The sequence below is a fragment of the Cryobacterium aureum genome (genome assembly GCF_002954245.1).
GTDB lineage: Bacteria > Actinomycetota > Actinomycetes > Actinomycetales > Microbacteriaceae > Cryobacterium > Cryobacterium aureum.
Genome location: NZ_PPTG01000016.1, coordinates 1 through 42,849, shown reverse-complemented (window position 1 = coordinate 42,849; position 42,849 = coordinate 1). Strand labels below are relative to the sequence as shown.

The 42,849-nt window shown below is 63.9% G+C and carries 41 protein-coding genes and 2 pseudogenes; 5 read left to right on the top strand and 38 right to left on the bottom strand.

Annotated elements, in window-relative coordinates; genetic code table 11:
• Positions 1 to 129: 129 nt before the first annotated feature.
• From CJ028_RS07115 to CJ028_RS07095, 5 genes are all read right to left on the bottom strand, one after another.
• On the bottom strand, positions 130 to 933 hold the full coding sequence (locus tag CJ028_RS07115; RefSeq protein WP_205683968.1) for a COG4705 family protein: 804 nt from the start codon (positions 931 to 933) through the stop codon (positions 130 to 132).
• 140 nt (positions 934 to 1,073) lie between these two features.
• Positions 1,074 to 2,057, bottom strand: a complete 984-nt coding sequence (locus CJ028_RS07110) for a sensor histidine kinase (RefSeq protein ID WP_161498917.1) — start codon at positions 2,055 to 2,057, stop codon at positions 1,074 to 1,076.
• A 20-nt stretch (positions 2,058 to 2,077) separates the two neighbouring features.
• Positions 2,078 to 2,752: a response regulator transcription factor gene (locus tag CJ028_RS07105; RefSeq protein WP_105034579.1), complete on the bottom strand. Its 675-nt coding sequence runs from the start codon at positions 2,750 to 2,752 to the stop codon at positions 2,078 to 2,080.
• Positions 2,753 to 2,861: 109 nt separating this feature from the next.
• Complete coding sequence (locus CJ028_RS07100; RefSeq protein WP_129590409.1) at positions 2,862 to 3,122, bottom strand: phosphatase PAP2 family protein; 261 nt, start codon at positions 3,120 to 3,122, stop codon at positions 2,862 to 2,864.
• A 357-nt stretch (positions 3,123 to 3,479) separates the two neighbouring features.
• The gene (locus tag CJ028_RS07095) at positions 3,480 to 4,055 is read right to left on the bottom strand and encodes an acyl-CoA-like ligand-binding transcription factor (protein WP_161498916.1); all 576 of its coding nucleotides are present in this window, start codon (positions 4,053 to 4,055) and stop codon (positions 3,480 to 3,482) included.
• Positions 4,056 to 4,225: 170 nt separating this feature from the next.
• On the opposite strand from CJ028_RS07095, the gene CJ028_RS07090 reads away from it, so the two are divergent.
• Positions 4,226 to 5,827 (top strand): GMC family oxidoreductase, encoded by a 1,602-nt coding sequence (locus CJ028_RS07090; protein WP_105034576.1) that lies wholly within the window; start codon positions 4,226 to 4,228, stop codon positions 5,825 to 5,827.
• Between the two features lie 67 nt (positions 5,828 to 5,894).
• Here CJ028_RS07090 and CJ028_RS07085 read toward each other — a convergent pair whose 3' ends face one another.
• From CJ028_RS07085 to CJ028_RS07055, 7 genes are all read right to left on the bottom strand, one after another.
• A complete protein-coding gene (locus CJ028_RS07085; RefSeq protein WP_105034575.1) occupies positions 5,895 to 7,121 on the bottom strand; it encodes an MFS transporter in 1,227 nt (408 codons plus the stop codon).
• Positions 7,122 to 7,183: 62 nt separating this feature from the next.
• Positions 7,184 to 8,155 (bottom strand): fumarylacetoacetate hydrolase family protein, encoded by a 972-nt coding sequence (locus CJ028_RS07080; protein WP_105034574.1) that lies wholly within the window; start codon positions 8,153 to 8,155, stop codon positions 7,184 to 7,186.
• Complete coding sequence (locus tag CJ028_RS07075; protein WP_105034573.1) at positions 8,152 to 9,156, bottom strand: amidohydrolase family protein; 1,005 nt, start codon at positions 9,154 to 9,156, stop codon at positions 8,152 to 8,154. Before CJ028_RS07075 ends, CJ028_RS07080 begins: the two co-directional genes overlap by 4 nt.
• Positions 9,153 to 10,292: an FAD-dependent monooxygenase gene (locus CJ028_RS07070; RefSeq protein ID WP_105034572.1), complete on the bottom strand. Its 1,140-nt coding sequence runs from the start codon at positions 10,290 to 10,292 to the stop codon at positions 9,153 to 9,155. Before CJ028_RS07070 ends, CJ028_RS07075 begins: the two co-directional genes overlap by 4 nt.
• Positions 10,293 to 10,327: 35 nt before the next feature.
• Positions 10,328 to 11,317 carry a cyclase family protein gene (locus tag CJ028_RS07065; protein ID WP_105034571.1) on the bottom strand — a complete coding sequence of 330 codons (990 nt, stop codon included), beginning with the start codon at positions 11,315 to 11,317 and terminating at the stop codon, positions 10,328 to 10,330.
• Positions 11,314 to 12,303: a fumarylacetoacetate hydrolase family protein gene (locus CJ028_RS07060; protein WP_105034570.1), complete on the bottom strand. Its 990-nt coding sequence runs from the start codon at positions 12,301 to 12,303 to the stop codon at positions 11,314 to 11,316. Before CJ028_RS07060 ends, CJ028_RS07065 begins: the two co-directional genes overlap by 4 nt.
• A 5-nt stretch (positions 12,304 to 12,308) precedes the next feature.
• Positions 12,309 to 13,328, bottom strand: a complete 1,020-nt coding sequence (locus CJ028_RS07055) for a VOC family protein (protein ID WP_105034569.1) — start codon at positions 13,326 to 13,328, stop codon at positions 12,309 to 12,311.
• A gap of 154 nt (positions 13,329 to 13,482) precedes the next feature.
• Between CJ028_RS07055 and CJ028_RS07050 the strand changes: the two genes are divergently transcribed.
• Positions 13,483 to 14,409, top strand: coding sequence for a LysR family transcriptional regulator (locus tag CJ028_RS07050; protein WP_105034568.1), 927 nt, complete (start codon positions 13,483 to 13,485; stop codon positions 14,407 to 14,409).
• Positions 14,410 to 14,452: 43 nt separating this feature from the next.
• Here CJ028_RS07050 and CJ028_RS22065 read toward each other — a convergent pair whose 3' ends face one another.
• From CJ028_RS22065 to CJ028_RS07030, 4 genes are all read right to left on the bottom strand, one after another.
• Positions 14,453 to 14,665 carry an MmyB family transcriptional regulator gene (locus tag CJ028_RS22065; protein ID WP_439099034.1) on the bottom strand — a complete coding sequence of 71 codons (213 nt, stop codon included), beginning with the start codon at positions 14,663 to 14,665 and terminating at the stop codon, positions 14,453 to 14,455.
• A 76-nt stretch (positions 14,666 to 14,741) separates the two neighbouring features.
• Entirely contained in the window at positions 14,742 to 15,305 is a 564-nt protein-coding gene (locus tag CJ028_RS07040; RefSeq protein WP_105034567.1) for a dihydrofolate reductase family protein, read from the bottom strand.
• Positions 15,306 to 15,393: 88 nt separating this feature from the next.
• Positions 15,394 to 16,242 carry an alpha/beta fold hydrolase gene (locus tag CJ028_RS07035; protein WP_105034566.1) on the bottom strand — a complete coding sequence of 283 codons (849 nt, stop codon included), beginning with the start codon at positions 16,240 to 16,242 and terminating at the stop codon, positions 15,394 to 15,396.
• Between the two features lie 353 nt (positions 16,243 to 16,595).
• Complete coding sequence (locus CJ028_RS07030; RefSeq protein ID WP_105034565.1) at positions 16,596 to 17,270, bottom strand: haloacid dehalogenase type II; 675 nt, start codon at positions 17,268 to 17,270, stop codon at positions 16,596 to 16,598.
• Between the two features lie 303 nt (positions 17,271 to 17,573).
• Between CJ028_RS07030 and CJ028_RS07025 the strand changes: the two genes are divergently transcribed.
• Positions 17,574 to 18,041 carry a VOC family protein gene (locus CJ028_RS07025; RefSeq protein ID WP_105034564.1) on the top strand — a complete coding sequence of 156 codons (468 nt, stop codon included), beginning with the start codon at positions 17,574 to 17,576 and terminating at the stop codon, positions 18,039 to 18,041.
• 384 nt (positions 18,042 to 18,425) lie between these two features.
• Here CJ028_RS07025 and CJ028_RS07015 read toward each other — a convergent pair whose 3' ends face one another.
• Entirely contained in the window at positions 18,426 to 19,217 is a 792-nt protein-coding gene (locus tag CJ028_RS07015) for a hypothetical protein (RefSeq protein ID WP_205683967.1), read from the bottom strand.
• Between the two features lie 1,029 nt (positions 19,218 to 20,246).
• On the opposite strand from CJ028_RS07015, the gene CJ028_RS07010 reads away from it, so the two are divergent.
• Positions 20,247 to 20,708 (top strand): ECF transporter S component, encoded by a 462-nt coding sequence (locus tag CJ028_RS07010; protein WP_148666436.1) that lies wholly within the window; start codon positions 20,247 to 20,249, stop codon positions 20,706 to 20,708.
• Positions 20,709 to 20,938: 230 nt separating this feature from the next.
• Positions 20,939 to 21,169 (top strand): annotated as a pseudogene (locus CJ028_RS07005) (integrase core domain-containing protein); the annotation flags it as partial.
• A gap of 88 nt (positions 21,170 to 21,257) precedes the next feature.
• Here the strand turns inward: CJ028_RS07005 and CJ028_RS07000 are convergent.
• The 21 genes and pseudogenes from CJ028_RS07000 to CJ028_RS21175 form a co-directional block, all read right to left on the bottom strand.
• Positions 21,258 to 22,542 (bottom strand): annotated as a pseudogene (locus tag CJ028_RS07000) (IS256 family transposase).
• Positions 22,539 to 22,706: a hypothetical protein gene (locus CJ028_RS21180; RefSeq protein ID WP_205683966.1), complete on the bottom strand. Its 168-nt coding sequence runs from the start codon at positions 22,704 to 22,706 to the stop codon at positions 22,539 to 22,541. Before CJ028_RS21180 ends, CJ028_RS07000 begins: the two are co-directional and overlap by 4 nt.
• 50 nt (positions 22,707 to 22,756) lie before the next feature.
• A complete protein-coding gene (locus CJ028_RS06990; RefSeq protein ID WP_105034560.1) occupies positions 22,757 to 23,353 on the bottom strand; it encodes a class I SAM-dependent methyltransferase in 597 nt (198 codons plus the stop codon).
• A 178-nt stretch (positions 23,354 to 23,531) separates the two neighbouring features.
• Positions 23,532 to 24,644 (bottom strand): lipocalin-like domain-containing protein, encoded by a 1,113-nt coding sequence (locus CJ028_RS06985; protein ID WP_105034559.1) that lies wholly within the window; start codon positions 24,642 to 24,644, stop codon positions 23,532 to 23,534.
• Positions 24,645 to 24,956: 312 nt separating this feature from the next.
• Complete coding sequence (locus tag CJ028_RS20910) at positions 24,957 to 26,207, bottom strand: right-handed parallel beta-helix repeat-containing protein (RefSeq protein WP_161498915.1); 1,251 nt, start codon at positions 26,205 to 26,207, stop codon at positions 24,957 to 24,959.
• A 323-nt stretch (positions 26,208 to 26,530) separates the two neighbouring features.
• A complete protein-coding gene (gene der, locus CJ028_RS06970; RefSeq protein ID WP_105034556.1) occupies positions 26,531 to 28,042 on the bottom strand; it encodes a ribosome biogenesis GTPase Der in 1,512 nt (503 codons plus the stop codon).
• A complete protein-coding gene (gene cmk / locus CJ028_RS06965; protein WP_105034555.1) occupies positions 28,035 to 28,727 on the bottom strand; it encodes a (d)CMP kinase in 693 nt (230 codons plus the stop codon). Before cmk ends, der begins: the two co-directional genes overlap by 8 nt.
• 5 nt (positions 28,728 to 28,732) lie before the next feature.
• Entirely contained in the window at positions 28,733 to 29,815 is a 1,083-nt protein-coding gene (locus tag CJ028_RS06960) for a prephenate dehydrogenase (RefSeq protein ID WP_105034554.1), read from the bottom strand.
• Positions 29,816 to 29,827: 12 nt separating this feature from the next.
• Complete coding sequence (locus tag CJ028_RS06955; protein WP_240607138.1) at positions 29,828 to 30,577, bottom strand: pseudouridine synthase; 750 nt, start codon at positions 30,575 to 30,577, stop codon at positions 29,828 to 29,830.
• A 68-nt stretch (positions 30,578 to 30,645) separates the two neighbouring features.
• Entirely contained in the window at positions 30,646 to 31,290 is a 645-nt protein-coding gene (scpB, locus tag CJ028_RS06950; RefSeq protein WP_105034552.1) for an SMC-Scp complex subunit ScpB, read from the bottom strand.
• Positions 31,280 to 32,104: a segregation and condensation protein A gene (locus CJ028_RS06945; RefSeq protein ID WP_105034551.1), complete on the bottom strand. Its 825-nt coding sequence runs from the start codon at positions 32,102 to 32,104 to the stop codon at positions 31,280 to 31,282. Before CJ028_RS06945 ends, scpB begins: the two co-directional genes overlap by 11 nt.
• Positions 32,088 to 32,927, bottom strand: a complete 840-nt coding sequence (locus CJ028_RS06940; RefSeq protein ID WP_240607137.1) for a ParA family protein — start codon at positions 32,925 to 32,927, stop codon at positions 32,088 to 32,090. The genes CJ028_RS06945 and CJ028_RS06940 overlap by 17 nt, the downstream gene beginning before the upstream one ends.
• Before the next feature lie 218 nt (positions 32,928 to 33,145).
• A complete protein-coding gene (gene xerD, locus CJ028_RS06935; RefSeq protein WP_105034549.1) occupies positions 33,146 to 34,078 on the bottom strand; it encodes a site-specific tyrosine recombinase XerD in 933 nt (310 codons plus the stop codon).
• 2 nt (positions 34,079 to 34,080) lie between these two features.
• Positions 34,081 to 34,722 carry an NUDIX domain-containing protein gene (locus CJ028_RS06930; protein ID WP_105034548.1) on the bottom strand — a complete coding sequence of 214 codons (642 nt, stop codon included), beginning with the start codon at positions 34,720 to 34,722 and terminating at the stop codon, positions 34,081 to 34,083.
• Positions 34,715 to 36,412: a CTP synthase gene (gene pyrG, locus CJ028_RS06925; protein WP_105034547.1), complete on the bottom strand. Its 1,698-nt coding sequence runs from the start codon at positions 36,410 to 36,412 to the stop codon at positions 34,715 to 34,717. Before pyrG ends, CJ028_RS06930 begins: the two co-directional genes overlap by 8 nt.
• 33 nt (positions 36,413 to 36,445) lie before the next feature.
• Positions 36,446 to 38,158 (bottom strand): DNA repair protein RecN, encoded by a 1,713-nt coding sequence (gene recN / locus CJ028_RS06920; protein WP_105034546.1) that lies wholly within the window; start codon positions 38,156 to 38,158, stop codon positions 36,446 to 36,448.
• Entirely contained in the window at positions 38,155 to 39,075 is a 921-nt protein-coding gene (locus tag CJ028_RS06915; protein WP_105034545.1) for an NAD kinase, read from the bottom strand. Before CJ028_RS06915 ends, recN begins: the two co-directional genes overlap by 4 nt.
• A gap of 4 nt (positions 39,076 to 39,079) precedes the next feature.
• Positions 39,080 to 39,880: a TlyA family RNA methyltransferase gene (locus CJ028_RS06910; RefSeq protein ID WP_105034582.1), complete on the bottom strand. Its 801-nt coding sequence runs from the start codon at positions 39,878 to 39,880 to the stop codon at positions 39,080 to 39,082.
• A 116-nt stretch (positions 39,881 to 39,996) separates the two neighbouring features.
• Positions 39,997 to 40,152, bottom strand: coding sequence for a hypothetical protein (locus CJ028_RS20905; RefSeq protein WP_161498914.1), 156 nt, complete (start codon positions 40,150 to 40,152; stop codon positions 39,997 to 39,999).
• Between the two features lie 10 nt (positions 40,153 to 40,162).
• Positions 40,163 to 41,191, bottom strand: a complete 1,029-nt coding sequence (locus CJ028_RS06905; protein ID WP_105034544.1) for an HAD-IIA family hydrolase — start codon at positions 41,189 to 41,191, stop codon at positions 40,163 to 40,165.
• Positions 41,169 to 42,849: hypothetical protein (locus tag CJ028_RS21175; RefSeq protein ID WP_205683965.1), on the bottom strand; the 1,681-nt coding region annotated here is incomplete at its 5' end. The genes CJ028_RS06905 and CJ028_RS21175, both read right to left, overlap by 23 nt.

Below are 42,849 nucleotides of genomic sequence, written 5' to 3'. Positions count from 1 at the left end.
GTCGACGCCGGCACTCCGCACTCGGTTATCGCCGGCCGAATGAAGTCCATTATGGTTATCAACAGCCAGCATTGGCAGCGTAGAAGAAACCACTAATTCCGCTGTCCGAAATGCCCGCGGCAGGTCAGATTAGACCGTGGCCGTCAGACGTGCATCTGTGGTGCGTGCGCGGCGGGTGAGCACGATCACCAGGACGAGGATCACCGAAAGAAAAAGCACGCTGGTTCCCGTGGTTCCGAGTCCTATCCCGCCGTCGGCAACGGGCTGCGAGAGAAGATCGCCGGTGGATGCGCCCAACGGGCGGGTCAGGATGTACGCGATCCAGAAAGCGAGTACAGCATTGAGATGAAAGACGAAGTACGCCACGACAACCAACGCGATCGCCGCTGCGAAGACGAGCAGCGCCACGAGAAAGCCCAGATTGAGTCCCTCAGCGACGAGGTCGCCGGCCGCAGTGCCGAGGGCGAACGTGAACAAGACGGCCAACCAGTAGAACGCCTCTCGCCGGGTAGTGAAAATGGAGTGGATGGAGAGGGTCTTCTCCGAAACCGCCCACGCGATGAAGGTCACGGCCAGCGCGATAGCGAAGACTACCGTTGTCACCCACAGCGGCACGCCGAGGCTGTCGGTGAGGTTATCGGTGATGAGAGTACCGACGACGCTGATGAGCACTACCGCCAGCCAATAGACGGCCGGAGTGTATTTCTGCAGTCTGAATTGCACGATCAGGGCGGCGATGAGCAGGACGGCCATGATGACCGAAGTGATCGAGAGGCCCAAACCGAGGTCGACGTTGAGGAAATCCGCGGCGGTCTCCCCGACTGTGGTTGCGAGCACTTTGATCACCCAGAAGATGAGGGTCACCTCGGGCACCTTGGTCAGGATGTGCCGTACGGGCGAAACGGTCGAGGAGAGCGTTGAGGTCGTGGACAAGTGTTCCTCCTTGAATAGGGTCAGTAGCACTAGCGAACAGGGCGCCGTCTAAGACTTCTCACAGAAACCAACAAGCGTCGCCGGAGATCTACGAATTCGCAGTCTTTGGTTCGACGAACGACGTTCGGCCAGAGAGCAGATCAGGCCTGTTTCGCTCGCGGAACGGTCAGGCGGATTGCTGTGCCCGCTGCAGTGCTCTCGACGACGTGCACGGATCCGCCGTAGCGCACGACAATTTCGCGTACGAGGGACAGGCCGATTCCAAACCCGGTGCGGGAGTCATCGCCGCCGGCATCCGGCGGGGCGGAGTGGGCGAACCGATCAAAAATTCGGGCGGGGTCGATGCCGTGGATACCGGGACCGTGATCGCGCACGGTGACCGCCACCGTCTTCTTGGTCACGGCTACCCCCACCGTGATGGCCGAGTCACACGGGGCGAACCGCACAGCGTTATCCAGCAGGGCGACCACGCATCGGGTGATGCTGGATGCTGGCACCCGCACGGCCGCGGGCTGGGGCGCATCCAGTTCGATGGTGACGTGTTTGTCGATGGCAATAAGCGCCATCGACTGCGCGGCGGCAGCCACGGCAGCGACCAGATCAACGACGACAGCCTCCTGCACCGCAGCGCCGCCGATTTCCGCCGATTCGAGCAGGTCGTTAACGATGTGAATGAGGTCCTTCGCATCGCTGCGCAGCTCCGCGACGACCTGAGAAGTCGGGTCGTCGTCGGGCAGGGTACGTTGCAGAATCTGCAGGCGGGCATCGAGCACCGCGAGGGGGGTGCGGAGTTCGTGGCTCGCGTCCGCGACAAACGCCCGCTGGATACGCAGCACCTCGCCCAGGGGTTGCACAGCCCGATGAGTGACCTGCCAACTCAAAACACCGGCCAGAACGATCAAGGCCACGCCCAACACTGCAGCAGCGCGCAGCAGCTTGACGGCGCTGACCTGCAGGTTGTCGGTGTCTGGCACCGGTTCAAATAGCTCACCGGGCGAAATCTCGGACAGGATGTAAACGAACACGGCAACGATAACCACCGCGACAACCACGGCGCACGCGAAGGCGATTCGGGTACCGACGATCCGCGAGGCTCGACGGATGGCGAGGGTGTCACTATCCATGACAGAGCCCGTACTGCGAGTCATGGTTGTCCCAAGCGGTAGCCCTCGCCGCGCACGGTGAGGACAATTTCAGGGTCTGTCTTGCGCCGGAGATAGTGCACGTAGGTATCCACCGCTCCGGCGGTATCCGCAGCGCTGAAGACGGTCTGCAGGATTTGCTGGCGAGAGAACGTGCGCTGCGGGGCATCCGCTAACAGTTTGAGCAACTCGTTCTCCTTGACCGTGAGCAGGATGCGACCGTCATACGGGGAATAGATCGTGCGACTGTCTGGGTAATACTCCCACCCACCCACCAGCAGCGTGCGGCCTTCGCCAGTGAACACCCGACGGATGGCGCGCAACCGGGCGAACAGCTCATCGAACTCGAACGGCTTGACCAGGTAGTCGTTGGCACCGATGTCGAGCCCGGCCACTTTGTCGCCGGTGGTCCCCAGAGCAGTCAGGAGCAGGATGGGGGTGGTGATCAGTTTGCGCCGGAGGGCTTCAACGATTTGTAGTCCGTCAATCCCCGGAAGGCGCCGGTCGATGACCATCACCTCGAATTGCCCATCGAGGCCGGCGGCGAGGCCGTCCGCACCGTCAGCGACCAGAGTAACGTCGTAGATTTCCGTGAGCATGTCACGGATCATCGGGCCCAGCCTGGCATCGTCTTCGATCAATAGCAGTCGGGCGCCCGTCTTGCTCTCAGCGACCATCTGAGACTCCTCCATAAACGGGTCCGGCTAGGAGGCCGGATCGACGTTCGATCCAGTGTGACAGTGAAAGCCCCCAGATAGCGTTAACCAGCGCTACGGCAGCGATCGACTACACGATCGACGCGGCAACATCAGACGGATAGTGCACCCCCAAATACACTCGGGATGCTGCCGTGGCGAACACCACAATCCCAGCCACTCCCATCACGAACGGATGCCACCGGTGGCCGGCCGAGACGAGGAGGATGCCGAGGAAAAAGCAGGCCGACATGGCCGCCAGCAGCACGAGAACCGCCCCGACGGCCGGGCTGAACAGCCAGTCCAAGCCGAGGGCCACCACGTCGAGTGGCGCGGTATGAGCAGAGTTCACCTGCCTGAGCAAAACCATCTCCCTTGCCGTCCACCCCGCCGATGCACTCAGCACCAGCCCGCTGATGATGGCTCGGCAGGTTGGGCTCCTTCCGCACCTCCGCTTAGGCCGCGATGGCGCTCCGTGCCATTTCGGGCATAGCCGTCGACTCGCAGGTACGGGTCGGCGCCGATGCCACGGTCGTACTCGACCCGGTGCACGCCGCAGCCGGTGTCACAACGGCGGTGCCGGTGGGCCTTGAACAGGCCAACGGCCTGACCGCCCCCACCTCTCTCTGTTCCAAATTGTCGGTGCACCGGGCCAATCCCAACCCACCGCACCACCAGAGTCGCAGTCTCGACCCGACTGGCGTCTGCCCTATTGCGTTTTTTCGTGTGCGAATGCGGCTTGTAGGGCTCTGGAGTAGTCCCGGAGGGCGGTTTCCACATATGGCGATGGGGACGATTGCCCGGAGTGGATCCACTTGCGGAAACCGACGAACATGGCGTGCCAGTAGCCGTGGCCGAGAACTTCCGGCAACGTGTCTGCTGGGTCGAGTCCCTCTCGGCCAGCGATGAAGCGGGTGATGGCATCCCGCCAGGGTTGACCCTGCATGTACGCGTAACTCTGTAAGGCCGGAACTGCCTGGATGAGGGTGACTTCGGCGCGCATGATGGGCAGAACAGTGGGATGGGTGTGCAGGCCGGAGAGTACGGCTGCTACGACCGCGTCGGTGCTGACGATGTCGAGGGGAGCATGCTCCAACGCATCGGTGAGGTCTTTAAGCTGCCGGTTGAAACGGTTCCAGACGATGTCGGCTTTGTTGGGAAAGTAGTTGAACAAGGTTTTGCGTCCGATGCCAGCGGCGCTGGCGATGTTGGTCATCGTGGTCTCGTCGAAGCCGTTTGTTAGAAATAGGCCCAGACCGATCTCGGCGACGGCATCCACTGACACTGTCGGGGGGCGTCCTCGCCCTCGACTCTCTACGATGTCTGGGATAGCCATTGACTCGACCCTACTCTCTGGCAATACTTGAATTAGAATACTTGGTGTAATAAATCGAGTGTCTTTTACGCATGAATCGGTGCGTCCGTTGATCATCCACAAGGAAGAGGAAGTTCAGCATGATTTTTGATTACATTATTGTCGGTGCCGGAGCGGCGGGATGCGTCCTGGCCAATCGATTGAGCGAGGATCCCGCGAATCAAGTTTTGCTGCTGGAAGCGGGAGGCTCTGATCGTAGTCCGGTGATTCTCGTGCCGAAGGGGTTCTATTTCACGATGACGGACCCAAAGTACACGAAGAAGTTCGCCACCGAACCGTTTGGATCCGGTTCCGTAGAGCAATGGTCGCGCGGTCGCATGATCGGCGGTTCCACCGGGGTGAACGGCATGGTCTGGAATCGTGGATGGAAGCCCGATTACGACGCAATCGAAGCGGCGGGAAATCCTGGTTGGGGGTGGGACACCTTTGTGGGTGCCTACAAGAGCATTGAAGACCACGAACTTGGCGCGTCGGATACTCGAGGCGTCGGTGGTCCTGTTGGTATTTCCGTGGCTTCCCCGCCCGAGGAAGTCAGTGAGGCCTTCATGGACGCTGCCGGGAAGCTCGGTATGAACCGGGAAGACGATCTGAACGGGAGCGACAATGAGCGCGTCGGATATGTATCGTCGAACATCGCGAATGGCTTGCGTGTAAGCGCTGCGGAGGCGTATCTGCATCCAGTGCGGCAGCGCCCCAATTTGACGGTGCTGAGCCGTTCGGAGGTTGGCTATGTTCTCTTCGATGGAAAGCGTGCCACGGGCGTGCGCGTTGAGCGCAAGGGCGTGACGGTCGACTACTCCGCCCGTAAAGAGGTGCTCCTGGCCGGCGGTTCGCTCGACACTCCGCTGCTCCTTGAACGCTCCGGCATCGGAGATCCAGTTCAGCTGCGTTCGGCCGGAGTGAAGGTAGTCGTGGACAGCCCCAACGTCGGAGAACGGTTGCACGAGCATCACGGTACCAGCTTCCAATTCTCGATGCAGGGCGCAGACGGATACAACAAGCAGCTCTCCAACGTCTCTCGGCAGATGCTCACCGGCACGAAGTATCTGATGCAACGTGACGGCGTCATGTCGTTCGGCGGCTACAACGTGCTGATGTACTACAAGTCGGATCCGAAATCCGACCGGCCGGACACGCAGGGATTCTTCACACCCATCTCCACTGCGGCGGCATCGTTGACCTCGGGCAAGGTGAAGGTCGACAAGAACCCGGGAATGATGTTCCTGACGTATCCGCTGCGCCCGACGAGCACCGGCTCCATCCACATCACCGGTAACTTGCCGTCGAACAAGCCGACGGTTATCGCGAATTTCCTTGAAACCGAGCACGACCGCCGCCTAGTCGTTCTCGGGGCCCGGAAGGGACGTGAAATTATGGCCCAGGGTCCGATCAGCCAACTCGTGCGCGAGGAGACTCTCCCGGGTACTGATTACACAACGGACGAGCAGATACTCGAAAACGCTCTCAACCGCGGCGGAACCGGGTACCACACGCTGGGCACGTGCGCGATGGGCCCCAATGACGACGACGTCGTCGACGCACGGCTTCGTGTTCGCGGGGTGGAAGGGCTCCGAGTCGTTGACGCGTCCGTCTTCCCACACATGCCATCGGGTAACAACAATGCACCGACTCAGGCGCTCGCCTGGCACGCTGCACAACTTATCCTCGAAGACAACTCGTGAACAACTCCCCGAGACGCTTCACCACACCGTGGTGACGGCGTAGCTCCTCCCGCTCGCTTCGTCCCGGCTACCGCCGCGACACGGATCGCACCGCGCCTCCGAGTACCAGTCGTAAGGTGATGGCGACAACCGCGCAAGCGATGCCGACGACACCCACTGCGAGAGGCAGTCCGCCCACGATCGCGACGAGTGCTCCAATCAGGATCGGCGTGAGGAACTGCCCGAAGGAGAAGGCGGCCTGCCACCATCCGGTTGAGCGGCCGCGCTGCTCGAAGCTGATCGGGGCCAGCGCCCAGGTGAGCATCGACGGAAGCAGGAGGCCAGACCCGAACCCTGCGACGACGGCGCCGATCGCCACTCCGGCCACTCCGCCGACGAGCCAGATCACGACCATTCCCACTGCCTGTAGGGAGAACGCAAGTGGGAGTAGAAACTGAGGCCCGCGCGCAGCCAGGCGCGGGAACGTCAACGCCCCCGCAGCGGTGATAAGCGAGGCGAGCGCGGCAACCGCGCCGATGATCGCGGTGTCGCTTGCTCCCACGCCGTTGGCGACGAGGAGGTAGCTCGTCTCGATCAGCATCACGTAGAAGGAGAACCCTCCGAAGAGACCAACGACAAGCGGGAGTCGTAGTTGGCGCCACGGCACGGGTACCTTCGCGACCGGCGCCAGGTGCGCATCCGTCGGATCATTCCTGCGTGGCTCCCAGATGAGGAACATCATCGGCACAGCGACGATGAGGCTCAGGGCGTAGATCCAGAACGGAGTGTGCCATCCGCCGACGCCGAGCGCTCCACCGAGGATGATGAATACCGTCGCCGCGAGGGTCGTGACGACGGCTTGTAGCCCGAGGTATTTGTTTCGCTGCCTCTCTTCGTGGAAGTAGTCGACGATGAGTGTCGTGCACGCGGTCATGATTGCCGCTTCTGTGATGCCCACGCCGACTCGGGTGACCAGGATGAGCTGGAGCGACTCGAGATAGGCGGGGGCTGTGCCGACGAAGGCGTACGTGATCATTGCCACGATGAGAAGCGTCTTGCGGCCCAGCCGATCGACGATCTGGCCCGCGAATGGAGCGAAGATCGCGATCATCAGGGCCGGAATGGCGACGATCATTGGGACGAGAACCTCGGCGCCGGGCTCTCCCGCGAAGTGCTCGCTGAGCTGCGGAAGTATGGGCGTCAGCAGCACTGCGCCGAGCACCGGCATGCAGCTGCCGGCCAGTAGAAGAACGGCCTGCCAGATGCCCGCTTGGCGCACCGCCGCGGATTGCCTGGTCATAGATGAATTCGTCATTGAATCTCCTCAGGGTTGGGTCGGGTGTTATAGGGTTCGGGTCGTTCGCGCGCTCAGTTCGGTCACGGTCGGATCCGCTCGCGCGAGCGCTTACGAGCCGGAGGAATCGGCGGCATCCGGACAGCGTCGCCCACGGTGTTCACGATTTCGCCAATGCCTTCGACGGCCATGCGCACTTCGTCTCCGGTTTTGAGGGGTGCTGGCGTGAGGGATCCATGCCGCCCCCACAACTCGCCGAGACATCCGCCGTGGCCGACCGTGCCCGAACCGAGGACGTCCCCCGGTACGACCCGTGAATTGCGCGACGCGTAGGCGACGAGCTCCGCGAATGGCCAGCCCATGTTCGAGACAAGATCGTGTCCGATGAGAATTCCGTTGACGAAAACCTCGGCGCGCACCGCCAGAAAGCCGTCTTCCACGAACTCGTCCAGTTCATCAGCGGTGACGATCCACGGCCCCAGCGTCAGCCCGAAGTCCTTACCCTTGGCTGGCCCGAGCCGAACCCTCATCTCCCGGGCTTGAAGGTCTCGCGCTGACCAGTCATTCATGATCGTGTACCCGAAAATGTGTGGAGCAGCGGCTTCCGCTGACAGGTTGGCGCCGTCGGATCCCGCTACGCCACCAATGACCGCCGCTACTTCCAACTCGAAGTCGAGTCTCTCTGTCATCGGCGGCGACAGCACGTCGCCCGTCGCGATGACCGTGTGCGGGTTGGTGAAGTAGAAGGTTGGCGCCTGGTACCACTCGGGCACGACCTCACTCGTGCCGTCGACCGTCGCACTGATGCCTTCGACGTGCTCTTCGAAAGCCACGAAGTCACGAATGGCTGCCGGCACAAGCGGGGCAAGCAGCGTCACTGTGTCCAGCAGCGCGCTGGCGGACTCGACCCGTCGCGAGAAGGCATCGTCCAGACCATCACGGCCGCGCGAAAGCATGCCCGCGACCGTGAGTCCATCGGGGAATGGGACGACGCGGTCCTCGACGACGAACCCCTCGCCCGTTGTGGCGCCGTTGCGCCATCGCGCGATCCTCATGCCCGCACCCTGCTCTCGACGAGGGCATCGGCATTGTCTCCGAGGATGCCCCGCTCAATCTCGATGGGCAGTCCGGTGTCGCGTACGAGGGCAATGGGGTCATCGCTGCCCATGTCGAACGGGAAGTCGCTGCCTAGCAGCACGCGCGGGCCGCCGACGATCTCGACGAGCCGGCGAAGGGCATCCGCTTCGTGAACGACAGAGTCGAACCACAGCTTGCGCAGGTAACTCGACGGGGCGTGCGCGCAGCGCTGGGCCTCCGGCCGAACCTGCCAGGCGCGGTCGGACCTTCCCATAGCGAAGGGCAGGTACCCACCGCCGTGGGCCGCGACAATCTTCAGGTCGGGGTGACGGTCGAGCACGCCGGAGAAGATGAGGTGTGACAGCGCGACGGCGTTTTCCGTAGGCTGGCCGACCGTATTGGACAGGTAGAAGCGGTCCAGCCGCTCGTCGAGGCTGCATCCGAACGGATGCAGGAATACGATGCATCCGAGCTCCGCGGCCCGGGCCCAGAACGGCTCGAGTCGTGGATCGGACAGTTCCACATCGCCGGCGAACGAGGAGATCTCGACACCGGCGAGGCCGCGCCCGAGAACCGCGTCGTCCAGGTATTCGACGATGCGTTCCGGATGCTGCAGTGGCACCACGCCCAGTCCGGTCAGGCGGTCGGGCGCCTGCGCGACATGTTCGGCAACGAGCCGGTTGATTTCCCCCGCCACCCAGACGGCCAGGCCTTCCGGTGCCCAAGGATAGAAGTGGTTCGGCGAGACGCTCACCCACTGCCGGTCCATGCCCTGTTGATCCATCGCCGCGAGACGGGTACCGACATCCGTGAGCTTCGAAATTCGCGCCGCGATCATCGCGCCAGAGACCTGGAGACTCTCAGTACCGTTGCGGCGCTGTTCGAGCTCGGCGGCCTGGGCCACCAGCTGCGGCGCGCGCTGTTCGACTGCTGCATGCAACGCGGGCAGCAGCAGGTGTGCGTGCACGTCGGTCGTCATGCGGGCTCCGCCATCTTCTGTGCGATCCCGAAAATGAGTCCCCCGGCGTCGGCGTCACGGTTTCCGTCGATCTGCCACTGGCCGAGCTGAACGGATGCCTCGACGACGGCGGTCGCGCGCGGAACGCGCCGGGCATGAAATTCGTCCCACAGCGTCTGATCGATAGCATCCCGTTCGACCAGCAGCTGAGTGAGGACAAAAGCGTCCTCCAGCCCTTGCGCGGCGCCCTGTGCGATCGTCGGAGGGCAGCTGTGCGCGGCATCCCCGATGATCACCACGCGACCCCGGTTCCACGGGCCCAGGATGATGTGTTTGGTGAACCAGGTGTAGTTCGCGTGCGCACCGGCTTCGAGGTCGGCACGGATCGAGTTCCACGGTCCGTTGTAGGCGCGTGACTCCTCGAGCATGATGCGGGTCGCGTCCGCGTCAGAGATTCCAAAGCGGTCCTCAGCCTTTTCGACGAGGAACGCGTACATCGAGTCGTCGCCTGTTGGCGTGTAGCCGGCGATGTACACGGGGCCGCCGTAGTAAAGCTCACTGCGCTCTACCTCGGCCGGGCGCGACACGAACGTGCGCCAGATGCCCATTCCGGTGGGTTCAGGCTTGGTGTCGATGCCGATGAGGTCACGCACAGCAGAGTGAAGTCCGTCGGCACCGATCACAAGGTCGTACACGCCGGCCGACTCACCGTTGATGAACACACGGACGCCGTCGTTCGCCGCCTGCGCGTCGATGGCGGTTACCGTCGCCCCGAAACGGATGTTCGCGCCGGCCCGCTCCGCGTGCTCGAACAGGATGCGCGTAAGTGCAAGACGCGGCATCCCCATCGCGGCAGGATAATCAGGGCCGCCGGTCTTGACATCGGGCAAGGAAGCGACAATGGGAGCTCCAGGGCCAGGCGCCCGCAGGTTCAGACCCTCGAACGGGTACCCGGCGGCGCGGATGTCGTCCCACACGCCGAGCGCGTCGAAAACGCGCAGGGCATTGCCTTGGAGCGAGATGCCCGAACCGCCCTCACTCAGGGCCGGCTTGGTCTCGAAGACATCGACGGAGACCCCCGCCTTGGCGAGCTGGATCGCGGCGGCCAGTCCGGCGACTCCGCTTCCGGCAATGGCGACCTTAGTGACAGCAGTCATGTGTAGAACCTCTCTGTTCTCGAATGTGCGCGCGGTCAGAAAATCGCGACGGGGTTGATCGGTGAGCCAACGGCTCCGGTAATCGCCAGCGGCGGTGCCGACAGCAGAAAGTCCCAGCGTGCGCGCTCGGCACAGGACCTGGCGAGTTCATCGAGGTCCCACATCTCACCGATGGTGAGGCCGATGTTGGGGATGGCGACCTGATGCAGCGGCTGGAACGACGGAACATCGAACTCGTTGGGACGCACCTCAAACCCCCACGTGTCGGTAGCGACCGCAGCGATCTCGGTGCGATGCAGCCACCCAGCGGTAGACAGTGACAGGCCAGCGGACGGGCCGCCGGCATAGTCGCCCCAGCCCTCACGTCGCGCACGGGCAAGCCGGCCCGTGCGCACGAGCACGATGTCGCCGCGCCCGATCATCACATCCTGGGCTGTGGCGCACGAGTCGAGCTCGTCGGCGCTGATGGCATACCCGTCGGGAAGTTCACCCGTCTCCGACTCAAGGTGACGCCCCAGGTCGAGCAGCACCCCGCGCGAAACGACAACGGATGCCGCGTGCTCGATGCCCGTGACGAGGTCTCCCTCGCTCGTGACCACGTCGCCAGCGGCGCGGCCGTTCCAGGCGAAGCCGTGGTCAAAGATGTGGCCGAGCCCGTCCCACTGCGTCGAGCATTGGAGGGGCATCGCGATGACGTCGTCGGCGCCGCCGATTCCGTGCGGAAAACCTTGATTACCGCGCTCGGCATCCACCCCCGTATCGGTCATCGTGTGCACCGGATTGGTTCGGCGGCGCCAGCCTTTCTGCGGGCCATCGGTGTCGAACGATTGCGACAGCGACACGACCGTGCCCTCACGCACAAGCGCTGCCGCCTCGATCCGTTTCGCACCATCGATGAAATTGAGCGTGCCCAGAACGTCGTCCTCTCCCCACCGCCCCCAATTGCGATAAGCCTCTGCCCGAGCGGCGATCTCCGCCGCGGGGTTGGCGCGATTGATGCCGGATGGGTCCTCCAATGCCGTCATCGCTGCACCGATTCCTGAGTGGGTTCTCCAACGGCAGCGACGCAGCGCACAACTTGAGTACCCAGTCCATCGATCGATCCGGTCATCACGTCGCCGTCTCGCAGGAACCGCTTCCAGTGCTGTCCGTTTCCAGAAGGGCTTCCGGTGAGAAGCAGGTCACCCGGGAGCAACGGCATCGTCTGGCTGGCACCCGAGATGAGCGCAGCGATATCGAATAGCAGGTCACTGGTCAACCCGTTCTGCATCGTCTGACCATTCAGGTCAAGGCGGATGCCCACATTGCCGGCATCGACGAATCGGGCGGGCACCAGGAAGGGCCCGGTCGGCAGGAAGCCGGGCGCGTTCTTGGCGCGGTACCAGTCGGTGCCGATCTCCTTCATGTCCTTGCGGAAGACGAGATCGCGGGTCGTCACGTCGTTGACGATCGTGTAGCCGGCGACGTGGTCCAGCGCACTTTGGCGGTTCACCTGGAACGCTTCGCGGCCGATGACGACGGCGAGCTCCAGCTCCCAGTCGTGAACCTGGCTGTACGCAGGAAGGGTCAGTGGCACGTCGTCGCCCACGACGCACGCTGGCAAGCCGATGAAGAAGTATGGCTCCCCGTTCTTGGCGCGGTCGTCCATCATCTTCGCAGCAAACTCCCGCGCCTCTTCGGGAGTTCGGTCCGAGTTCTGGGTGAGACCCGCTGCGACAAGCTCGATCACGTGCTCGCGGTAGTTCGCACCGGCCTGCAGCACCTGGCGCGGCTCTACCGGAGCCGTCAGCGTGACGCCGGCCAGCGGCATCCACTCGTCGCCGTCCTCAGCGGCGAGCGCGGCGATCCGGTCCCAATCCGGAGCGGCCAGGAACGCGTTGAGATTTGCGGAGCCGAGTTGCTCAGCACCGAGAGGACGGATGCGCTCACCCGCCACCAGGCCGAGGCGCACATCATTACCCTCCCGGAATCGAGCGAGTGCGAAGGGGGCTTCAGGGGCAGCAGAGTTCATACGGATCAGCCCCGCCCTTGCTTGGCGTAGGGGTTGAACAGGGCTTCCCTGATCTCGTCCGGCACTCCCTCTTCGGTCGCGCTGGGGCCGTCAGCGGCGGGAAACGACTCCGTCATCGACATCGGCATCGTGCCGTTGCGGTAGAAGTTGTTGGAGCCGAGCGAAGGCTTCCAGATATTCGGCTCCCAGTCCGGCACGTAGTTGCGGTACCCGCCGGTGTTCAGTTCAATGCGCAGGCTGGAGGGTTCTCGGTAGTAGAGGAAGGTCTGCTCGCCGATGCCGTGAATGGACGGACCGTATTCGATCGGGTAGCCGTTTTCCATGAGCACGTCGGCTGCGATGAGGAGCTCCTCCCGGGTGTCGACCCAGAAGGCGAAGTGATTAATGCGCCCAGTCCGGGTTGACCCATCGAGCACAACACCAAGGTCGTGTGACTTCTCGTTCGTCGTCAGCACCGAGAACACCGAGATCGGTGCCTCATCGAGGATCGTCTTGGCCATGATGCGAAAGCCGAGCACCTCGTTGTACCAGTCAGCGAACGCGTCGACGTCGCTGGTGGCGATGGTCACGTGGTCGAGCTGGCGCGGAGCTCCGGCGACCTTGCTGCGCCTTTCGGGGCGGTCAGGGTAAATCGAGGCGTCAAAGCCAGACGCCCGGTGCCGGGTGACATCCCAGTGCAGGGTCATGCTGTGGCCCCACGGCCCGGCGAAGCGGTAGGCACGCCCGATCTGCGGCACATCATCGAGCCATTCGCCCGCAATGCCTGCGGCCTCGATGCGCTTCGCTGCCTCTTCCAGAGCCTCGGCGCTGGTCGTGCGCCACGCCATCGTCGCTAGCGTTGGTTCGTCGCCGGGAACGACGACGACGGAATACGCGTAATAGTCACCCCAGCAACGCAGGTAGACGTTGCCGTTCTCGCGGGCGACCTCGGTGAGTCCGACCTGCGTCGTGTAAAACTCAACGGATGCCTCCACGTCGGGCGAGGCGATCGCCACGTACGAGAGATGAGAGAGAAGTTTGATCATCTTTGACCCTTTCACGAGTGCGGGTCAGTCGACCCATGACCACTTTCGGCGAAATTTGCTTATCAAGGAATAGCCTGTTTCGTATCCGGCGCATCAGCTTCATTTATAACCCGTGGTAGTATCGTGCTCCCGAAGACCGAAGGAACACAGCGACGTGGCTAACCAATATCCTTTCTCTCGGCTCGACCTCAATCTGCTGGTGTCACTCGATGCGCTCCTCACCGAACGCAGCGTGACCCGTGCGGCTGAACGGCTGCACCTGAGCCAGCCTGCGCTCAGCGCATCGCTGGCCCGGCTGCGAAGACATTTCAACGATCCGATCCTGGCCAGGTCGGGAAACAACTACGAGCTCACGCCGCTTGCGTCGCGCTTATCCGAGCACACCGCTGCGGCGCTGGATGCGGCTCGCCGCGTCTTCGAAAGTCAGGCCGAATGGGACCCGAGCAAGTCCACCCGCGAGTTCACCATTTACGGATCTGACTACAGCCTTGCGACGACAGGGCGACAACTCGCAGTGCGAGCGGCGGAGCGTGCGCCCGGCGTCCGGTTTCGATTTCTGGTTCACAACGAACAGATCGTCGAGGATGCCGTCGCCCGTCTGCGTGGGGCGGACGGACTGTTCATGCCACATGGATTCCTCACCGACCTCCCCTACACGGACCTCTGGTCAGACACCTGGGTAATCGTCGCGGACAAGAATCACCCCGGCCTGAAGGACCATGTCACGCTCGACGACATCGCTCGACTACCCTGGGTCTTCACCTACCAATCCCGTTCGGCATTTACCTCGGTTACACGGCAAATTCAACAACTCGGCATCGAGCCACGGGTCGAGGCGGTCGTCGAGAGTTTCCTCGTTTTACCGATGTTCGTCGCCGGCACCGACCGTCTCGCTCTCATTCAGGCGGGACTCGCCGAGTATGCCCGCAGCACAGGAGGCGTATCCGTCTACGATCTGCCATTCGACGCCACTCCCATTCTCAACGCGATGTGGTGGCATCCGGTGCATCGCCGCGATCCCGAGCACGAGTGGCTGAGGAATCTGGTTGCGGAGGCCGCAAGGGAACTACCTACAGGCTGAGCGCCCGCGTGCGATCCCGGGGCGCCGACTACCGAGCGCACCGTCAGGCCATGCCTACAGTGTGAATCCTCCTCGGTAGCGCGTTCGAGAATACGCCGGACGCCGCAGAACGCAACGCTGTTCGCCGAGTACCGCACGAGGCGGAAGCGGCTCGCGCCGGGTGGTGCAGACGCTTCAGGCCACTGCGGTGGTAGACCACGTCTCGTGATGCCCAGCGCTGCCGGAACAGTTCGCTCTGCGTTGACAATCTCGGCACGCGTATCAGTCATGGAAAAACGCTAAGCCGATCCGCCCGGCTGCGGGAGGCGGTGCCGTTACCTGCCTCACTCCGGCTAGCGAACCACACGGTGCCGCAGGTAGACGGCTCCCGACGTGAAGGTGCGGGTTTCGACGAGTTCGAGATCCACGCGGCGCTCATGTCGGGGAAAGAACGCTAGACCACCGCCGACCAATATGGGAAGGACGATCACCTGATACTCGTCGATCAGCCCCAGAGCGGATGCCTCGGCGGCGAGAGTCGCGCCGCCAATGGCGATGTCGCCCTCCCCCGGCTCAGCTCGCAACCGCTCGATCTCCTCGCCGAGGCCGCCAGAGACCAGGCGGGCATTACCCTGCACCGACGACAGTGTGGTGGAGAAGACGACCTTGGGGAGCGGATTCCAGAGAGCGGTCCACTCGAGGTCTGCAGCGTCGAGTGAAGTTTCCTGGTCGGCGGTCTCCCAGTACAGCATCGTCTCGTACAGCCGTCGCCCCATTAGGTGCACGCCGACGTTTCGAATGTCGTCGATCCAGAAGCGAAACGCTTCCGGGTCCGGCGTGGTCCAGTCGAATCGGCCGTCCGGCCCCACAACGTAGCCGTCGAGGGACATGCTCATGGAGTAGGTCACCTTGCGCATCAGAAATCCTCCTGGGTAGTGCGTACGAGAATACGCCGGACCTGAGGGGGGGCCCGTCACTGATCAGCGACGGGCCCCGCGAGGACTGCTACTTCGCGAGGAACGCGAGCACGTTCCGGTTCCATTCGTCTTTGTGCGAAACGGTGACACCGTGCGGGGCATCTTCGATGAGTACGAGTTCGCTTCCGGCGATGGCTTCGTGAGTGCGCTTGCCGCTGACCTCAAACGGCACAATAGTGTCGGAATCGCCGTGTATCACCAGGGTCGGCACGGTGATTTTCGTCATGTCGTCGCGAAAATCCGTCGTCGCGAAGGCGGTGGTGCAGTCGAGCGTGCCCTTCGGCGAGGCCTGCAGAGCGATATCGAGGTTGTAGGCGATCTGCTCAGCGCTGACCTTCGGCTTGTTGACCAATGACGGCTTACCGGCGGTGAAGAACATCTGGAGAAATTCGTGCAGGAATGCCGGCCGGTCGCCGGTGAGGCAGTCGTGGAACCACTGGGCCAGTCCGGCGTCGACACCGCCGTCGGGGTTGTCGTCTGATTTCCATAAGTACGGCGTCACTGCGCTGGCGAAGACGAGCTTCGCGATGCGGTCCGTGCCATAGGTGCCGACGTAGCGGGCGAGCTCGCCGCCGCCCATCGAGAATCCAATGAGGGTGACCTCGCGCAGGTCGAGCGTCTCCAGCACGACGTTGAGGTCGGCCGCGAACGTGTCGTAGTCGTATCCGTTCCAGGGCTGTGATGACTGGCCAAACCCGCGGCGATCGTAGGTGATCACGCGGTGGCCGGCATCAACGAGTGCTGGCACCTGGCCCTCCCAGGATCTGCCGCTGAGCGGCCAACCATGGACCAGCACGACGGGCTTACCGGCTCCGACGTCTTCGTAGTGCAGTTCCACGTCGGGATCGTTTGGCGTGGGAACGATGATAATAGGCATGTTCTCTCCTTGTAATCGGGATGATGTGCTGAACGTATTCGGGAAGGCGTCTCGGCGTAATCGCGATTTGCTAGGAGAAGGCTGAGTTCTTCAGGACGTCACTCCGGCGAGGCACCAAGCGCGCGAGTCCAGGACTCGCCCGTGATCGTCGAACGGCTGGTCCGCACGGTAGGGGAAACCCGCGGTCCGGCATCCGCTTCTGTGGGTGAACCGACAGCGCGGCTTTAGGGAACAAGCGCCGAACTGGCCCTCTGCGGTTCTCGAACCCGGGGGTCGTCTCTGGCCCGTGCTCACTCGTTCCGGTGCCTTCGCGTGCGCTACCGAGGATGACTTCGCCAGTCGAGCGCCCAATCTTAGGGTTGAATGCGCTCGGCGAGCTCGCTGAGAGTCGGAGCGGTGTAATCCGGTGTCGCAAAATAGCTCGGATAGATCGCACCGGTTCGGTTCAGCCACGCAGTGCGCAGGCCCGCCTGAGCAGCCCCGTGGATGTCCCAAGGATGCACGGCGACCAGAAGCATGTCTGCCGGTTGAACTCCAAGAACATCCGCCGCGTAGTGATAAGCGGTACCGACTGGTTTCCACGCCGGGGCGTCCTCGACGGAGAGGAGGGCCTCGAAGTCAGCCCGGATCGCCGCTGCGCTCAGCAGGTTCTGAGCCAGCTCCGCCGATCCGTTGGAGAGAGTGGCCAGGCGATATCCCGCATCCGTGAGCGCCCGGACGCCACCTACGATGTCCGAATGCAGCTTCAACTCACCGAGGCCGTGCAAGACATGGGCCACGGCCTCGTCGAGAGGTCTGGCGAGGGAAACGTCGAGGAACACGGCATGCAGCATCTCCGCGCCGACCACGGAGAATTTCGCGCGGCTCCCAGCCGCGGCGAGGGCAAACCCATCCCTCAACAAGGATGCGAACCAGATGCGGGCCAGGTAACCGGGAGCACCGACCTCCACGAAACGCTCCTCCATCGGAGACATGTCCGAAAGGGTTTCATTGACATCAAAAACGATCACTGACGCGGGTGCATTCACGGTGGACTCCTCAAAATGGGTTGAATATTCCGGCTAACGATCTACCCCGTGCGTTCACCTCGAAGGGAATGCCGTCTGGGGAGCACCCTCCACCATTTCATCATCCTCCATAGACCGCAATGTCTGCGCCAGCACCTCGATCTCCTGGCCCACGACATTCTCGGCGACGCGAGCGTCTGGGTCCACGACGCCAACAAGACCCCGCACGCGAACACCGATGCAGCATCCGCTGGCCCGAGAAAGCTTGGCCCATAGCGAGTGTCGAACTAACCTGAAAGGCACGATTCCCACTAGGAGGTACTGATGGCCGAGCTGCTGCCGATCCAACCGTGTTTGTGGTTCAACGACAACGCGCGCGAGGCGATGACGTACTACATCGACGTGTTCCCAAATTCCCGCATCAATTCGATCGTTGAGTACCCCGACGCGACTCTTGATGAGCACTTCGCCGCGATGAGCGGCAAAGTGCTGAACGGTTCATTCACGTTGAACGGCGTGGATTTTGTTTGTCTCGATGGCGGGCCGATTTTCACTTTCAATGAGTCGATCTCTTTGGTTGTGTTGTGCAAAAACCAAGGCGAGATCGACACATATTGGGCACAGCTCTCGCACGTCGCGGAATCGGAGCAGTGCGGCTGGTGCAAAGACCAGTTCGGCGTCAGCTGGCAGATCATCCCCGAGAACATGGCCGAGCTGACTCGCCGACCCGAGCAGATCGGCGTAATGATGAACCAGAAGAAGATTGTGATTGCGGAACTCGAGAATGCCTGAGCACCTCGTTCACTGACGCTCCCCACGCCAGTTTCGTAGTGACAGGAGAGCCTGAACCCAGGTCCTCAATCTCCCCCTCAGGACGGGGGCGCCGGTGCCAGCGATGCGACTAGCGTTGGGGCATGAGACGAATACTTCGGTTGCTATTCGGCGATCAGCGAAATCCCCGCTCCGTGCTGGTCGAGAAGTTTGCAACCGCTGACGCGAGTGCAAATCCGCTCACGGCAGCCAAATCGTGGGCACGTGAGGTCCTCGTCGACGCGGGGGTGCACCTGGACGACACGCAGACTTCTCAGTTGCGCGCGATCCGTGCACTGAAAAACTCTGGACTTGACGGGCGGCCTGCCGTCTATCTGGTCGAGTCCCTGGATGCTGGCACTTCGCCTATTTAAAGAGTTCTGCCCAGAGTTCATCCGTGAAGTCAACATCTCGCGCATCAACTGCGCCAGTGACGAGATTAGTCGTAGCCAAGATTCCTCCAATGGGCCCTTCCACGCTTCGACCAGCCGGCAAATCTTTCCATTCCGAACTACTGTCGAGTCTGAGAGTCACTGCTTTTTCAACCGATAGGCGCATCAGCCCACCGGCGCACACAGGTGTTGCTTCGAATTCGTTTCCCCGCTGCAACGCAAGGTTGCTGATGTTGACTGTGCACTTGGAGGCCTCGGGAAACTCCAGCAGCTCAGTTGTGGTGTGACCGCTTTTCCACGCAACGCCGGCGTACTGCTCGATGAGGTTTTGTCGAAGCGCCTCGCTGATGGGCGTTTCGAACGCTTGCTCGGAATCGTTTTTAGTAGCGAGGCGAGCACCTTGATCGGTCAACGTGAGCATCGTGTCGGGAACGTCAAATGATTCAAACCATTCTGAAACAATTTGGGTTCGGACTGGTACCGAGGCGTGATCAAACAAGACATAGTCGAACGCGAACGCATCGCCGCCGCCCTTGAGCTCAATTACAGCTCCCAGGTCGATCAGGGGCTGGACGTTGTCAAGAGGTACGGGGTGATTGAGAAATTCCGGATGACGCAGCTTCCATTCTCCGTCGGACTTGATAAACGCAATGGACTGTTGCTCGCCCGAAAAGTCAAATTTCAGGTCAGCAACCTCTGTGTCGGGGCCTGGCGCTTCATCGGATGCAAGCGGCTCTGGAATCACAACGCTGCCGGGGTTGAGCACGCGATCCGCTGTAGTCTCACCGGGTTCGGACACGAGCGACAGTGCCTCTTGGTAATCCCCAGCGTTGACAGCCGCTACGTAATCTTTGAGGACCGTTGCTGGGTCTGCGCTTGAACGGCTGCTGCAGGAGCTAAGGGCCATTGTCGCGACTAGCCCCACCAACACTGTTGCGAGGCCTCGTCCCATGATTCTGTTCATTGTTGTGCCTTTCGCGCGAAGTACTGTCGCTTGTTGTCAGGAATGCAAGGAGTAGGCAACTAATGCGGGCCTGAAGATGGCTCGGCAATCCAACATCAGGAGAGCACGGCGGCCAACAGCACGGGCGTTCTAATGAACCGTGACCCTTCATTAGGCCCAGGATTTTTCAGGAAATAGTTGGGCAAACCAGGGTTACGACCCGGATAATGACCACGCTACTGGGCAAGAACGATCGGGCCCGCCCCCCTGACAAGCCCGAACAGAACCCGAACAGCCTCTTGCTGCGTCGACTCGACCGTTACCATGTCATGAACCATGTACGAGGAAAGGAAGTCAGTGGCTGAAGGCGTACCCCGAGAGGTGTTCGATTCGATCGATGACATCGCCTCGGCGCTTCGAGAGCTTCGCGCGAGTGCTGGTGAACCCTCCTACGCAGAGATCTCACGACGTGTCGCACAGCGGCGCAGAGCAAACGGAGCATCGGAGGCAGCCGCGACTCCCGCAAGAACGACGGTTTATGACGTGTTCCGCATCGGTCGGACACGAGTGAACTATGAACTTGTCGGGGAAGTCGCACAAGCCCTCGGTGCAAGCGCAGAGAGGGCCACGCAGCTGGTGCGGCGGGCACGAACCGCGAGACCGTCACGGTGGAGCAGCCCGACGCTCGATAGCTCACTTCCTGCACCTGAGACGCCGATGGATGCTTCCGTCTTACTCCCCCTCCGACTACCTCACGCCGCGTTCGTTGCCCTAGTACTGGCAGGGTGTGTCGGCATCAACCTTTTCGGAGATGCGCTCACGGACAAGTTTCAACTCATTCTTTGGCTCGACATGATCGGAACGGCGATCGCAGCCATCGCACTCGGACCATGGCACGGTGCACTCGTCGGTCTACTCACAAACTTGTTAGGCACGCTCGATGGCAACGTGGAAACCCTGCCATTCGTACTCGTCAACATCGTCGGCGCGCTCGTCTGGGGTTACGGATATCACCATTTCGGCGGGAATCGTGGACGCAGTCGTTTTCTTCTGCTCGCTCTCACCGTCGCCGTATGTTGCACCTTGGTCGCGACGCCGCTCACGATGGCCGTCTTCGGCGGCGAGGCTGATCATGCGGGAGACGTCTATGCCTCGCTTCTGACTGAGGACGGAATCCCGCTGAGCGTCGCAGTATTCATGGTCAACCTGCTGCTTTCCGTCATTGACAAGCTACTCACGAGCTATGCGTCCCTTTTAGTAGCTCGGCCGCTCGGCGACATCCGTGTCAACCGGACGACCGCGCTCACCATCTAATCAGGGGTCCAAGGCCCAACCAACTGCCGTGAAATTGCATGACCTGTCAAGAAACATGAGCGGTGAAGTCCTGATCTGCCCCTGGGGGCGACTTCCTGGAATCTAGGGAGAGCTGGTCGAGTCTACGAGCACCCGGAATGCGACGACGTGAGCCTCGCCGACGAGCCTCCTGAGCTGCTTGCGTCCGGATGGAGAGCGACAGGGGGCGCTATGTCAAAGAAAATTGTCAGCTGGGCCGCACGGGCGTGTGTTGGGACCACAGCATGGCGGAAAGTTTCTTCTCGATGCTCAAGAACGAACGTGTTTACCGCACCGCGTATGCCACGAAACTACAAGCCCGCACCGACGTCATCCGCTAAATCAAACGGTTTTACAACAGTCGACGCCGGCACCCCGCGCTCGGTTACCGAAGGCCCAATGACGTCCACTATGGTAATCAGCAGCCAGCATTGACAGCGTAGAAGAATCCACTCATTCTACTGTCCGAATGGCCACGGCAGCTCATCGCCGTCGGGTGTGTCTCGTTAACGGTGTTTCCGGCGTTTTTCATTAGTAGGATTCTGCGTTCGGCCAGCGGTCGTGGAAGGTGATGGCGAAGGCGTTGCGAGCTGACTTCCAACGCATCGTCCAACGAGCTCGGCCCTCACCGGTGGGATCGAGACTTCGCGTGACCAGATACAAGCATTTTAGAGCGGCCTGCTCGGTGGGGAAATGCCCTCGAGCACGCACCGCCCGCCGGTACCGGGCATTGAGCGACTCGATCGCATTCGTGGAGCAGATCACTTGGCGAATCTCGGAGTCGTAGGACAAGAACGGGGTGAACTCTTCCCACGCCGACTCCCATAACCGGATGATCGCGCCGTATTTCTTGCCCCAGATCTCGGTCAGATCATCCAACGCCGCCCGTGCGGCGTCGACGGTCGGAGCGGTATAGATCGGTTTCACCGCTCGTTTCATCGCATCCCAATCCTTCTTCGAGGACAGCTTGAACGTGTTCCGAATGAGGTGAATGATGCACGTCTGCACCGTGTCAACGGCCACACGTTCCCGACAACGTCCGGGAGCCCTTTCAACCCGTCACAGACCAGGAAGAACGTGTCGGTGACACCACGGTTCTTGATATCGGTCAGGACAGACATCCAGAACTTGGCGCCCTCACCGCCGGTGCCGGCCCACAACCCGAGAATGTCTTTATCGCCGTCCAGGGTCACGCCGATGGCCGCGTAGATGGGCCGGTTGGCGACCTGCCCGTCCCGAATCTTCACGACGATCGCGTCGATGAAGATCGCCGCGTAGACGCCGTTCAACGGGAGTGACTGCCATGTCTGCATCTCCTCGATCTCCTTGTCCGTGATGCGAGAGATCGTCTCTTTGGAGACCTGCGCACCGTAGATCTGGTTGAAGTGTGCGCTGATCTCCCCGGTCGTGAGGCCGCGGGCATACAACGACAGCACAATCTCATCGACCCCGGTCAAACGGCGTTGTCGTTTGGCCACGATCACCGGAGTGAACGTGGCGTCCCGGTCACGAGGCACCTGGATGGTCACCGGCCCCGTCGAGGGGCTGATCACCGTTTTGGCCGGGTCCCGTTGCGCACGTTGGATTCGTCACGCTCGTCCGGGGCACGGTTCTTCTCATGACCGAGATGCTCAGTCATTTCCTCGTTCAGAGCCGTCTCCAGGAACGTTTTCGTGAACTGGCCCAGCAGCCCTTCAGGACCGTCCAGAGCCAGGCCCTGCTCCTTGGCCAGGGGCACCCATTCCTTCGCCGCCAACGCCTCACGGGTGGGCTCATTTTTCGTCTTCTTCGTCACAGCATCAAGTGTCGTCATCACGGCACCTTTCCCGCCAGACCCACGTCCAGCGCGTCAGGCCGGAAACACCGTTTAAGAGACAGTCCCTGCCTGGCGTTGATGGTGCGGGCTTTCGGGTCGTCGAGCGCCGCCAGCTCGGCCATCACCGCTGCCGCCGTTGCTCCGGTTGCCGTCGTCTGGGCCATATTGTCCTCCTGTACACCGTGTGCCATTCGAGCCTACGACGAAGGTTCGGTCAGTGCCGTCGGGTGGCTCGCACGACGACGTCGCGCAACGCGTGCCCTGTGACAGTGCGATCCAGCTGCTCGGCGCTGTCTACGCCCCACTCGGCCGGGCCGAGACCGGCCGTAATGTCCGCCAGGGTGACCGTCGCCTCGGCGGGATGCTCACTGTGACCGAAAGGATCGTGCAGGTGACCGACGATCACCAGCGTTCCGCCGGGCGCGACCCAGCGCGAGATGCGCTCATAGAAGGCCAGCTGCGGAATGGTCGGGTGCGCATAGTTGGTGACCACGAGATCGAAAGAGCCGTCCGGCTGCCAGGTCGTGAGATCCGCTTCGACCCAGGTCACCCGGTCAGAAACGGATGCCTGCGCCGCCCGTTCGGCCGCCTGCGCGAGGGCGTTGGCGGAGATATCCGCGCCCGTGACCTGCCAGCCCTGGGCTGCGAGCCAAACTGCCTCTGCACCGGCGCCGCATCCAGCATCCAGCGCTGTGCCGAGCGTCAGGCCGTTCGTCTCCCGCAGGAGGTGGGGGTTCGGAGCGCTCATCTGCGACACTTCTGGCTGCCGCCAGTGCTCTTCCCAATATCCCTTTCCGAAACTGTGCGTCATCGGGTGGTTCCTGGTCGCACGTGTTGTGTGATTTGTTGCATAACTCATCGTGGCAAATAGATTGGCGAAAGTGCAAGCCACGCTGCGGGTCGCGCGGCGCTCGAACTCTGGCCAGGCCGCAATTCGCGCGCACTGGTGCAAGTCCCGCGGTAGCGCGCGGCGTCAGTGCGCAGAACCCTCAAGCTACGGGCAGGCGGGTTTTGCCCAGATACATAAGCTCCCAGAGCGCCTCTGTCTCGGTATATTCCTCGACCAGAACGTCGTCGAGGTACCGGCGCAGAACCAGGGTTCCGGCAAAACGCAGGTACGCGGCGTCGAACCGCATCAGGCGCGCGAGCACCTTCGCTGCCGGCGGCACGACATCGATGAATCGGGTGCGCAGCAGGGTCTGCTCCCGTTTGAACGCGATGGTGAAGCGGTCAGGGCCGGCGCGATAGTCGAAGGTGAGGGCATCCGCTACCGGTTTGCCGGTGGGAGCGTCGATGCCGATGCGATCCGTCGTGACAGCCACCTTGGTGCCGTCATCGGCAACCACAAACCCGTCGCGTGCGAGGTGCAGGGTGGTGAGCGACTCGTAGCCGTAGGCCTTTTCGGCCGTGATGTGCGCTGCGATCAGGCTGTACGGCCCCACCTGGGCGCGCCCCCAGTACCAGTTGTGCATAAGCTCACGCATGGGCGCATCGCCCCAGTTGTGATCGTGGTAACCAACCCCGGAAGCGCTCTTGACCAGCCCGTCGACCGAATACTTCGCGTCGACGCGTCCGTTCGGCACCGCCACGAACCAGGCGAAGGTCTTCTCCACCCCGTTGCGAGCGAACATCTCACAGCCGGTCGCGGGCCGCCAGGCCGGCACTGTTCCGCTGAGCGTCACGTTCACCGTGACATTCTCAATGGATGCGCTCACCCGGTAGGTCTGCAGGTCACCGCTGAAGTAGTTCTCGCCGATGCGCACATCACAACTGTCGGCGGAAGCGCTGAACTGCTCGGCGTCAGCCGCGAAAGTCTTCTCGAACGACCGTCCGTCGGGCAGGTCGAGGTTGATGTTCACGAACGGAGCGGGGCGGGTGCCGGGCGTTGCCGGGTTCTTCGTATAAAACCCCACGACCAGTTTGGCGCCATCGTCGAGATTGGCGTCGAAATACCACCACTCGTAAGATCCACGGCGGTTCGGGTCGGTGCGCAGACCATCTTCGAACTGCGCAATACTGAGCGGGTTGAGGCCGAGCCGAGCGAAATCGGCTGGGTCAGCGGCCAGACGCACGCGCCGCCCGGCTGCATTCGTCGTGGTCATGGCACTCCTTAGCGATGACCTAGGTATACACCCGGCTCACGGCGAGGATGCCGCCAGACACGCAAAAAAGGCGGGCCGCACGCTGCGGGCGTGGGGCCCGCCTGGTTCCTGCGAGGGAATTCTGGGTTGGTCAGGCGGTTGCCGATGAGGTGGATGCGGTAGACAAAGACCCTGAAACGGGTACAAAAAAGCGGCCGGACCTGCGATAACAGGACCGACCGCATCCGCTCAACGGATTTAGAGTTTAAGCATCGCAAACGCTGTAGCTGGTCTATGACTGGCAAGGATCCAACGCCATAACAGCGATCAGGACTAGCCCTTTTTGATCGTGACGAGAGTGTCGTCGGGTACGTAGTGGTTATTCGCGAAGTCAATCTTGGTGGTCGTCGGGGCTATCACGGCGCAGTTGGCCAGGCGAGAATCACGACCGAAACTGTTGTCGGTAATGGTCGCGCCCATGATCGGACCGTATGATTTTTCCGCAATGTTTACGGTGCAGGCTCCACCATTAGCGAAGTTGTCGCTAAAGGTGAAGTTGGAAACCGGCCCCCGGTCCTGCGTGATCTGCACGGCCGCGCTGTGTGAATCGGTGAGTCGGTTGCCGGTCACGGTCACGTTGTTTCCAGCTTGAATCTGAATGCCATCGTCATGACTGGGCGAGCCGCCCTGATTCGGGTCATTGCGGTAGTGCATGTGGTCGTGAATCCAGGAGTCCTGCAGGCTCACATTGCTTCCCGTGATGTGAATGCCATCGATGACGTTATTGATGTCCAAGCGCGTCGCCGTGAAGTTATAGCCGTAGATTCCATTGGCGTGGGGCGAAGCGGAGCTCGGGGACAGCTCGGTGTCGGTTACGACCAGGTTCCGGTGTCCGCCGAGGTTATTGATTAGCGCTCCTGGACCGTTCATGGTGCGACCCCGGATGATGGAATTCTTGATGGTCACATCGGGAGCGCTGATCTTGATCAGGCCACGAACATCGAGGCCACTCAGCACGGTGCCCGGCTTGGTCACGTTGATGTCACCGTTGTGCACGGTCAAAGCAGTTCCGGATGGAACTCCCGTGTTGGAGGCGCCGGGCGTGCCAGTCGTCACCGGAGCGGGCTCCGGGGTGGGAGCCGGTGCTGGTGTCGGCGCAGGTGTCGGCACGGGTGCGGGCTCCGGTGTCGGCGCAGGCGCGGGACTGCTTTCGGCGCGCTCAAGACCGTCGACCGAAAGGTTGAGCTTGACGTCGGCGACGCTACTGACGGCGGTGACCGTGCCGTCCATCTCCGGAGTCACTGGAACCGTTATGGTCTTGGTTTTGCTGGTACCAGCCGGCGCGGTAAACGAGTACGTTTTCGAGCCCTCGGGACCAACTGCAATTTTTACCTGAGTTCTGGACGCGACGTCGGACGTGAAGAACTTTACATCGACAGATTTCAGGCCAAACGGCACGGTGCCCAAGTCGGTGGTGACTTTTCCGCGCTCGGGAATCACGATCGAGGCGCTCACTGTCTCGGCGCTGCTGGTGTCGGCTTGGGCCGGACTGACGGCGAGCCCTGAGAGGGCAACGACGGACACTGCCAGAGCCGAAAGAACGGCCTTCCGTGGTGCCGAGCTGGTGGCGACAGTCCGAGTGGTACGAGTTGGGAATTGATTCGATAGGGGTGTGCGGATATTTCTCAATGCCATTAGTTACTTACGTATATTCTTTGTCGCGCACAAGTCCAGGAACGTGCGGGTGATCGGCCATAGGGGGCCACAATGTACCCAATGAGCATTGCCCACTTAGGGTGCGCACGCAAATCGAGTGATCTCATCTTCCGTGCTGTAACGGGCACTCGGCACCCAAAAAAAGCGACCGGACCTGCGTTAACAGGACCGGCCGCTTGGAATCTGGGAATCTAGCGTTTGCGCTTCTCGCGTACGCGCATGCTGAGGTTGATCGGGCTGCCTTCGAAGCCGTAGATCTCGCGCAGGCGTCGCTGGATGTAGCGGCGGTAGCCCGGGTCGAGGAATCCGGTGGTGAACACCACAAACGTCGGCGGGCGGCTCGAGGCCTGGGTGCCAAACAAAATTCGAGGCTGCTTGCCGCTGCGCACGGGGTGCGGATGGGCGGCAGCGAGCTCGGCCAGGAAGGCGTTGAACTTGCCCGTGGCGATGCGAGTATCCCACGATTCGAGCGCGAGCTCGAGCGCCGGAACCAGCTTCTCCATGTGGCGACCGGTCTTGGCTGAGATGTTCACGCGCGGGGCCCAGGCCACGTGCGCCAGGTCCTGCTCGATTTCACGCTCGAGGTAGCGGCGACGGTCGTCGTCGATCTGGTCCCACTTGTTGAACGCCAGCACGAGCGCACGGCCCGACTCGATGACGAGGTCGATGACGCGAATATCCTGCTCGCTGATGACCTCGGTCACGTCAAGGAGCACAACGGCAACCTCGGCCTTTTCGAGAGCGGCGCTGGTGCGCAGGGAGGCGTAGAAGTCGGCGCCCTGCGAGAGGTGCACTCGACGGCGGATGCCGGCGGTGTCAACGAAACGCCACACCTTGCCGCCGAGCTCGACCTGCTCGTCGACCGGGTCGCGGGTCGTACCGGCGAGCTCATTGACGACAACGCGCTCCTCCCCCACGACCTTGTTCAGCAGGCTGGACTTGCCCACGTTCGGGCGTCCGAGGATGGCGACGCGGCGCGGGCCGCCGACCTCCTGCTTGGCAACGTTGGAAATTTCGGGCAGCACGAGCAGAATCGCGTCGAGCAGGTCGGCGACACCACGACCGTGCAGGGCAGAGACCGGCCACGGCTGGCCGAGGCCGAGCGACCACAGGCTGGCCGCTTCGGGCTCCTGACGCACATCGTCGACCTTGTTGGCGACCAGGAAGACGGGCTTGCCGCTCTTGCGGAGCATGCGCACGACGGCCTCGTCGGTCGAGGTCGGGCCGACGTTGGAGTCGACGACGAACATGACCAGGTCGGAGAGGTCGATGGCAATCTCGGCCTGGGCGGCGACGGAGGCGTCGATCCCCTTGGCGTCGGGCTCCCAGCCGCCGGTGTCGACGAGGCTGAACTTACGTTCGTTCCAGTCGCCCTTGTACGCCACGCGGTCACGCGTCACACCGGGGGTGTCCTCGACGACGGCCTCACGGCGGCCGAGGATGCGGTTGACCAGCGCCGACTTGCCCACGTTCGGGCGACCGACGATGGCGATCACCGGAACGGCGGGCAGGTATTGGATCGCGTCGGGGTCGTCGGTGACGGCCTGCAGTACGTCGAGGTCTTCCTCGTCGAGGTCGTAGTTGTCGAGGTCCGTGCGCAGCGCGGCGGAACGCCGGGTGGCGAGTTCCTCATCGAGGTTGGCGAGTCGTTCGGCCAGCTCGGTGTCGAGCGCTGTGCTCGTGTCGTCGTATTCGTTACTCATTCAAAGCCCGCTTCGTGCATGTGTGGTAGACGTCGATGACCGCTTCAATGGTCTGCTCGAAGTCGAGATGGGTGGAGTCGACGGTTATCACACCGTCTGCAGCGCTCATGAAATCGACAACCTGTGAGTCAGCGCGATCGCGTGATCGCAGCTGTTCTGCCACGATTTGGGCCGATTGGGTCGTTATTTCCGCAGAGCGTCTAGCCATTCTAGCCTCCTCGGATGCCGTGAGTAGAATGCGCACCTCCGCCTCCGGGGCGACGATGGTCGTAATGTCGCGTCCTTCGATGATGACGCCGGGCCGATCCACGTTCTCGGCGATGCTGCGAAACAGTTCGGTGAGCGCGCCCCGCACCGCGGGAACGCGGGCGACAGCGCTGACCGCTGCACTGACCTCCGGTGAGCGGATGGCGTCGGTCACGTCGGTCTGCCCCACCGTGACGAAGTATTCGTCTGGGTCGGTACCGATCGAATAATCGAAGTCTTTGAGGAGCGCGGTGACGGCATCCGCTTGGGTGTTGTCTGTGTTGCGCTCAAGCGCCAGCCAGGCCAGCGCGCGGTAGGCGGCGCCGGTGTCGAGGTACGCGAAACCGAGGCGGCGTGCGGCGGCACGGCTCACGCTCGACTTGCCGCTGCCGGCCGGCCCATCGATGGCGACGAGGGTGGGGAGGGTGTGACGTGCCATGTAGGTTAACCAGCAATCCGCCAGCCGCGCGCGGCCAGCTCTTCGGTGAGGCGAGCGACGGCGCCGGGCAGGACAGAGATTTCGGCGAGACCGATCTGGGCGCCCGGCGAGTGTTCCAAGCGTAAGTCTTCGAGGTTGACACCGAGCTCGCCGATGTCGTTAAGCAGGCGAGCGATCTGGCCGGGCTGGTCGTTGACCATGACGACCATCGAGGAGAACCGGCGGTCCTGCCCGTGTTTACCGGGCAACCGGGCCACCCCGGCGTTTCCGCCGGCGAGTTCTTCGGCGACCTGGCGCTGAGATCCGGGCGCGGCCGGATCTTCGAGGGCGTCGATGAACCGGTCGAGGTCATCACGGTAGGCCAGCAGCACATCACGCACCGGGCCGGCGTTAGCGCCGAGAATCTGCACCCACAGATCGGGGTCGCTCGCGGCGACCCGGGTCACGTCGCGCAGGCCCTGGCCGGCCAGGTTGAGCGAAGAATGTGCCGCTCCGGTAAGGCGGCGGGCCATCAGGCTGGAAATGACCTGCGGCACATGCGAAACCAGCGCAACGCCGAGGTCGTGCTCTTCGGGGGTCATCTCGACCAGAATGGCGCCGAGGTCGAGAATGAGGTCGTCGATCGCGCCGGCCTGCTGGTAGCTGATCGCATCGTGCGCGGCGACCACCCAGGGGCGACCGATGAACAGGTCGGCGCGGCCGGAGAGCGGGCCGCCCTTCTCCCGACCGGCGAGCGGATGCGACCCGATGTAACGGCTGATGTCGGCTCCGCGCTCTCGCAGTTGGGCCAGCGGTGCGAGCTTGACGCTCGCGACATCCGTCACGATCGCGCCCGGGTAAGCCTCGAGTTCGCGGGCGACGATCTCGGCAGTGACGTCGGGCGGCACGCAGACCACGATGAGCTGAGGCAGGTCGCCGTCTTTCGCGGCGCGGCCGGCGCCGTAGTCGATGGCGATGCGCAGGTTGGTTGGCGAGGCGTCGGCGAGGATCGTCTCGATCTTGCGGTTGCGCAGGCCAAGGCCAACGCTGGTTCCGAGCAGGCCGACGCCGACGATGCGCACCGGGCCGACGAGGCGGCTTTCCCCCATGTGTTTCAGTCCTTATTTGGCTTCGGGCCGCGCGCTGGGCGCCTGGCGGGACACGGTGAGCAGCTGACCCAGTTCGTCGCGGGTGAGTTCACGCACGGCGCCCTGCTGCAGGGTGCCGAGGTTCAGTGGACCGAACTGGCGACGCACCAGGTCGACCACGGGGTGACCGACGGCGTCGAGCATCCGTCGCACAATGCGGTTGCGACCGGAATGCAGCGTGAGCTCGACCATGCTGTAGCCGCCGCCGGGAGGGCTCGTGAGAATGCGCGCCTTATCGGCGTGAATGGGGCCGTCGTCGAGTTCGATGCCGCTCTGTAGCTGCCCGATGGTCTGCGGCGAAACGCGGCCCTCGACCTTGGCGATGTAGGTCTTCGAAACGCCGAAGGAGGGGTGGGCGAGCACGTGCGCGAGGTCGCCGTCGTTGGTCAGGATGAGCAAGCCGCTGGTCTGGGCGTCGAGCCGGCCAACGTTGAACAGGCGCTCGTCGAACTGGTCGGTGAACTCGCGCAGATCGGGGCGGCCACTTTCGTCCTGCATCGAGGAGACGACGCCGACCGGCTTGTTGAGCATGAGGTAGCGGCGGGTGGTGTCCAGCTGCACGGCCACGTTGTCGACGGCGACCTGGTCGGTTTCGGGGTGCACTCGGCGGCCGAGCTCTGTAACGACCTTGCCGTTCACGCGCACGCGGCCGGAGGTGATCAGATCCTCGGAGACGCGGCGGCTGGCGACACCGGCCGAGGCGAGCACCTTCTGCAGGCGCACGCCGTCGGCGGCGGCCTCTGGATTGAAGTTGGGGTCGCGGGGAACCTGGTCCTGGGGAGTGTTATCGGTCAAAGCAGATCCTCGAATCCGTCGGTGCCGCCGTCGAGCAACGGCGATAGGTGGGGTAACTCGTCGAGCGAGTTGATTCCGAGCTGGGTCAGCAGCAAGTCTGTGGTGGCGTAGTTGATCGCGCCGGTTTCACTGTCGGTGAATGCCTCGGTGACCAGGCCGCGACCGAGCAGTGTGCGCACGACGGAGTCGACGTTGACGGCCCGAATGCTCGCGACCTGGCCGCGACTGATCGGCTGCTTGTAGGCGATCACTGCAAGGGTCTCGAGGGCCGCCTGGCTGAGCCGGCTGGGATTCTGGGTCAGCACGAAGTCGGTCACGAGTTCGTCGTGGGTGGCGCGCACGTAGATGCGCCAGCCGCCGGCGACCTCGCGAAGTTCGAAGCCGCGGCGAACCGTTTGCGTGCCGTCGGGGCTGCTGAGGCCGTCGAAATCGGCGACCAGCCGCGCAACGGATGCCGCCACCTCTGCAACCGGCCGCCCCACGGCGGTCGCGAGGTGCACGAGGCCCTGCGGCTCGTCGGCGACCATGAAGACGGCTTCGAGCTGGCGGTCGAGCGCGTGGGCTGCCTGCGAAACGGATGCTGCGGCATCCGTTTTCGAGGTGCGCGACCGCGTGTCGGTGGTCGGGTTCCTAGTTGTCATAGTCGGCCCCCAACGATGCCAGGTTCTCGTCGGACCATTCGCGCCCGTCGAGGGACTCGGTGCTCCAGCGCAGGGTGAGCTCGCCGAGGGGCTCGATTTGATCGAAAGAGAGGGCGCCATGGCGGTAGAGCTCGAGCATCGCGAGAAAGCGGGCGATGATGACGCCCTTCAGGTCGGCGCCGGCGATGAGCTGCCGGAACGAGACCGGCTCCCCCTGCGCCAGCATGGCGACGACGTAGGCGGCCTGTTCGCGGATACTGACCAGCGGCGCGTGCAGGTGGTCAAGGCCCACAACGGGCAGCTCGCGCGGTGCGAGGGCGCCGGCGGCCAGGGCGGCGAAATTGGCGAGGGAGAGCGTCCAGACCAGCTCGGGGGTCTTCTGACGGTACTTCTCCTCGAGTCGCACCGACCGTACGTGCCGGCGGGTCTCAACGTCGAGCTGGCCGGTGAACCAGCCGGCGGCTTCCTTGAAAGCGCGGTACTGAAGCAAACGCGCGAACAGCAGGTCGCGGGCTTCGAGCAGGGCCACGTCTTCGGCGTCGACGAGTTCACCCTGTGGCAGCAGCCCGGCTACCTTGAGGTCGAGCAGCGTCGCGGCGACGACCAGAAACTCGGTGGCCTGGTCGAGCTCTTCGCTGGCGTCGAGGCCGCGCAGGTAGGAGATGAACTCGTCGGTGACCTGGCTGAGCGAAATCTCGGTGATGTCGAGTTCGTGCCGGGTGATCAGTTTCAACAGCAGGTCGAACGGGCCCTCGAAAACGCCGAGAGCGACCGAAAACGCGGGCTTCTCGGCCGCGCTAGGCGACGGCGCCACGGTGGATCAGTTCGCGGGCCACCTGCAGGTAGGCCTTGGCGGCCGCGTGTTCTGGCGCGAAGTCGGTGATGGGTACCCCGGCCACGCTCGCGTCGGGAAATTTCACGGTGCGTCCGATGACGGTTTCGAGCACGCTGTGCCCGAAGGCGTCCACGACGCGCTCGAGTACCTCGCGGGAGTGCAGGGTGCGGGAGTCGTACATGGTGGCGAGAATGCCGTCGAGTTCGATCGCCGGGTTGAGTCGGTCGCGCACCTTGTCGATGGTTTCAATCAGCAGGGCGACGCCGCGCAGGGCGAAGAATTCGCACTCGAGCGGGATGAGCACGCCGTGGCTGGCGGTCAGTGCATTCACGGTGAGGATGCCGAGCGAGGGCTGGCAGTCGATCAGGATGACGTCGTAGTCGGCCGACACCTTGCGCAGCACGCGCGCCAGAATCTGCTCCCGGGCGACCTCGTTGACCAGGTGCACCTCGGCGGCGGAGAGGTCGATGTTGGCCGGGATGACGTCGAGTCCCTCGACCGAGGTCGGCTGGATCGCGTCTCTCGGGTCGACCTTGCCGTTCAGCAGCAGGTCGTAGATGGTGGTGACGTCGTGGGTGGGCACGCCGAGGCCGGCCGAGAGGGCGCCCTGCGGGTCGAAGTCGACGGCGAGCACCCGGCGGCCGTAGCTGGCCAAGGCGGCACCGAGGTTGATGGTCGTCGTGGTCTTGCCGACGCCGCCCTTTTGGTTGCAGAGGGAGATGATGCGGGCGGGGCCGTGGCTTTTCAGCGGCTCCGGATCGGCGAACTCGTGTTTTTCGCGTCCGGTCGGACCTACCGGCATGTCGTCGAAACCGGGTAGCGAAATTCGCTCGCTCAACTTACGCGTCACTGGCCCGTCCTTGATTTGTCCTGCACCCATCACTTGGTCGATTGTAGCGAGTGGAACGGGCCGTCGCCGCAAGGATCGCCGCGCACCCCGCGCTTGCTCCCCTCGCGAGAGCGGGAAAAACGTTGCTTCAGCACCCCTGAAGCAACGTTTTTTCCGCTCTCGCGGAAGGGTCAGCGGGCGCGCGGGTGGGACAGGGTGTACATGTCGCGCAGGGTGTCCACTGTCACCAGGGTGTAGATCTGGGTGGTGGCTACCGAGGAATGGCCGAGGAGCTCCTGCACCACCCGCACATCGGCGCCACCGGCGAGCAGGTGCGTCGCAAACGAGTGTCGCAGGGTGTGGGGCGAGACGGGCACGGTGAGTCCGGCCCGTTCGGCGGCGGCGCGAATTATCAGCCAGGCGTTTTGTCGGCTGACCCGTTGTCCGCGCAGCCCAAGGAACAGGGCCGGCGTCGAGCGGCCGCGGGACGACAGTATTGGCCGGGCTCGCACGAGGTAATCGGAGACGGCGGCGCGCGCGAAGCTGCCGACCGGCACGATGCGCTGCTTGTCACCCTTGCCGGTGAGGCGCACCGAGTCGAACACCTCCACGAGCACGTCGTCGACGTTGAGGTTGACCACCTCGCTCACCCGCGCTCCGGTGGCGTAGAGCAGTTCGAGCAGGGCTTTGTCGCGCAGGCGCTGCACATCGTCACCGTCGGTCGCCGCAAGGAGCGCGGTAACCTGGTCAATCGAGATCGCCTTGGGCAGGCGCAGGGCCAGTTTGGGCGGTTTGGTGTCGTGCGCGACATTCGTTTCGACCAGGCCCTCGTCGAGCAGAAACCCGTGGAAGCCGCGCACGGTCGAGAGAATTCGGGCAATGGATGCCGCGGTCAGCGGCGATTCCGGGCGCAGTCCGAGGTACTGCACGAACGCCGAGATGTGCGCTCGGGTGACGTTTCGCAGGTCGGTGATCGGCCGTGGCGGGCCTTCCACCGAATCTTCCCCGAGCCACGCCGTGTACAGCCCGAGATCGCGGCGGTAGGCGGCGACGGTGTTCGCGGCGAGGCCACGCTCGACCGCCACGTGCCGCAGATACGAATCCACCGCTGTGGCGATCGCCATGTTCAGGCCGTGGTGGTGCGCGAATGAAGGTTGAGCGGATGCCGCGGCCACGGAAGGTCAGCCGCTGCCAGCGTGCTCCACCCGCGTGAACGCGCCACCTGGGCGGCCAGAACAGCCACGATCAGGATCGGGTTGGAGATGCGGCGCGCCAGCACGGCATCGACACACTCCTCGAGCGGCACCCAGCGCAGTTCGATATCGGCTTCTTCGTGAGTACGGGCGAACGCGGCAACCGCCGAGATACCCCGGGCGAGGTAGACCCGAATCGCTTCGTTGCTGCCGCCGGGCGAGGTGTAGAACTCGGTGAGCAGCGACCAATCGGAGGCAACGACATCCGCTTCTTCGGCCAGCTCCCGCTGGGCGCCGACCACGGCATTTTCTCCGCGGATGTCGAGCAACCCGGCCGGCAGCTCCCAGCCGCGCAGGCCAGTCGGGTGCCGGTACTGCTTGATCAGCAACACCCGATCCTGCTCGTCGAGGGCGAGCACGGCGACCGCACCGGGGTGGTCGAGGTACTCACGGGTGATGCTCTCGCCGTTGTAGTCGAACGAATCCCGGCGTACGTTCCAGATGGCGCCGTCGAAAACGACGTCACTCGCGGTGGCCAGGGCCGGAGCGACGTCATCCTGCAGCACTTCAGGCACTGAGCTCTTCTTTCACCTCGAACAACCGGCTGGCCTCCTGGCGCTCGAGCGCGGCCTTGATCAGACCGCGAAACAGCGGATGCGCGTGGTTAGGTCGTGAGCGCAGCTCCGGGTGCGCCTGGGTTCCAACGTAGAACGGGTGCTCGTCGCGCTTGAGCTCGACGTACTCGACCAGGTGGCGGTCGGGGCTGGTTCCGGAGAACCACAGACCGGCGCTGGCGATCTGGTCGCGGAAGGCGTTGTTGACCTCGTAGCGGTGGCGGTGCCGTTCGGACGCTTCGTTGGCGCCGTACAGCTCGGCGACGAGGGAACCCTCGGCGAGTGTGGCCGGGTACAGGCCGAGGCGCATGGTGCCGCCCAGGTCACCTCCGGCGATGATCTCGACCTGCTCTTCCATGGTCGCGATGACCGGAAACTCGGTTTCCGGGTCGAACTCGCTCGACGAAGCGCCGGGCAGGTTGGCCTTGTTGCGGGCGTATTCGATGACCATGCACTGCAGGCCGAGACACAGGCCAAGCACCGGGATACCGTTTTCGCGAGCGAATTTGAGGGCGCCGAGCTTTCCCTCGATGCCGCGGATTCCGAAGCCGCCCGGAACGCAGATGCCGTCAAGTTCGCCGAGCAGCCGGGCCGCTCCCTCGTCGGTTTCGCAGTCGTCGGAACCGATCCAGACGATTTTGACCTTGGCCTGGTTGGCGAATCCGCCGGCTCGCAGCGCCTCGGTGACCGAGAGGTAGGCATCCGGAAGGTCGATGTACTTGCCGACCAGACCAATCGTGACCTCATGCTTGGGGTGGCGTACGGCTTCGAGCAGGTTTTCCCAGCCGGACCAGTCGACGACGGCGGCGGTGAGGCCGAGGGCGTTGACGATGTACTTGTCGAGGCCCTGGTCGTGCAGCATGGTGGGAATCTCGTAGATCGAGGCAACGTCGACGGCGTTGACGACGGCGTCTTCGTCGACGTCGCACATGAGCGCGATCTTGCGCTTGTTCGACTCGGAGACGGGCCGGTCGCTGCGCAGCACGAGGGCGTCCGGCTGAATACCGATCGAGCGTAGTGTCGCGACGGAATGCTGGGTGGGCTTGGTCTTCTGCTCGCCAGCCGCGCCGAGGAACGGCACGAGCGAGACGTGCACGAAGAACACGTTGCCGCGGCCGAGTTCGTGGCGCACCTGGCGGGCGGCCTCGAGGAACGGCTGGCTTTCGATGTCACCGACGGTGCCGCCGACCTCGGTGATGATCACGTCGGGGCGTACATCGTCACTGGCCTGCAGTCGCATGCGACGCTTGATCTCATCGGTGATGTGCGGGATGACCTGTACGGTATCGCCGAGGTATTCGCCGCGGCGTTCCTTGGCGATGACCTGGGAGTAGATCTGCCCGGTGGTCACGTTGGCCGACTGGCCGAGGTTGATGTCAAGAAAACGTTCGTAGTGGCCGATGTCGAGGTCGGTTTCAGCGCCGTCGTCGGTGACGAAGACCTCGCCGTGCTGGAACGGGTTCATCGTTCCCGGATCGACGTTGAGATAGGGGTCGAGCTTCTGCATGACTACCCGTAGCCCGCGTGCAGTGAGAAGGTTTCCGAGGCTGGCCGCCGTCAAGCCCTTACCGAGCGAGGAGACCACACCCCCGGTCACGAAGATGTGCTTGGTTATGCCGTCTGATCTGTCCGTAAGTATATTTTCCACCACGGGCTTCAATGCTATCACCAGAAAATTCGTCGCTTACTTTTTAGAGGGACGGGAGTTGGACTGGGCGAGTTCGAGCAGTTCGCGGGCGTGTTCGAGGCCGCTCTTCGAGTCGGGCAGGCCCGAGAGCAGGCGAGCCATTTCGGCGGCCCGGTCGTCGCCGCGCAGCTGGCGCACGCTCGAGGCGGTGACGGATCCGTCGCTGTCCTTGACCACGCTGAGGTGGTTTCCGGCAAACGCGGCGACCTGGGCGAGGTGGGTGACCACGATCACCTGGGCGGTTTCGGCCAGGCGGGCGAGCCTTCGGCCGATTTCGATCGCGGCGGCCCCGCCAACGCCGGCATCGATCTCGTCGAAGACGAAGGTGGGTACCGGGTCGGTCGCGTTGATGACGACCTCGATCGCGAGCATGACCCGAGACAATTCGCCACCGGATGCCCCGCGCGCCAGCGCTCGCGGCTCGGCGCCCGCGTGCGGCTGCAACAGCAGGCGCACGAGGTCGCTGCCGGTGATCGTGAACTCCGGCCCGGCTTCCACCTCCACGAGCAGCACGGCGTCCGGCATTGCCAGCGCGCCGAGCTCTGCGGTCACCCGGGCACCGAGCTGCACGGCCGCGGCCTGGCGCAACGCGCTGAGGGTGGCGGCGAGATCGGTGACCAGCGCACGGTCGGCATCCGCTTCGGCGCTGAGCTGCTCGATGCGGTCGGAGTCGGAGTCGAGCTCCAGCAGCCGCGTGCTGCCGGAGTCCAGAAAATCGATGGCTTCTTCGAGGCCGCCGGGGTATTTGCGGGCAAGGATCCCCAGTTCGGCGCGGCGTTCCTGCACGATTTCGAGTTCGCGGGCACCGTCGGCGTCGAGGCCGGCCAGGTAGCTGGAGAGCTCGGCGGCGATATCGGCGACCACGAAACCGACGTTGGCGATCGCCGCGACCAAGAGCGGCAGGGCTACGTCGTGCGCGGCGACCCGGTCGAGGGCGCGCCTGGCTGATTCGAGCAGGGCGACCGTGTCGGGCAGGTCGTCGGGGTTGTCTTCGGCGGAGATGAGCTGGCGGGCCTGCTCGCCGGCCAAGCGCAGTTCTTCGAGGTTACCGAGCCGTTCGGCGCGTTCGCCCAGTTCGGCATCCTCGCCGGGTTGCGGGGCGACTGTTTCGATCTCGGTGAGTGCGGCGCGCAGGTCGTCGGCCTCGCGGGCGCGCAGGTCGCGTTCGGTGACGAGCCGATCGAGGTCGTGTTGGTTAGCCTGCCAACGGTGGAAGGCGTGCTGGTAGTCGCCGAGAACGGCGGCGAGGTCGAGGCCGGCGAAGCGGTCGAGGGCGTCGCGCTGGGCTGCGGCGGAGCGCAGGCGAACCTGGTCGCTCTGGCCGTGCACCACCACAAGGTCGTTGCGCAGGTCGCCGAGTACGCTCGCCGGGGCGCCACGGCCGCCGACCATCGCACGGCTGCGACCTTCGCTCGAGACCGACCGTCCGAGGATGAGCTCTGGCCCGTCGAGGTCTCCCCCGGCGTCGCGAACCCGGTCGGCGACGGGGCCGGCGGGGTCGATGAGCCAGCGGCCCTGTACGAAACTCTGCGGCTGGCCCTGGCGCACGGTGCCGGCATCCGCTCGATCCCCGAGCAGCAGTCCGAGCGCGGTGACCACCATGGTCTTGCCGGCGCCGGTTTCGCCGGTGACGGCGGTGAACCCGGGGCCGAGCGGCAGTGTGGCCTCGGCGATGACGCCGAGATCGCGAATGAACAGCTCGTCGATCACTCGCGGCCGACCGGGCCGCGCCAGCCAGTGACCGGCAGGTTGAATTTGTTGACCAGGCGGTCGGTGAAGGGGCCGATGTGCAGGCGGGCGAGGCGCACCGGAACACTCGAGCGGCGCACGATCACGCGGGCACCGGTCGGGAGGTCCTGGGTGCGGCGTCCGTCGGCGCAGAGCACGGCGCGAGCGCCCGTGCGGGAGAGTACCTCGACGGCGAGTGACGACTCCGGGCCGACCACGAGCGGCCGCGCAAACAGAGCGTGGGCGCTCAGCGGCACGAGCAGCAGCGCTTCGACGCCGGGCCAGACGATCGGGCCGCCGGCCGAGAACGAGTACGCGGTCGAGCCGGTCGGGGTCGACAGCACAACGCCGTCACAGCCGAACGACGACAGCGGGCGGCCGTCGACCTCGACGACGACCTCGATCATTCGTTCGCGGCTGGCTTTTTCGACGGTGACTTCGTTGAGCGCCCAGGTTTCGTAGACGACCTCGTCGGCCACTTTGACCCGCACCGACAGTGCGAGGCGTTCCTCGACCTCATAGTCGCCCTTGAGAGCGCGACGTACGGCCTCGCCCAGGTCGTCACGTTCGCTCTCCGCGAGAAACCCCACGTGGCCGAGATTGATACCGAGCAGCGGTGCCGAGCAGCCGCGCACGAGTTCGGCCGAACGCAGAATGGTTCCGTCACCGCCGAGCACGATGACAAGCTCAAGGTCGGTAGTTCGCACCGTGTCACCGAGAATCGCGATATGACCATTCAGCTCCGGGCAGGCGGCCAGAAGGTCGGCGCGTTCATCGCTGGCGAGCACCGGCACAGCCCCTGCGGCCAGAAGCTGCTTACACACCGTCGAGGCGGCTTCGACAGAGTCAGCGCGGCCGGTGTGCGCCACGATCAGAAAGTACCGCGGGCTGTCGCTCAACTCGTCACGCTCCCACCACGGTTTCGATCCGGTCCATCCATTCTGTCGGATTTGTGCCCGACGCGGCGCTCATCCAGCACAGATACTCGTGATTTCCGGCCGCCCCAATTATGGGTGAGGCGATGACCCCGCAGGTTTTCAGGCCCAGGTCCCAGCCGGCCCACAGCACGCCGGCTACCGAGTCGCTGCGCAGGCCCTTATCGTGCACAATACCCTCGCGAATGCCGCCGCGGCCCACCTCGAACTGTGGTTTGATCAGCAGCACAAAGTCGGCGCCCTCTGCGGCCGTGGCCGCGAGGGCCGGCAGCACGGTGGTGAGCGAGATGAACGACAGGTCCGCCACGACGAGGTCGGGGCGGGTCGCGATGCCGGATGCCCCGGCGAGCGTTTCCGGGGTCGCGTAGCGGATGTTGTAGCCCTCGACCAGCTTCAGCCGCGGCTCGGTCTTCAGTTGCGCGGCAAGCTGGCCGTGGCCGACATCGGCCGCGATGACCTGGGCGGCGCCGCGTTCGAGCAGCACCTGGCTGAACCCTCCGGTACTCGCTCCGGCGTCGAGTGCCGTGCGGCCGGTGACGCTTATCGCGAAGGCGTCGAGAGCTGCGTTGAGTTTGTGGGCGCCCCGGCTGACGTAGTGGTCGGTCGCGGCCACCTCGAGAACGGCGTCCGCGTCTACTTTGGTGCTGGCCTTCACCACCGGCACTCCGTTGACGGTGACGAGGCCGTCAGCGATCAGTTTGGCAGCGACCGTTCGGGAGCGAACCAGCCCACGATCGGCGAGGGCGGCGTCGAGGCGGGAGGCGGGCATCCGTTCTGGCGGGCCGTCCAGCTGGTCGGAGTCGATCGGTTCGGCGTCGTTCACGTTCTCGGGCATAAATGGTTCTGTTTCGTGGTCGTGGCGGGAATTCGGCACCGGGGTGTCGCTCACGCCTGGCCCGCCTGGTCGGTGTCGGCGTCTTCGAGTTCTTCGCGCAGCTGCTCGTGCAGTTGCCCGAACGCCCCAGCGCGCGCTTCGAGCGGCAGGGTCTCGATGTCGGCGAGTTGCGCGGCGACATCGACCGGTGCGGGTTCGGGATTCACACTGTCTAGGCTACTGCTCGAGATACAGTCGCTCCGGAACGTTGAGGCCGTGAATCGCTCGCCCGGATCGGTAGATCGCGGCGCACGCGGCGCGCAGCAGGTTGACTCCGCCGTCACCGTCTTTGAGAATCTGCACGTCGTTGCCGTGCACCCGCACGCTCGCCCCGTTCACCGTGGCGGTGGTACCGTCCTTGGAGAAAACGGTCTCCGGGTACGGCTCGTGCAACTGCTGCAGGTTCTCGAGGATGAACGCCGGCCGTGAGTCTTTGTCGGCGGCGAGGGCCTGTTTGGCCCGATCGATACCGGTGAGCACGAGTACGGCGGGGATACCGGCTCGGTTCGCGCCCAGAATATCGGTGTCGAGACGGTCGCCAATGAAGAGCGCGTTCTGGGCGTTGAAACGCCGCGTGGCCTCCAGAAAGATGGCCGCTTCGGGTTTGCCGGCTACCAGCGGAAGCCGGCCCACGGCCGTGTGCACGGCCGATACGAGCGTGCCGTTGCCGGGAGCGATGCCGCGGGCCACCGGAATGGTCCAGTCGGTGTTGGTGGCGATCCACGGAATTCCGGTGCCAACGCCGTCGGCATTCAACGCGAACGCCGCTTCGGCCAGGTGCACCCAGCCGACCTCGGGTGAGAACCCTTGAATGACCGCGGCCGGCTTGTCGTCGGCCGAGCGCGTCACCACGAATCCGCCCTTGACGACCTCGTCGACCAATCCGTCACCACCCACCACGAGGATGCGCGATCCGGGCTCCACCTGCTCCCCGAGCAGCCGAACGGCCGCTTGGGGAGAGGTGACGACATCCGCTGCGACCACGCTGAGCCCGAGCTGGGTCAGGTGGTCGGCAACCGACTGGTCGGTGCGCGAGGCATTGTTGGTGATGTAGCCAACGCGCATAGTCTCGGCCGCACGGTTCAGGCTCTCCACGGCGAAGGGAATCGCCGCTGGGCCTGCATAGACCACTCCGTCAAGATCGGCCAACAGCACGTCAACGCCGGCCAGCGGAGTCGCCGAGTCAGGCTTTCGACGATGCAGCATCCGGCTCCGTCCCGTCATCGTGCGAAACGGATGCCGCAGCGTCAGCCTCGGCGCGCGTCGCGTCGATCGCGGCCGCGTCTACTGCGTCGTCGGCGGCGTCATCAACCTCGGCGAAATCAGCTGCTTCGGTCACGATGTCGTCGGCGTCATCAATCTCCACGGCATGCGCTGCATCAGCAGCATTCGCCGGAGCATCGACGAGGCCGGCCGCGGCAACAGCGCGGGCAGCCTCACCGGCGTCGACCGGTTCGTCGTCTTCGCCGGCGTCAGCCGCGAAGTCGGCAAGGGCCTCGTCGTCATCCTCTTCCATCTCTTCGATTTCGATGGTTTCGTCCGTGTCACCGGAGGCTCCGAGTGCGGCATCGGCACGAGAGGCCCGTTCGAGCCACTCGTCGGCTTCGTCCTCGCGGCCGAGTTCGGTCAGCACCTCCGCGTAGGCGGCGAACAGTTCAGGACTGTAGGAGAAGGCCGTGTTGGGGTTGAGCTGAGGAATTTCGAGCTCGACGAGCGCGGCATCCGTTTCGCCCAGGTCGAGACGTGCGCCCGACATGGCGATGGCCAGGCCAACCTGAACGGACGGGGACAGCGTACTGCGGTCGACCGAGCGTCCGAGCTCGAGGGCGCGATCGGGGCGGTTGACGCCGCGTTCGCTGTCGACCATGAGGGGCAGCTGATCGTTCGAGCCGGAAATGCGGCGGTAGGTGCGCAGTTCGCGCAGGGCCAGGGCGAAGTCACCGGTGGCGTACGCGGTGATCGCAAGGCTCTCGCGCACGACGCCGATGCGGCCGGCCCGGCGGGCAGCGCTCATCACGTGCTGGTGGGCGAGCTGCGGGTCCTCGTCGATGACGCGCGCGGCCATGGCCAGGTGGCGGCCGACGGTCTCGGCGTTCTCCTTGGTCAGGGTCTTCAGCTCGTTGCGGGCAATGCGGTCAAGGTCGTTGGCCGTGATGTCGTCGGGAAGCTCAGGGTCGTCGTGGCGCGGACGCACCGAACGCAGCTCGCGCTGCATGCGCTGCTCTTCCGTCATCTCCTCTTCAACGACGCGGGCATCGCGGTCGTTACGGGCCGGAGCGCCGTCGCGAGTCCACAGTTTCTTGCCGGCGTCGACGCGCGGGGCGCCGGCCCGGTTCGGCGAACCGCCGCGCTGGGTCCACGGCTTGCTGTCGTTGTCACCACGCGGGCGGTCAGTGCTGGGCCGGTCGCTCCGCGGCCGGTCATTGCTGGGCCGGTCGCTCCGCGGCCGGTCATTGCTGGGCCGGTCGCTCCGCGGCCGGTCATTGCTGGGCCGGTCGCTCTGCTCGGATCGCGCGCCATCCTTGGCCCACGGCTTACGTTCCCCGCCCTGCGCCGGACGGTCGGAATTACCCCGGTACGGAGGACGCTCACCCTGGGCCGGACGGTCGGAGTTACCACGATAGGGAGGACGCTCGCCGCCCTGGGCGGGCCGGTCAGAATTGCCCCGATAGGGAGGACGCTCACCCTGCGCCGGACGATCCGAGTTTCCGCGGTGCGGAGCGCGATCGTTTCCACCAGCCGGACGATCGGAGTTACCACGGTACGGAGGACGCTCGCCCTGAGCCGGACGATCGGAGTTACCACGGTACGGAGGACGCTCGCCCTGAGCCGGACGATCGGAGTTACCACGGTACGGAGGACGC

Bases quoted from the DNA above. Each gene is read 5' to 3' on its own strand.
- CJ028_RS07090 (WP_105034576.1), top strand. From the start codon at position 4,226: ATGATTTTTGATTACATTATTGTCGGTGCCGGAGCGGCGGGATGCGTC.
- CJ028_RS06905 (WP_105034544.1), bottom strand. From the start codon at position 41,191: ATGCTGCATCGTCGAAAGCCTGACTCGGCGACTCCGCTGGCCGGCGTT.
- CJ028_RS07110 (WP_161498917.1), bottom strand. From the start codon at position 2,057: ATGGATAGTGACACCCTCGCCATCCGTCGAGCCTCGCGGATCGTCGGT.
- CJ028_RS06985 (WP_105034559.1), bottom strand. From the start codon at position 24,644: ATGACCACGACGAATGCAGCCGGGCGGCGCGTGCGTCTGGCCGCTGAC.
- CJ028_RS07080 (WP_105034574.1), bottom strand. From the start codon at position 8,155: ATGAGGATCGCGCGATGGCGCAACGGCGCCACAACGGGCGAGGGGTTC.
- CJ028_RS07065 (WP_105034571.1), bottom strand. From the start codon at position 11,317: ATGACGGCATTGGAGGACCCATCCGGCATCAATCGCGCCAACCCCGCG.
- der (WP_105034556.1), bottom strand. From the start codon at position 28,042: ATGAGTAACGAATACGACGACACGAGCACAGCGCTCGACACCGAGCTG.
- CJ028_RS07070 (WP_105034572.1), bottom strand. From the start codon at position 10,292: ATGACTGCTGTCACTAAGGTCGCCATTGCCGGAAGCGGAGTCGCCGGA.
- CJ028_RS07055 (WP_105034569.1), bottom strand. From the start codon at position 13,328: ATGATCAAACTTCTCTCTCATCTCTCGTACGTGGCGATCGCCTCGCCC.
- scpB (WP_105034552.1), bottom strand. From the start codon at position 31,290: ATGACAACTAGGAACCCGACCACCGACACGCGGTCGCGCACCTCGAAA.
- CJ028_RS07010 (WP_148666436.1), top strand. From the start codon at position 20,247: ATGATCGGAACGGCGATCGCAGCCATCGCACTCGGACCATGGCACGGT.
- CJ028_RS21180 (WP_205683966.1), bottom strand. From the start codon at position 22,706: ATGGCCCAGACGACGGCAACCGGAGCAACGGCGGCAGCGGTGATGGCC.
- CJ028_RS07025 (WP_105034564.1), top strand. From the start codon at position 17,574: ATGGCCGAGCTGCTGCCGATCCAACCGTGTTTGTGGTTCAACGACAAC.
- CJ028_RS07085 (WP_105034575.1), bottom strand. From the start codon at position 7,121: ATGACGAATTCATCTATGACCAGGCAATCCGCGGCGGTGCGCCAAGCG.
- CJ028_RS07105 (WP_105034579.1), bottom strand. From the start codon at position 2,752: ATGGTCGCTGAGAGCAAGACGGGCGCCCGACTGCTATTGATCGAAGAC.
- cmk (WP_105034555.1), bottom strand. From the start codon at position 28,727: ATGGCACGTCACACCCTCCCCACCCTCGTCGCCATCGATGGGCCGGCC.
- CJ028_RS06940 (WP_240607137.1), bottom strand. From the start codon at position 32,927: ATGCCGGTAGGTCCGACCGGACGCGAAAAACACGAGTTCGCCGATCCG.
- CJ028_RS07035 (WP_105034566.1), bottom strand. From the start codon at position 16,242: ATGCCTATTATCATCGTTCCCACGCCAAACGATCCCGACGTGGAACTG.
- xerD (WP_105034549.1), bottom strand. From the start codon at position 34,078: ATGGCGATCGCCACAGCGGTGGATTCGTATCTGCGGCACGTGGCGGTC.
- CJ028_RS07075 (WP_105034573.1), bottom strand. From the start codon at position 9,156: ATGACGACCGACGTGCACGCACACCTGCTGCTGCCCGCGTTGCATGCA.
- CJ028_RS06990 (WP_105034560.1), bottom strand. From the start codon at position 23,353: ATGACGCACAGTTTCGGAAAGGGATATTGGGAAGAGCACTGGCGGCAG.
- CJ028_RS07040 (WP_105034567.1), bottom strand. From the start codon at position 15,305: ATGCGCAAGGTGACCTACTCCATGAGCATGTCCCTCGACGGCTACGTT.
- CJ028_RS07060 (WP_105034570.1), bottom strand. From the start codon at position 12,303: ATGAACTCTGCTGCCCCTGAAGCCCCCTTCGCACTCGCTCGATTCCGG.
- CJ028_RS06960 (WP_105034554.1), bottom strand. From the start codon at position 29,815: ATGGGGGAAAGCCGCCTCGTCGGCCCGGTGCGCATCGTCGGCGTCGGC.
- CJ028_RS06910 (WP_105034582.1), bottom strand. From the start codon at position 39,880: ATGCCCGCCTCCCGCCTCGACGCCGCCCTCGCCGATCGTGGGCTGGTT.